This is a genomic window from Crenothrix polyspora, from assembly GCF_900163755.1.
In the GTDB taxonomy this organism is placed as follows: Bacteria; Pseudomonadota; Gammaproteobacteria; order Methylococcales; family Methylomonadaceae; genus Crenothrix; species Crenothrix polyspora.
Genome location: NZ_FUKI01000170.1, coordinates 1 through 57,671 on the forward strand (window position 1 = coordinate 1; position 57,671 = coordinate 57,671).

The 57,671-nt window shown below is 44.0% G+C and carries 50 protein-coding genes and 6 tRNA genes (1 of these 56 running past the window's edge); 37 read left to right on the forward strand and 19 right to left on the reverse strand.

Annotated features, from left to right (window positions below):
- Positions 1–572: 572 nt before the first annotated feature.
- A complete protein-coding gene (locus tag CRENPOLYSF2_RS17390) occupies positions 573–1,769 on the forward strand; it encodes an ATP-grasp domain-containing protein (RefSeq protein WP_087145223.1) in 1,197 nt (398 codons plus the stop codon).
- 232 nt (positions 1,770–2,001) lie between these two features.
- On the opposite strand, the gene CRENPOLYSF2_RS17395 is transcribed toward CRENPOLYSF2_RS17390, so the two are convergent.
- Positions 2,002–2,739, reverse strand: coding sequence for a 4'-phosphopantetheinyl transferase family protein (locus CRENPOLYSF2_RS17395; protein ID WP_245808049.1), 738 nt, complete (start codon positions 2,737–2,739; stop codon positions 2,002–2,004).
- 124 nt (positions 2,740–2,863) lie between these two features.
- On the opposite strand from CRENPOLYSF2_RS17395, the gene CRENPOLYSF2_RS17400 reads away from it, so the two are divergent.
- From CRENPOLYSF2_RS17400 to hepT, 3 genes are all read left to right on the forward strand, one after another.
- Positions 2,864–5,104, forward strand: a complete 2,241-nt coding sequence (locus CRENPOLYSF2_RS17400) for a fused MFS/spermidine synthase (RefSeq protein ID WP_087145224.1) — start codon at positions 2,864–2,866, stop codon at positions 5,102–5,104.
- A 199-nt stretch (positions 5,105–5,303) separates the two neighbouring features.
- The gene (gene mntA / locus CRENPOLYSF2_RS17405) at positions 5,304–5,732 is read left to right on the forward strand and encodes a type VII toxin-antitoxin system MntA family adenylyltransferase antitoxin (protein WP_087145225.1); all 429 of its coding nucleotides are present in this window, start codon (positions 5,304–5,306) and stop codon (positions 5,730–5,732) included.
- Positions 5,722–6,147 carry a type VII toxin-antitoxin system HepT family RNase toxin gene (gene hepT, locus CRENPOLYSF2_RS17410; RefSeq protein ID WP_087145226.1) on the forward strand — a complete coding sequence of 142 codons (426 nt, stop codon included), beginning with the start codon at positions 5,722–5,724 and terminating at the stop codon, positions 6,145–6,147. Before mntA ends, hepT begins: the two co-directional genes overlap by 11 nt.
- 84 nt (positions 6,148–6,231) lie before the next feature.
- Here hepT and CRENPOLYSF2_RS17415 read toward each other — a convergent pair whose 3' ends face one another.
- From CRENPOLYSF2_RS17415 to CRENPOLYSF2_RS17430, 4 genes are all read right to left on the reverse strand, one after another.
- Entirely contained in the window at positions 6,232–6,744 is a 513-nt protein-coding gene (locus tag CRENPOLYSF2_RS17415) for a hypothetical protein (RefSeq protein ID WP_087145227.1), read from the reverse strand.
- Positions 6,744–7,286: an FMN-binding protein gene (locus CRENPOLYSF2_RS17420; RefSeq protein WP_087145228.1), complete on the reverse strand. Its 543-nt coding sequence runs from the start codon at positions 7,284–7,286 to the stop codon at positions 6,744–6,746. The genes CRENPOLYSF2_RS17415 and CRENPOLYSF2_RS17420 overlap by 1 nt, the downstream gene beginning before the upstream one ends.
- A gap of 381 nt (positions 7,287–7,667) precedes the next feature.
- On the reverse strand, positions 7,668–8,879 hold the full coding sequence (locus CRENPOLYSF2_RS17425; protein WP_245808050.1) for a cytochrome-c peroxidase: 1,212 nt from the start codon (positions 8,877–8,879) through the stop codon (positions 7,668–7,670).
- A 147-nt stretch (positions 8,880–9,026) separates the two neighbouring features.
- A complete protein-coding gene (locus CRENPOLYSF2_RS17430; RefSeq protein ID WP_176371166.1) occupies positions 9,027–10,472 on the reverse strand; it encodes a hypothetical protein in 1,446 nt (481 codons plus the stop codon).
- A gap of 180 nt (positions 10,473–10,652) precedes the next feature.
- Here CRENPOLYSF2_RS17430 and CRENPOLYSF2_RS17435 point away from each other — a divergent pair, with 180 nt between their 5' ends.
- The 3 genes from CRENPOLYSF2_RS17435 to CRENPOLYSF2_RS17445 are packed head-to-tail and all read left to right on the forward strand — an operon-like array spanning position 10,653 to position 12,758.
- A complete protein-coding gene (locus CRENPOLYSF2_RS17435) occupies positions 10,653–11,696 on the forward strand; it encodes a tRNA (5-methylaminomethyl-2-thiouridylate)-methyltransferase (protein ID WP_087145230.1) in 1,044 nt (347 codons plus the stop codon).
- The gene (locus CRENPOLYSF2_RS17440; protein WP_087145231.1) at positions 11,693–11,956 is read left to right on the forward strand and encodes a sulfurtransferase TusA family protein; all 264 of its coding nucleotides are present in this window, start codon (positions 11,693–11,695) and stop codon (positions 11,954–11,956) included. The genes CRENPOLYSF2_RS17435 and CRENPOLYSF2_RS17440 overlap by 4 nt, the downstream gene beginning before the upstream one ends.
- A 34-nt stretch (positions 11,957–11,990) precedes the next feature.
- Positions 11,991–12,758 carry an HAD family hydrolase gene (locus CRENPOLYSF2_RS17445; RefSeq protein WP_087145232.1) on the forward strand — a complete coding sequence of 256 codons (768 nt, stop codon included), beginning with the start codon at positions 11,991–11,993 and terminating at the stop codon, positions 12,756–12,758.
- Positions 12,759–13,174: 416 nt separating this feature from the next.
- Here CRENPOLYSF2_RS17445 and yhbY read toward each other — a convergent pair whose 3' ends face one another.
- Positions 13,175–13,441 (reverse strand): ribosome assembly RNA-binding protein YhbY, encoded by a 267-nt coding sequence (gene yhbY, locus CRENPOLYSF2_RS17450; protein ID WP_087145233.1) that lies wholly within the window; start codon positions 13,439–13,441, stop codon positions 13,175–13,177.
- A 45-nt stretch (positions 13,442–13,486) separates the two neighbouring features.
- Between yhbY and rlmE the strand changes: the two genes are divergently transcribed.
- From rlmE to CRENPOLYSF2_RS17480, 6 genes are all read left to right on the forward strand, one after another.
- Positions 13,487–14,107 carry a 23S rRNA (uridine(2552)-2'-O)-methyltransferase RlmE gene (gene rlmE / locus CRENPOLYSF2_RS17455; protein WP_217884136.1) on the forward strand — a complete coding sequence of 207 codons (621 nt, stop codon included), beginning with the start codon at positions 13,487–13,489 and terminating at the stop codon, positions 14,105–14,107.
- 225 nt (positions 14,108–14,332) lie between these two features.
- Positions 14,333–16,261: an ATP-dependent zinc metalloprotease FtsH gene (gene ftsH / locus CRENPOLYSF2_RS17460; protein WP_087145235.1), complete on the forward strand. Its 1,929-nt coding sequence runs from the start codon at positions 14,333–14,335 to the stop codon at positions 16,259–16,261.
- 118 nt (positions 16,262–16,379) lie between these two features.
- A complete protein-coding gene (glmM, locus tag CRENPOLYSF2_RS17465) occupies positions 16,380–17,720 on the forward strand; it encodes a phosphoglucosamine mutase (protein WP_087145236.1) in 1,341 nt (446 codons plus the stop codon).
- A gap of 53 nt (positions 17,721–17,773) precedes the next feature.
- A complete protein-coding gene (gene tpiA / locus CRENPOLYSF2_RS17470) occupies positions 17,774–18,517 on the forward strand; it encodes a triose-phosphate isomerase (RefSeq protein ID WP_087145237.1) in 744 nt (247 codons plus the stop codon).
- A gap of 15 nt (positions 18,518–18,532) precedes the next feature.
- Complete coding sequence (secG, locus tag CRENPOLYSF2_RS19545) at positions 18,533–19,159, forward strand: preprotein translocase subunit SecG (protein WP_245808051.1); 627 nt, start codon at positions 18,533–18,535, stop codon at positions 19,157–19,159.
- Between the two features lie 15 nt (positions 19,160–19,174).
- A tRNA-Leu gene (locus CRENPOLYSF2_RS17480) sits at positions 19,175–19,259 on the forward strand.
- 382 nt (positions 19,260–19,641) lie between these two features.
- Here the strand turns inward: CRENPOLYSF2_RS17480 and CRENPOLYSF2_RS17485 are convergent.
- The 8 genes from CRENPOLYSF2_RS17485 to murJ all read right to left on the reverse strand — a co-directional run bounded on the left by CRENPOLYSF2_RS17485 (position 19,642) and on the right by murJ (position 27,695).
- Positions 19,642–19,932, reverse strand: coding sequence for a hypothetical protein (locus tag CRENPOLYSF2_RS17485; protein ID WP_087145238.1), 291 nt, complete (start codon positions 19,930–19,932; stop codon positions 19,642–19,644).
- Positions 19,933–19,994: 62 nt separating this feature from the next.
- Positions 19,995–20,210, reverse strand: coding sequence for a hypothetical protein (locus tag CRENPOLYSF2_RS17490; RefSeq protein ID WP_087145239.1), 216 nt, complete (start codon positions 20,208–20,210; stop codon positions 19,995–19,997).
- Entirely contained in the window at positions 20,210–21,160 is a 951-nt protein-coding gene (locus CRENPOLYSF2_RS17495; RefSeq protein WP_087145240.1) for an AAA family ATPase, read from the reverse strand. The genes CRENPOLYSF2_RS17490 and CRENPOLYSF2_RS17495 overlap by 1 nt, the downstream gene beginning before the upstream one ends.
- A 1-nt stretch (position 21,161) precedes the next feature.
- Positions 21,162–21,779 carry a class I SAM-dependent methyltransferase gene (locus CRENPOLYSF2_RS17500; RefSeq protein ID WP_087145241.1) on the reverse strand — a complete coding sequence of 206 codons (618 nt, stop codon included), beginning with the start codon at positions 21,777–21,779 and terminating at the stop codon, positions 21,162–21,164.
- Positions 21,780–21,870: 91 nt separating this feature from the next.
- Entirely contained in the window at positions 21,871–22,368 is a 498-nt protein-coding gene (gene lspA / locus CRENPOLYSF2_RS17505; protein ID WP_087145242.1) for a signal peptidase II, read from the reverse strand.
- On the reverse strand, positions 22,361–25,192 hold the full coding sequence (ileS, locus tag CRENPOLYSF2_RS17510; RefSeq protein ID WP_087145243.1) for an isoleucine--tRNA ligase: 2,832 nt from the start codon (positions 25,190–25,192) through the stop codon (positions 22,361–22,363). The genes lspA and ileS overlap by 8 nt, the downstream gene beginning before the upstream one ends.
- The gene (gene ribF, locus CRENPOLYSF2_RS17515) at positions 25,192–26,130 is read right to left on the reverse strand and encodes a bifunctional riboflavin kinase/FAD synthetase (RefSeq protein WP_087145244.1); all 939 of its coding nucleotides are present in this window, start codon (positions 26,128–26,130) and stop codon (positions 25,192–25,194) included. Before ribF ends, ileS begins: the two co-directional genes overlap by 1 nt.
- 23 nt (positions 26,131–26,153) lie before the next feature.
- Complete coding sequence (murJ, locus tag CRENPOLYSF2_RS17520; RefSeq protein ID WP_087145245.1) at positions 26,154–27,695, reverse strand: murein biosynthesis integral membrane protein MurJ; 1,542 nt, start codon at positions 27,693–27,695, stop codon at positions 26,154–26,156.
- Between the two features lie 96 nt (positions 27,696–27,791).
- On the opposite strand from murJ, the gene rpsT reads away from it, so the two are divergent.
- Positions 27,792–28,055 (forward strand): 30S ribosomal protein S20, encoded by a 264-nt coding sequence (gene rpsT / locus CRENPOLYSF2_RS17525; protein WP_087145246.1) that lies wholly within the window; start codon positions 27,792–27,794, stop codon positions 28,053–28,055.
- A 74-nt stretch (positions 28,056–28,129) separates the two neighbouring features.
- Here the strand turns inward: rpsT and CRENPOLYSF2_RS17530 are convergent, their stop codons facing one another.
- Positions 28,130–29,179 (reverse strand): GNAT family N-acetyltransferase, encoded by a 1,050-nt coding sequence (locus CRENPOLYSF2_RS17530; protein ID WP_140396896.1) that lies wholly within the window; start codon positions 29,177–29,179, stop codon positions 28,130–28,132.
- A 443-nt stretch (positions 29,180–29,622) separates the two neighbouring features.
- Between CRENPOLYSF2_RS17530 and recB the strand changes: the two genes are divergently transcribed.
- A complete protein-coding gene (recB, locus tag CRENPOLYSF2_RS17535; RefSeq protein WP_087145248.1) occupies positions 29,623–33,108 on the forward strand; it encodes an exodeoxyribonuclease V subunit beta in 3,486 nt (1,161 codons plus the stop codon).
- Between the two features lie 465 nt (positions 33,109–33,573).
- Here recB and CRENPOLYSF2_RS17540 read toward each other — a convergent pair whose 3' ends face one another.
- The 4 genes from CRENPOLYSF2_RS17540 to hemA are packed head-to-tail and all read right to left on the reverse strand — an operon-like array spanning position 33,574 to position 37,224.
- Positions 33,574–33,996 carry a M67 family metallopeptidase gene (locus CRENPOLYSF2_RS17540; protein ID WP_087145249.1) on the reverse strand — a complete coding sequence of 141 codons (423 nt, stop codon included), beginning with the start codon at positions 33,994–33,996 and terminating at the stop codon, positions 33,574–33,576.
- A 39-nt stretch (positions 33,997–34,035) separates the two neighbouring features.
- Positions 34,036–34,878, reverse strand: a complete 843-nt coding sequence (gene prmC, locus CRENPOLYSF2_RS17545; protein ID WP_087145250.1) for a peptide chain release factor N(5)-glutamine methyltransferase — start codon at positions 34,876–34,878, stop codon at positions 34,036–34,038.
- 4 nt (positions 34,879–34,882) lie between these two features.
- On the reverse strand, positions 34,883–35,968 hold the full coding sequence (gene prfA, locus CRENPOLYSF2_RS17550) for a peptide chain release factor 1 (protein ID WP_087145251.1): 1,086 nt from the start codon (positions 35,966–35,968) through the stop codon (positions 34,883–34,885).
- On the reverse strand, positions 35,965–37,224 hold the full coding sequence (gene hemA, locus CRENPOLYSF2_RS17555; RefSeq protein ID WP_087145313.1) for a glutamyl-tRNA reductase: 1,260 nt from the start codon (positions 37,222–37,224) through the stop codon (positions 35,965–35,967). The genes prfA and hemA overlap by 4 nt, the downstream gene beginning before the upstream one ends.
- Before the next feature lie 276 nt (positions 37,225–37,500).
- On the opposite strand from hemA, the gene CRENPOLYSF2_RS17560 reads away from it, so the two are divergent.
- The 22 genes from CRENPOLYSF2_RS17560 to fusA form a co-directional block, all read left to right on the forward strand.
- Positions 37,501–39,234: a tetratricopeptide repeat protein gene (locus CRENPOLYSF2_RS17560; RefSeq protein WP_245808052.1), complete on the forward strand. Its 1,734-nt coding sequence runs from the start codon at positions 37,501–37,503 to the stop codon at positions 39,232–39,234.
- Positions 39,234–39,821: a lipoprotein insertase outer membrane protein LolB gene (gene lolB, locus CRENPOLYSF2_RS17565; protein ID WP_087145253.1), complete on the forward strand. Its 588-nt coding sequence runs from the start codon at positions 39,234–39,236 to the stop codon at positions 39,819–39,821. Before CRENPOLYSF2_RS17560 ends, lolB begins: the two co-directional genes overlap by 1 nt.
- Positions 39,802–40,677 carry a 4-(cytidine 5'-diphospho)-2-C-methyl-D-erythritol kinase gene (ispE, locus tag CRENPOLYSF2_RS17570; RefSeq protein ID WP_087145254.1) on the forward strand — a complete coding sequence of 292 codons (876 nt, stop codon included), beginning with the start codon at positions 39,802–39,804 and terminating at the stop codon, positions 40,675–40,677. The genes lolB and ispE overlap by 20 nt, the downstream gene beginning before the upstream one ends.
- Before the next feature lie 4 nt (positions 40,678–40,681).
- Positions 40,682–40,756, forward strand: a tRNA-Gln gene (locus tag CRENPOLYSF2_RS17575).
- A gap of 32 nt (positions 40,757–40,788) precedes the next feature.
- On the forward strand, positions 40,789–41,742 hold the full coding sequence (locus CRENPOLYSF2_RS17580) for a ribose-phosphate diphosphokinase (protein ID WP_087145255.1): 954 nt from the start codon (positions 40,789–40,791) through the stop codon (positions 41,740–41,742).
- A gap of 45 nt (positions 41,743–41,787) precedes the next feature.
- Complete coding sequence (locus tag CRENPOLYSF2_RS17585) at positions 41,788–42,390, forward strand: 50S ribosomal protein L25/general stress protein Ctc (protein WP_087145256.1); 603 nt, start codon at positions 41,788–41,790, stop codon at positions 42,388–42,390.
- Positions 42,391–42,409: 19 nt separating this feature from the next.
- On the forward strand, positions 42,410–42,976 hold the full coding sequence (gene pth, locus CRENPOLYSF2_RS17590) for an aminoacyl-tRNA hydrolase (RefSeq protein ID WP_087145257.1): 567 nt from the start codon (positions 42,410–42,412) through the stop codon (positions 42,974–42,976).
- Positions 42,977–43,036: 60 nt separating this feature from the next.
- Positions 43,037–43,121: transfer RNA gene (locus tag CRENPOLYSF2_RS17595), tRNA-Tyr, on the forward strand.
- Positions 43,122–43,142: 21 nt separating this feature from the next.
- Positions 43,143–43,216: transfer RNA gene (locus CRENPOLYSF2_RS17600), tRNA-Gly, on the forward strand.
- A gap of 8 nt (positions 43,217–43,224) precedes the next feature.
- Positions 43,225–43,300 (forward strand) — tRNA-Thr (locus tag CRENPOLYSF2_RS17605).
- Positions 43,301–43,421: 121 nt separating this feature from the next.
- Positions 43,422–43,497, forward strand: a tRNA-Trp gene (locus CRENPOLYSF2_RS17610).
- A 45-nt stretch (positions 43,498–43,542) separates the two neighbouring features.
- Positions 43,543–43,920, forward strand: coding sequence for a preprotein translocase subunit SecE (gene secE / locus CRENPOLYSF2_RS17615; protein ID WP_087145258.1), 378 nt, complete (start codon positions 43,543–43,545; stop codon positions 43,918–43,920).
- Between the two features lie 4 nt (positions 43,921–43,924).
- Positions 43,925–44,458: a transcription termination/antitermination protein NusG gene (gene nusG / locus CRENPOLYSF2_RS17620; RefSeq protein WP_087145259.1), complete on the forward strand. Its 534-nt coding sequence runs from the start codon at positions 43,925–43,927 to the stop codon at positions 44,456–44,458.
- Positions 44,459–44,542: 84 nt separating this feature from the next.
- The gene (gene rplK, locus CRENPOLYSF2_RS17625) at positions 44,543–44,974 is read left to right on the forward strand and encodes a 50S ribosomal protein L11 (protein ID WP_087145260.1); all 432 of its coding nucleotides are present in this window, start codon (positions 44,543–44,545) and stop codon (positions 44,972–44,974) included.
- On the forward strand, positions 44,974–45,669 hold the full coding sequence (rplA, locus tag CRENPOLYSF2_RS17630; RefSeq protein ID WP_087145261.1) for a 50S ribosomal protein L1: 696 nt from the start codon (positions 44,974–44,976) through the stop codon (positions 45,667–45,669). The genes rplK and rplA overlap by 1 nt, the downstream gene beginning before the upstream one ends.
- Before the next feature lie 188 nt (positions 45,670–45,857).
- Entirely contained in the window at positions 45,858–46,355 is a 498-nt protein-coding gene (gene rplJ, locus CRENPOLYSF2_RS17635; protein WP_087145262.1) for a 50S ribosomal protein L10, read from the forward strand.
- Positions 46,356–46,403: 48 nt separating this feature from the next.
- On the forward strand, positions 46,404–46,772 hold the full coding sequence (gene rplL / locus CRENPOLYSF2_RS17640; RefSeq protein ID WP_087145263.1) for a 50S ribosomal protein L7/L12: 369 nt from the start codon (positions 46,404–46,406) through the stop codon (positions 46,770–46,772).
- Positions 46,773–46,900: 128 nt separating this feature from the next.
- Positions 46,901–50,992 carry a DNA-directed RNA polymerase subunit beta gene (gene rpoB, locus CRENPOLYSF2_RS17645; RefSeq protein ID WP_087145264.1) on the forward strand — a complete coding sequence of 1,364 codons (4,092 nt, stop codon included), beginning with the start codon at positions 46,901–46,903 and terminating at the stop codon, positions 50,990–50,992.
- A gap of 88 nt (positions 50,993–51,080) precedes the next feature.
- Positions 51,081–55,274 (forward strand): DNA-directed RNA polymerase subunit beta', encoded by a 4,194-nt coding sequence (gene rpoC, locus CRENPOLYSF2_RS17650; protein WP_087145265.1) that lies wholly within the window; start codon positions 51,081–51,083, stop codon positions 55,272–55,274.
- A gap of 319 nt (positions 55,275–55,593) precedes the next feature.
- Complete coding sequence (gene rpsL / locus CRENPOLYSF2_RS17655; RefSeq protein WP_087145266.1) at positions 55,594–55,971, forward strand: 30S ribosomal protein S12; 378 nt, start codon at positions 55,594–55,596, stop codon at positions 55,969–55,971.
- 14 nt (positions 55,972–55,985) lie between these two features.
- Entirely contained in the window at positions 55,986–56,456 is a 471-nt protein-coding gene (gene rpsG / locus CRENPOLYSF2_RS17660; RefSeq protein WP_087145267.1) for a 30S ribosomal protein S7, read from the forward strand.
- Between the two features lie 76 nt (positions 56,457–56,532).
- On the forward strand, positions 56,533–57,671 hold the 5' portion of the coding sequence (gene fusA, locus CRENPOLYSF2_RS17665) for an elongation factor G (RefSeq protein WP_087145268.1). The gene runs 913 nt beyond the window's last position; 1,139 of the gene's 2,052 nt are visible here — the first part of the coding sequence; its start codon is at positions 56,533–56,535; its stop codon lies off the right edge, out of view.

Sequence of the window (57,671 nt, forward strand, 5' to 3'; positions counted from 1 at the left end):
TGCTGAGCTTGTCGAAGCATGAACGGCACACTTCGACAAGCTCAGTGCGAACGGTTACGCTGTAACTATTGAACTGTGAAAATGCTGTAATTGACTATTGCCAAGCTCACTTGCCAAATATTACATGGTTTTTTGCTGGTTTCTGCAAAAAAGCCCATTGAGAATGACAATCTACCTGATTGTGCTTAACGATAGCGCATTGGCATTATTGGGTCAAAGCCACCGAAAAAACATACAATTCAATCCGAATATTGATATACAAAAATCAGCAACTATAAATCTTTAACACAGTCGATACATTGATTTTTTGTGTAAAACAATCAATGTCATAACCCAATAAAAATTCAGATTAGACTAGCTATTAAAAGATAGCTGCGCATACAAAAATATAAAATATTTTTACAGTTGTTAAAAATATCCATGTTATCATCGTAACCAGTAAAATAATATTTTACGAATACCATCACCATAAATATCTTATTTTAAAAACAGCTCGTTGGAGCGCTCATTATTTAATCGACAAAATCGATAGCATTATCGATATTTGTATCCTTCTTATTGATGATAAGGCAATGAAAAAATCAGAAAATAAAGTTTTTTCGGTACTTATACCGGATGGAGAAAGCTGGCTAACCTATTCTGTGCAAAGCTGTTTAGCACATATTCCAGGTGTTGAAGTAATTGTTTTGTCTAACAATGCTTGGGATCCAATGCGTTTTTCCAGATACACCAGTCAATTTTTTAGTTACCGTTGCAATGGGGGTAATGCCGCAAAATTAGCGGCAATTGAAGAGACACTAAAGCGAACCCATGTTGACATCATTTTACCTGTTGATACCTCCACTATGCGCTTGCTGTCCGCGCATGGCGCGTCTTTACTAGCGAAAACAGCCTTAGCACCATTACCCGACGTTGAAGCCATTGATATTGCTGAAAACAAATGGCTATTGGCGCAATGGTTGCAAAAACATCAGATTCCTCGTCCTACCACGCTTTTGTACCAAGCCAATGTGTCGTTTGAGCAAGCATTAGATACACTGATATTTCCCGTATTATTGAAGCCAACTCAACAAGTAGGTGACGTAGGTATTGGTGGACGCGGTATACAGATATTCAAGCAATCATCTGCATTACTTGAATTTTGCAAAGAAAACGCAGAGACTGAATATGTGGTGCAATCTTTTATCAACGGTTACGATATTGATTGCAGTGTTTTATGTCGACAAGGAAAAATACAGGCATATACCATTCAAAAAGGTTTTATGGCGGGTTCAGGCCGCTTTGCACCACCGGCTGGAATTGAATTTGTTGCTAATGCCAAAATTTATGATGTCATTAAAACACTGGTCGAAAAAATGAATTGGACAGGCATCGCTCATTTTGATTTGCGCTACGACGAACAGGATCAGCAGGTAAAAGTGATCGAAATAAATGCCCGTTTTTGGGGGAGTTTATTGGGTTCTTTTTATGCGGGTGTTAATTTTCCTTATTTAACCTGTCTTACTGGCTTGGGTTTAGCTATTCCAAAGACCGATTTTCATCTCTTGCGTTATGTGAATGGCCAAGCAGCGATAAAAATACTGTACCAACGTGTAATACAAAAGAAACGCGAAGATGATCATTTCGATCATTCTGCCTTAGCGTTTATGATAAAAAACCCTGTACCGATGTTTGTTGCCTATGCCGGCAAAGTTTATCGTAAAGTACGGCTCGGTATTCATGGCAAATATTATAAAAGCTCAGTGCTGGGTATAAAAAATACAATGTGATCCTGTTTGTAACCATCTGCATTTTTTAAAATTTTAAACATAATAAAAACACCTACACTTTGCCGAAGGCTTTATGGCAAACGTCTAAACTATCCATGCGTACAATCAACAATTAACACACAGTACAACAAAAAATAGTCGACCCCACAAAAATATATGTTTTTGCACTACTTTGGCAAAGCAATCAAGCCGCCTTCAACATGAATTTTTACCCAGCTTACTGGGTTGACGATTAAAATAATGCGTTGACGTATATTTCGGTGATTTTTTTATCAACACTCACAGCGCACAGCATTTGCGAATCTAATGCGGGTAAAACAACCTCCCGTAACTGCCAGTCTACAGCCTCGCCACAGTTATCGGGAATGCGTAGAAAAGCATTAGGTTGTCGAGGATTAACAACACAATGCTGCAAGCCTAAAGCAATACCAAAACCCGTCGCCTTAACAAAGGCTTCTTTGCGCGTCCAAAACCGATAAAATTCAGCTGTTTTTTGTGCATCAGGTAATTGTTGCCAGTACAGCGCCTCTTCTGGTGCAAAGCATTTGTTAACCAGTGCCGCCAGATTAGTGCGAGGTTTAGAATTTTCAATATCGACACCCAGCTTGCAATGCCAACCAAGCGCAATTACAAACACATTGCCGCAATGCGACAAATTAAAGCCGAGCTGCGGGTAATCCGCCAAATACGGTTTGCCGTGTGCTGCGTTGGCAATGGTTATTTTTTCCGGCGCTCGCTGTAATGTGTGTGCGAGCAGCGCTCTTAACTGGCCGTGAACAACGACATAGCGTTTGTGTACCCGTTCATTTTTAAGCTGCCTCGCATGGTGTTGTTCTTCTTCAACCAGCATTTTCCAGTAACGCTGATAATCGCTGGCTTCATTAATTACGCCGTACCATAAAGCGATATTGTCGGAATACGGACTTAACTGCATAGCACTATTTTCGCTTAAAGTTTTTGTCAATGTCATGCGATAAAGTTTGGGGTTTATGCTTGCTTACGCAAAATTTAGTGTTCAGGGGAAGTCTTGCCAGCACAAATGGTTTATCATTAGCCTATTACAACTATAAGCTTAAAAAGCGACTTATAAAACAATGAACAACTCGACAGATGTAAAAACAGACCGACGTTTCTCGCTGATATTGCTGTTTGCGCTGACTTTGTTTACCAGCGCATCGCTGATGTTTGTTATACAGCCGCTATTTGGCAAAATCCTATTGCCCTTGCTCGGTGGCTCGCCCGCTGTATGGAACACCTGTATGGTGTTTTATCAAACCATTTTGTTCTTGGGTTATTTTTACGCGCATGTGGTTTCCACCCGTTTTAGTCAACACAAACAAATTTTGCTCCATATTGCGGTTATTTTAGTCAGTTTTTTGGCTTTGCCTTTAGGATTGCCTGATAACGTTGTGCCGCCTACGGAAGGTAATCCAGCGTTTTGGTTATTCTGGATATTATTGCTGGCGATTGGCCTGCCATTTTTTGTGGTATCCACCACAGGGCCGCTGATTCAAAAGTGGTTTGCCAGTGTCGGCCATCATACCAGTGATGACCCGTATTTTCTGTATGTGGCCAGTAATATCGGTAGCCTGTTGGCGTTGTTAAGTTACCCGTTTTTATTAGAACCTAATATCGGTTTGGCCAGCCAGAAGACACTGTGGAGTGTCGGTTACGGCGTGCTGTGTGTGTTAATTATGGCGTGTGCGTTTGTGTTGTGGAAATCGCAGCAAAATACACTGGCTTTCGCAGTCGATACCACAGAAAAACAAGCGTTGAGTGTCACCACGCGCTTGCATTGGCTGGTGTTGGCGTTTGTGCCATCCAGCTTATTGCTGGGCTTAACCAACTTTATCAGCACCGATATTGCCTCGGTGCCGTTACTGTGGATTATTCCACTGACTTTGTATTTGCTGTCGTTTGTCATTGTGTTTTCTAAATGGAACGACAAGATTCATCCGTTGATGGTGCAGTTACAGCCGATCGTGTTGCTGCCTTTTATCGCCTATTCCTTCATCAATCCGGCGGTATTGCCGTATTGGCTGGATTTGGGCCTGCATTTGCTGGCATTTTTTCTGGCTATCATGGTATGTCACGGTGAACTGGTTAAAAACCGACCTTCTACCCAGCACTTAACCACATTTTATCTGATTATGTCGTTTGCCGGTATGTTAGGTGGTATGTTCAACAGCTTTATCGCACCGTTTATATTCAACGCTGTGTACGAATACCCGTTGATGATCGTTGCTGCGTTATTGCTACGCCCCGGTGTAAAATCGGCATTTACTGATGGTAAACAAGCGTTGTTACAAGCGGTATTTCCATTGTTGCTGATTGTTGTCGGCACAGTCGTGTTTTTCAGTATTGAAGATTGGTCGGCGTATTTTGATAGCCTGGGTGTGGCGTTAATTCTGTTGGTCGGCTTAACCTATGCCTTCAGAAATCAGCCGATTACGTTGGCGCTGTTATCGGGTGCGTTGATTGCTTTTACAATGGCTTTGCACGGATTGATGTCCAATACTTTATACCAAGAGCGTACGTTTTTTGGGGTATTAGCCGTGCGGGAAACTACCATAATGGATGAGCAAGGTCATCCGGAAAAAGTACGTGAATTATTTCATGGTACTACCAAACATGGCGCACAACGCTTAACGGCAAATAACTCGCGTACACCGTTAACCTATTACAGCGTACCAGGACCTATGGGGCAGTTGTTTAAAGCCTATGACGGTGTGAGTCAGAATTGGCAGGTTGGCGTGGTAGGTTTGGGTGCAGGTGCGTTAACCTGTTATGCCAAAGAAGGTCAAACCTGGACGCAATACGAGATTGATCCATTAGTCGTGTCAATTGCCAGTAATCCACAATACTTTACTTACATCAGCCAATGTGGCAAAAACACCACAATGCGTATTGGTGATGCGCGGCTGTCCCTTAATAAAGAACCAGATGCTAAGTTTGATTTATTAGTGATGGATGCGTTTAGCTCGGATTCTGTACCGACGCATTTGTTAACACAAGAAGCCTTGACGATGTACTTTAAAAAGCTTAAACCTAACGGCTTACTGGCATTTCATATTACTAATCGGCATTTAGAGATTAAGCGCGTACTGGCAGATCATGCTAAAAACCTGCATTTTGACGGTTTACTGCAAGAGTTTAAACCAAAACAAGAGATGCCGTTGGTGGTAGATACCGACTGGGTAGTGATGGCCAAAGACAGCGCAATTTTAGAGCCTTTACGTGTCAGTGATTTGGGTAGTTGGCAAAAGCTACCGCTGTCATTCGATTTAAAACCTTGGACGGATGATTTTACTAATATTGTGAGTATTTGGCGTTAAACCGTGTTGTAGTGTAGACGTAATCTATTTTAATATTATTTTTCATGTCACTTAAGCTAAGGAACGTGCATGAAATAACTTGAGCACATTCATGCTTCGACAAGCTCAGCACGAACGGAAGTGGAGTTTAAGTTGTTCAACTTATTTCATGCACATTCCTAACTATTCGGTACATTCACTTCTTTGCAAATACGCCCTAATGATCCAGCTCTTTAACAGCAGCCATCTTTTAAATAAAAATGGCCTTGTGGTCACCCAGCTTCGTTCGGCTTTGCCAGACGTTATGGCCATTTATGCGTTTGGTAGTCGCATTCAGGGCGTAGCGCGAGCTAGCAGCGATTTAGATTTGGCAGTATTAACCCCAGGTTATACTGATCCATTATTGCTATGGCAGTTGTCGGGGGATTTAGCTGAGCAGGTGCAGTGTGATATCGATTTGCTGGATTTACGGGCTGCCAGTACTGTAATGCAGTATCAAATTATTATTACTGGCCGATTGTTATGGGGTGACAAATTGGCGGTAGGGTTGTTTGAATGTTTTGTTTTGAGTGAAAAAACTGCGCTGAATACAGCCAGAGCTGATTTATTGGCAGATATAGTTAAAAAAGGCAAAATTTATGGTGGATGATGTTTTGATTAACAAATCGGCCAGTATTGAGCGCTGTGTTGCGCGGGTGCGGCAAGAATACGCCGCTTCCGAAAATTTTGCCACTGATTTTACGCGCCAAGATGCAGCGATTTTAAATATTCAACGCGCCTGTGAGGCCGCCCTGGATATGGGGCAGCATCTCATCCGTCGTGAGCGATTGGGTGTGCCGCAAAGTGCGCGTGATGTATTTACCTTACTGGCGCAAGCCGCCTGGATTGACAGTTCATTGGCCGATGCGCTAAAACGTATGGTTGGTTTTCGTAACATTGCCGTACATGAGTATCAGCGCTTATTACTGCCGATTACTGTCAGTATTATTACGCAGCATTTGGACGAATTTTTGCAATACAGCGCTGCTATTCTTATGCGAGATGTTAATAATAAAACAAAATAAATTGTCACTGCGGCTGAATTAAACCTTACTCTTGCGTAAGCCTTTTATTGGGTAAGGTTTTTTAGTGATCAATAAACCTGTGCTTTACAGCATCGGTGCTCTAGGCGTTAAATTTATGTGTTTACGCGCCTTAAGCAAAGCCAAACTCACCACCACTACCAACGCTGCCAACGAAAATTCCAGTAACAAAAACGAGGCAATTTTAAAATAAGCAAACCACGGGTGTACAAACCGCACCAACCAGCCACCGGCTTCATCCGCAAGCGCAGAAAAATAAGTGGCATAACTGAGCCAGATTTTCAGGCGCACGGAAAACTCGGTCATTAACATCAAATGGGTGAGCGTTAGCACCAGCATTCCCATGGCAAACAAATGGAAATGCGACACTTCCAACATGCCTTGATAACTGCGCGGCTGGGTGAATTGCTGTTCTGAACCCAGATAATAATCGGTGACCGATTTGGCGCTTAAATCCATGTGGTGAAAATACATCAAGCCATTACTGAGCCATAATAAAGCTATATAACCCAGAAACATCAACACCAACATGTTTAACAAGGATTTACGGTATTGCTCGCCGGTAACAAAATAACGCATCAGTGCGCATCCTTGGCTTTTATCATCACTTGGTAAGTCGCTAGCACCTTACGCACACTGTCAAGATCAGCACGGGTACTGAGCGTTGCCCCCGCTATGCCATCGACAGCTTTGTTAAACTCCAGCTCGGCTAACGGTTTTTTGTACAATTGTTCAAACCAACGGTCGGGCGGCTGGTATTCAGACGGTTCATGGAAAGCCAACGTGGTGACATTACGCAGCTCGCCTTCCGGTGTCAGTATGATCATCAGGGTTTCCGGCTTGGTTCTGACCGTGATAGTTTCAATGGCGGCGTAACCCAGTATCTTATCTTGTTGCTTGCCGACATAAAAGGTGAGCATACCAGAAGTCAGTTTAACTTTGGCCTGTTGTTCTATGCTGGCGGTTTGCTGTTCGTCGGGAAATAGCGATTGTGGCTCTACCTGTGCGCCTTTGCCAAACGCCAATTCCATTGCTTCGTTTTTACTGTAGAAGATACCGGAAAGCACAGGTGTAGCAACGGCAAATAACGCTAAAAAAAACAGTAGTCGTAAGGTTTGCATGGTTATCCCATATTAAGTAGATTGACTTAAGGAAGATCATATAAGGCTAATGAACACTTTTGAATCATCAAGTTCATTTAAAAGTGTCCATTGGTGGCCTTGAGTGTGTTTACTATACCTCAGCAACGAATAATTTGGGACATCCAGCGTTGTTTTTTGCCAGCTGTGCGTAAAGTTAGTATGCGCTTAAGGTTACGCCACTGACAAGGGAAGGGTTATTGTTAGTAATACAGCGTTTTCACAGTTCAATAGTTACAGCGTAACCGTTCGCACTGAGCTTGTCGAAGTGTGCCGTTCATGCTTCGACAAGCTCAGCACGAACGGTGGCTGTAATTGTCCTAAGTTGAAAACGCTGTAAGTTGCCCCCGATGTCAGAGGGGTCTAATTGTTGGTTTTATACCCATCGGTCAGGGTTTTAAGAAAGGCAACCAGAGCTTTTATTTCTTCGGTATTCAGGTTAAGTTCTCCCAACTCATTAATATTTACATTTTGGGTAACTTCTGGCTTTGGCCAACAGCCCTGTTTAAGGGCATCAGCTTCGGTAACCCACGCCTTTTTGCAAACTGGCTTTATGTCACGGTTACTGTAAAAATCGGTTATGCCTTCCAGTGTTTTGAAGTAACCATTGTGCATATAAGGCTCGGTTTTAGCAATATTGCGTAAGGTGGGTACTTTAAATTTGCCATTTTCGGCAGTCTCATGGACAACACCGCCCAAGCCTTTGTCCACAAATTTGCGGCCTTCTGGATTAAGTCTGCTAGGTAGTTGATAAAATGGATTATTAGGATTTTGGGGGACACCTAAATTATCATAAGAAAAATCAGTAAACAATGGTGGTGTGCCATCTTCTGCGGGGCGGCTAGGGTGACAGGCAGCACAATTGCCTTTATTTTCGTCTTCAAACAGTTGGCGGCCACGCTTTTCCTGATCGGTGAATTTGGCTTTACCGGCCAGAAAATAATCATATTTAGACGTGAAAGGTCTAAATATTGGTGTGCGCTCAAAGGCGGCAAGCGCATCGGCAATTTTATTATAAGCGCTGTTAGCGTTGTTGAATGCATTAGTGCCATAGACCTGGATAAACAGTTTTGCGTAGCTGGCTTTGCGTACTTTGTTGACGACGGTGTTTTTGTCAGGATTGGCCATTTCAAGCGGATTCAGGAACGGTCCTTTGGCTTGCTCTGCCAGGGTTGCGGCACGGCCATCCAAAAATTGTCCGCCGATGTACAAGCCTTCTTTACTGTCGTAATGAAAGGGGGGGCTGAAAGCGTTATAAAGTACCATCGGTGTATTGCGGTTGCCTTTAAGGTGGGGCAACGCGCCATCAGACGTGGGTTGATTTTTATCAGGATCGATAAAAAATGTTTTAGGGTTATGACAGCTGGCACAGGCTTGGCCGACAGGCGTGGACAAGTTAGTGTCAAAAAACAATTGTTGCCCCAGTTTTTCTTTGGCTGTTAAAGCGCTAGTTTTAGCGGCAACCAATTCACCCGCATTGACAACACAGGCTGTGGTAAGAAAAATCAGGCCAATCCCCCAGTTCATTGAAAATTTCAACTGAGCCGAGTTGATTTGATGTTGTGTATGTTTCATAAGGTGTTTTTTAAAGGACGAAAACGATCAATGGCTTCATTAGTGTTGGGCAGCTTGCTGTGTTTACGTTTTCGACTCCTTGGTGATTTTGGTTCAAGAAGTCGATAAGTAGTGGTTAAATGTACTTTAACCAGAAACATACACGCTTTAAAAAATAAAACCGAAACCCAAATTAAAATCGTCAGACAGCGGATTGGTATTCTCATCCTTGGCGACACGGTTACGGTAATCGGCTTTAACAACTACATTAGGGATAGGTTTGTATTGTAGCCCTACCTGAAAAATCTCCCAGTCCTGGTGCGGGTCGTCAGCCAACACGCCAATACTGCCAGGTGCTTTAGCGACGGTATCGAGTCTTTCGTAACGGAAAAATGGTGCGAGATATTGGGTGCTATTAGCAAATAAATGCGGCATGATGTCGTAGCCTAATTCGGTGTACCAGCCAAAATTTTCTGAGCCGATGACCTCACCCTTCGCTTGGCTGAGTAAATCGGCATTACCAATACTACCCCACGAACCCAGTGCGCGAAACTCTAAACCACGGTATTTCCATTGTAAATGGCCTTCGTAAAGCTGGGTAAATGCATCCACTTTTTTGCCTACAAAAGTTTGATCTTGGCCAGAATTACCCACATACGCAGAGCCGCCGACCGAGAGTCCGGGTATCTGCGGTGGTGCGTAGTCTAATCGGGCAATATAACCAAAGCTTTCGGCTTTAGCTTCAGTGCCGCTGCCCCGGCCTTCCCTAATACCAGAAGAGCCAAATTCTTTGGCATTTAAAGCGTTGGTTACGTAGGTGGTATAGGTTAAATTGGGCAGCAGTTCACCAAACAAACCTACACCCACTTCGCGCCAAGTGCTGGGAATGATGCGCTGTTCAACTTCTGGGCGATTGTTGCCGAAATAAAACGGCGGCTCATGGATGGTGTTGATAAAGCCCATTGGCATTAGCACCAAACCGGCGCGAATATTGGCTTTTTGGTTAATAAAAAAATCCAGTGCAGCAAACTCTACCGAGACTTCGCCTTTTTCTTCCGCGCCTTCACCCGTCGTACCATGTTCAAATTCAATCTCACTGTTAAACAGGATGTGGTCGGTGAACTTATATCCGGCATACAGTACGATACGCTCCAAATCGGCGTTATCGCTTTCGGTGCCTTTATCATCCACTTTGGCTTGATAACTGGCTTGGCCATAGCCGCCTATCGACAAGCCCTTGCCAGCGGCATAAATTTTGGAGGCAGCAGGGCCTAAGCCATAAGCGCTTTTGTATTTAGCCTCTTCGGGAATGGCTAGATTAGTACGCAGTTTTTCGACTTCTTGGCTGAGCACATCGGTTTTGCGCTCCAGATTTTTTACATCTGTATTGGCTGATTTTGTAGCAACGGGTTCAGAGCTTGGTGTATCTGTATTGGATGATTTTTCAACCGCATGGTGTTGATTACGTAATTCATCAATTTGCTTTTGTTGCGCTCGAATAACCTGCCACATTTCATCCATCGTGGCAGGTTTATCTAGGGCATAAGCAGGTGTAGTTAAGCTAACACAGGCTAGCAAGATGGCGTGTTTTAAAGGCTTAATAATCATGTTCATGGTGTATTGCTCGTAGCAGGATGTTTTTGGCAAAGTATAAAGTAAATACTTATGTAAATGCAAACGATTCTCATTAATATACTGTGGCGGTGCAGCAGGAAGTCTGTTATCTGGCGGTTTTTTAAGCCTTTAATCGACTAATTCCGGTATAATAGCCAGTTTTTTACAGCGTTTGGGAAAATGAACAAACAGAGAAAGGCAATAGCATTGATTTCCGGTGGCCTGGATTCCATGCTGGCGGCAAGAACTATCCAAGAACAAGGCATCCATGTTGAAGGTATTAATTTTTTCACGGGGTTTTGTGTGGAAGGCCATACGCATGCCATTCGCGAAAAAGATAAAGCCAAGCCCAAACGTAATAATTCCCTGTGGGTGGCCGAGCAACTGGGTATCAAGCTGCATATTGTCGATGTCATCGAAGAATACAAAAATGTGCTGCTTAATCCCAAGCACGGTTATGGCCAGCACATGAATCCGTGTCTGGATTGTAAAATCTTCATGGTGAATAAGGCCAAGCAATGGATAGTTGAAAACGATTTCGATTTCATTATTACCGGTGAAGTCATCGGCCAGCGGCCTATGTCGCAGCGTAAAGCTACTATGCCGATAGTGGCTAGAGAATCTGGTGCGGACGACTTGCTGTTGCGGCCTTTGTGCGCTAAAAATTTACCCGCCACTTTGCCAGAACGCGAAGGTTGGGTGGATCGGGAGAAATTGCATGACATCACGGGGCGTTCACGTAAACCGCAGATGGCGATGGCCAAAGACTTTGGTATTGATGAATATTCGCAACCCGCTGGCGGTTGCTGCTTCCTGACCGATAAATATTATTCCGCGAAACTGGTGGATTTATGGAAGGCGCGGGACAGCCGTGAATATGAGCTGGACGATGTGATGCTGTTAAAAGTCGGTAGGCATATACGGCCACAGCCGCATTACAAGCTGATTATTGCCCGTGAAGAAGGTGAAGGCCGTTTTTTGGAAGGCTATAAAAAAGATTATATCAGCATGAAATGCGTTAGCCATCAAGGCCCATTGGTGCTAATTGATGGCACGATTGCCGCCGAAGATTTGTATCTGGCGGCCAGCATTACCGCACGTTATGGTCAGGGGCGCGAGGCTGAGCAGGTTGAAATTAACGTGCTTTATCAAGACGGTGCTGAGCGTTGCTTACAGGTTAAACCCATGCTTGAGCAAGATATTCCCAAAGCGTGGTTCATATGACGCGGGAGGTATTGAATGCGCGGCGCTTGTTATGCCCGTTGCCAGTGATCCGCACCCAAGATAAGGTTAAGAAAATGCAGCCAGGCGATCAACTGGAGGTAATTTGTACTGACCCTGGTGTAATGCAGGATATTCCCACCTGGTGCCGTATTAATGGCCATAAGGTGCTGGAATTATTGTCGGGTGATCATGAATATACGGTGATTTTAGAAGTGGGTGATGATAAGTTAAATAAACTACCTATCGACCTTACTATGTAAACGGCACGTTAGTGCCTACTATTTATACCCCAATATGAATAAAACCCTTATTTATGCCCTGGATTTTGACGGTGTTATTTGCGATAGCGCCGTAGAAACAGCAATGACTGGTTGGAAAGCTGCTTGTACTCTTTGGCCCGATATGCCAAAGACTATTCAGCCAGACATGATTGAGCGTTTTCGTGTTTTAAGACCCATCATAGAAACCGGTTACGAAGCGATATTAGTTATGCGCTTACTCTATCTAAATGAGTCTATCGAGGCAGTTTACAGCAGCTATAATGATAAAATTAAAACGCTATTAGAAGAAGCTCAGGTTTCTGTTAATGACTTAAAAAAACTGTTTGGTAAAACCCGTGACCAATGGATAGCTGATGATTTAGCTGATTGGATTAACATGAATCCTTTATTTGCAGGGGTAGCAGAAAAACTGCAACAGCTTGGTCAACACAATACGTGGTACATTATCACGACCAAACAAGAGCGTTTTGTTAAGCACATACTCAAAGCCTATGCAATTGAATTAGCTGATGAGCGAATTTTCGGTTTGGATCGTAATATGAGTAAAATCGACGTGTTGAAAGCTTTGTTGCATAGCCACAATACTGAAACACTTTACTTTGTTGAAGACAGATTGCCCACATTGATAAATGTATTAGGCACCAACACATTAAGCCGTGTTAAATTGATTTTTGCCTTGTGGGGATATAATACTGCAGAAGATAAAGCCTTGGCTGCAAAGCAGCCCTTTATTTTACAGCAACTTGAGGATTTTTTGGCATGGTATCGTTTAATGCGATAATACGCGACTCAGGATGGCTATAAGATATTATTGACTTATAAGTTGATGCCTAAATTAGCTTGGCAAAACCAGAGAGCTTAGTCGAAGTTTTTACAAAATTTATGTCTGGAGCGAAAAGACAGGAATTTACCCTGTAAAAATCATCGGCTACTGTTTTGTTAAGTCAGCATAAGTGGTTGAATTTTTATGTGCTTAATTTAATGGCAGTCGTTTTGCAGGTGGGTAGATCGTCAAAAAAAAGCCCCAGCCACTAAAGCTTTAGGGCTGGGGCTTTTAAGAAAAATCAGCTTATAAACAAGGGGAAATTAAGCTGATTAAACGCCGTTTTACCAGCGTTCGTAGTTATTGAGTTAATAGAGTACAGAAAGTTCCGCGTTAGCAGATTTTTTTGAGCCTGTAAAAATAGCACTCACCATTTAATTTTTGGGCTTTGGTCTGTAAACAACTACAATTTGACCAATAGCCTGTATCAATGTAGCGCCGCTATCTTGGCAGATTTTCTCGCTAATCAGCTTGCGTTCTTCGCGTTCTGCACGTATCCTGATCTTAATAAGTTCGTGGCTGTTCAGCGCAATTTCAATTTCTGCAAGTACAGCAGCAGTAAATCCAGCGTGGCCAATCATAACGACTGGATTGAGCGCATGAGCTTGCGCTTTGAATTTTTTCTTGTCTACAGTCTGCATGCTTTATTTCTCAAAACTCAAATATTAATTTTACACTAGAATCACATAATGGCACGCAGTAAAAGCAGTAATCGCTGGTTACAAGAACATGCTCACGATGAATACGTGAAGTTAGCGCAAGCGCAAGGCTATCGTTCACGGGCGGTATTTAAGTTGAAAGAAATTCAAGAAAAAGATCATATTATCAAGCCAGGTATGAATATCGTCGACTTAGGTGCAGCGCCTGGCGGTTGGTCGCAGTTTGCAAGGCCGCTTATTGGTAAAAAAAATAAACTGATAGCGCTGGATATTTTGCCGATAGAGCCATTGGATGAAGTTGATTTTATACAAGGCGATTTTCGTGAAGAACATGTTTTTAATGATTTGTTGGCGATTCTTAACGGTGCGCCGGTGGACTTGGTGTTGTCGGATATGGCACCTAATATGAGCGGAAATAAAGCTGTTGATCAACCTTGCGCTATGTATTTGTGTGAATTGGCCTTGGAAACCGCTAAATCAGTATTAACGAAAAATGGAACTTTTCTGGTTAAGGTATTCCAAGGAGAAGGTTTTGATGCTTTTTATAATGAGATTAAACAGTATTTTTCTGTCGTCATTATTAGAAAACCCAAAGCATCTCGTCCGCGCAGCAATGAAGTTTATATTTTGGCCAAAGGCTTTAAATAAATGATAGCAGACCTTATTATTGTAGATTACTAATAGTTTAAATTGATGCGCAGCTTTACTTTTAGGGAGTGTTTTGTTTTTATAGCTATGTGCTTTTATAAATCAGTGGCATAGCAAGTGTAATTGGGTTATTTGGAATAAATACTTTGCAGTTAGAAAAGTCAACTCCTGATATAATCACCCTGTTTTTTATAATATGAACCAGTTAGGTTCGGGGCGTGTAAATTGAACGATACGATAAAGAATATACTCTTATGGGTTGTCATTGCTATTGTGTTGATGTCCATCTTTAATAATTTTGCCCCTCAAAATGAACGAGGCGATCAGTCATTATCTTACTCGCAGTTTATTCATGCGGTAAAAGCTGGGCAAGTCCAGCAGGTTATGATTGATGAACATATTATCAAAGGGAAAATGCAAGGAGGGCAGGTTTTTAGAACTTATGCGCCGTCAGATACCCATCTTGTCGATGATTTATTAGCCAATAACGTTGAAATAAAGGCGGTTCCGCCTGAGCAGCCTTCGTTAATAATGCAATTATTGGTGTCTTTTGGCCCCATGTTGTTATTGATTGGGGTCTGGGTTTTCTTTATGCGTCAAATGCAAGGTGGCGGAGCCGGTGGCCGCAGTGCCATGAATTTTGGCAAAAGTAAAGCCCGTATGCTGGAAGAAGATCAAATTAAGGTTACTTTTGCGGATGTGGCCGGTTGCGATGAAGCCAAAGAAGAAGTGGTTGAAATGGTCGATTTTCTGAAAGATCCTGCTAAGTATCAACGCTTGGGTGGTAAAATTCCACGCGGTGCGTTAATGATAGGCCCGCCAGGTACCGGTAAAACGTTGCTGGCGCGTGCCATTGCCGGTGAAGCCAAAGTGCCGTTTTTCACCATATCCGGTTCTGATTTTGTGGAAATGTTTGTTGGTGTTGGCGCTTCGCGGGTGCGTGACATGTTTGAACAAGCCAAAAAACACGCGCCCTGTATTATCTTTATCGACGAAATTGATGCCGTTGGTCGCCAACGTGGCGCAGGCTTAGGGGGTGGTAACGATGAGCGTGAACAAACCTTAAATCAATTATTGGTTGAGATGGATGGCTTTGAAGGCAATGAAGGTATTATTGTCGTTGCTGCGACTAACCGTGCCGACGTATTGGATAAAGCGCTGTTACGCCCAGGCCGATTTGATCGCCAGGTAGTTGTGGGTTTGCCTGATGTTAGAGGCCGTGAGCAAATTCTTAAAGTTCATTTGAGAAAAGTACCGGCATCTGATGATGTTATCCCTAAATATATTGCCCAAGGCACACCCGGCTTTTCAGGAGCTGATTTAGCCAATTTGATCAATGAAGCCGCATTGTTTGCAGCCAGAATGAACAAGCGTATGATCAACATGAGTGATTTGGAAAAAGCCAAAGACAAATTGATTATGGGTGTTGAGCGGCATTCAATGGTCATGAACGAAAAAGAAAAGAAAATGACCGCTTATCACGAGGCCGGACACGCTATTGTTGGCAAATTAGTGCCTGAGCATGACCCTGTGTACAAAGTCAGTATTATGCCGCGTGGTCGTGCATTAGGTGTCACTATGTTCTTGCCTGAGCGTGACCAGTACAGTGCCAGCAAACAAAAGCTCGACAGTATGATTTCCAGTTTATACGGTGGTCGTATTGCTGAAGAAATTGTTTTTGGCTGGGAACAAGTCAGTACCGGTGCGTCTAATGACATTGAGCGCGCAACTGAATTGGCCAGAAATATGGTGACTAAGTGGGGGTTGTCACAACGATTAGGGCCTTTGGCGTACAGTGAAGAAGAAGGCGAAGTATTCTTGGGGCGTTCGGTAACACAGCATAAAACCGTTGCCGAAGAAACTTCGCACACTATTGATGAAGAAATTCGTTCTTTCATTGACCGTAACTATGAGCGTGCCGAAAAAATTCTGCGTGAAAATATTGATATTTTACACTCTATGGCCGATGCATTAATGAAATACGAAACCATTGATAAATATCAAATTGATGACTTAATGGCACGCATACCTGTGCGCGATCCGCAAGGCTGGGATGATACCCCTTCTTCGCATGGTGGCGGTGTTAAGTCTGATGAATTTAAAGACAGTAAGTCTACTGAAAAATCAATCGGTGAAACAGCCAGGCAAAGTTAAGCTTTGTCTGGTTTAACTCGAAAAGAGGGGGAGATAGTATCTCTCCTTTTTTTTGAACGTTTTTAACGACATATATAAGATAGCATTACACGTCATACCAATAAAAGGGATTAATAGCATGACAAAAAAATATTTTGGCACTGATGGCATCAGAGGAAAAGTAGGCGAACCGCCAATTACCGCAGATTTTTTATTAAAACTGGGTTGGGCAGCGGGTCGCGTATTTGCCGATAAAGTCGATAATTTTGTGTTGGTAGGTAAAGACACACGTATTTCGGGATATATGTTTGAATCTGCTTTAGAAGCGGGTTTAACAGCTGCTGGTATGGGGACGCACTTGCTAGGCCCTATGCCTACGCCAGGTATTGCGTATTTAACGCGCACCTTAAGAGCACAGGCTGGCATTGTGATCAGTGCATCACATAACCCGTATTATGATAATGGCATTAAGTTTTTTTCAAAACAGGGCACAAAGTTACCTGATGAAGTTGAGTATGAAATAGAGCATTATTTGGATTCACCGATTACGACTGTTGAATCGTCAAAGCTGGGCAAGGCCAGGCGCTTATCAGATGCTGCGGGTCGCTACATTGAATTTTGTAAAGCCAGCGTGTCGTCACATTTAGATTTTTTCGGCATGAAATTGGTGGTTGATTGTGCGCACGGTGCAACTTACCATATTGCACCACATGTGTTCAGTGAAGTCGGTGCGGAAGTTATTACTATTGGCGCAGAACCAAACGGTATCAATATTAATGACAAGTGTGGGGCAACTCAGCCAGCATTGCTGGCTGCTGCCGTATTAGCGCACAAAGCCGATTTAGGCATCGCTTTGGATGGTGACGGTGATCGCCTTATTATGGTCGATCATAAGGGTGAAATTGTTGATGGCGACGAGTTGATTTATATTATCGCTAAATCGAGATTAGATGCTAAGCAGATGACAGGCCCTGTGGTGGGTACTTTAATGACAAATCTGGGTATGCAGCATGGCCTGCAAAAGTTAGGTATCGACTTGATCCGAGCAAATGTAGGTGATCGTTATGTTATGCAGTTGTTAGAGGAGCATAAAGGTATTTTGGGCGGCGAGAACTCAGGGCATATTATTTGTCTCGACAAAACTACTACCGGCGATGGCATTATTGCTGCTTTGCAAGTGATGTCGGAAATACAAGGTAGTGGCAAAAACTTGCATGAGTTAAAGTCGGGTATGCAAAAATACCCGCAAATTTTAGTTAACGTTAAGACCAAGTCAAAAATTAATCCTGAGGCCAATGACAGCATTCAATCTGCCGTTAAAGCTGTTGAAAATAAGCTCGGAAATACCGGTAGAGTGTTACTGCGCCCCTCCGGTACCGAGCCATTAATTCGGGTGATGGTGGAGGGGCAGGATGGTGTTGCGGTCGCAAATTATGCGCATGATCTGGCAGATACCGTCAAAAAAGCAATAGGTGCTTGAATTTATGGTCGTTAAAATATATCATACTCGGATTTATTCTATTGGGGGTAACGATGCGTAGATCGCTAGTTGTAGGTAATTGGAAAATGAATGGAACACTTGCCAGTGCTGAAGCGCTAGCAAGAGGTGTCATTGCCGGTTTAGATTCAAGTACCGACGTTGCTGTATGCGTACCGAGTGTTTTTTTACCCGGACTGCAAACCGTTGCTAAAGGCACGTTTTTAGCGTTAGGTGCGCAAAATGTTGCCGATAAAGAATCCGGTGCTTTTACCGGTGAAATTTCTGCTTCAATGTTAGTTGAAGTCGGCTGCAAATATGTGCTCGTAGGTCATTCCGAAAGGCGTACCTATTATGGCGATAGCAACGCATCGGTAGCAGCGCGGTTTTGCCAAGCGCAGTCTAAAGGCCTTATACCCATTTTATGTATCGGTGAAACTTTAGAACAACGTGAGCAAGATCAAACTTTTTCCGTGATTGATGAGCAGCTTGATGCTGTTATCAGTGCGGCGGGTATTGCGGCATTTGCCAATGCGGTGCTTGCTTATGAGCCCGTATGGGCGATAGGCACAGGAAGAACGGCTACCGACGAGCAGGCACAGGAAGTGCACCATTATATTCGCCAATATTTGGCATTGAAAGATCAAGCCATTGCTGAAAACATGCAAATTTTGTATGGTGGCAGTGCGAAGCCTGATAATGCCAAAGGCTTGTTTGCTATGCCTGACATTGATGGTGGACTCATAGGCGGCGCATCCTTGGATGCGGACTCCTTTTTACAAATTTGTCGTTCGGTTTAAGGCGCTTAAGCTGCTATGTATCAAGTCATTATTGCAATTCATGTATTATTGGGATTAGGTGTCATTGGATTAGTGATGATGCAGCAGGGCAAAGGTGCTGACGCAGGTGCGTCTTTTGGTTCCGGTTCTGCGGGTTCTGTTTTTGGTGCGCAAGGTGCAGCATCGTTTTTATCCAGAACCACTGCTATTTTAGCGACCCTATTTTTTATTACCAGTTTGAGTCTTGCTGTTATTAACGGACATAAAGGCGCAGCGTACGATATTATGAACACACCGGCTGTCGGTGACACACCGAGCGTACCTGCTGCGCCTGATGCTTCTATTGCGCCTAGTATGCCGGCTATAGTACCCAGTGTGAATCCAGCAGTAAGCAATATAGATGAGGTTGTTAAGCCACCTTCTATGTCGCAAACTGCTGCTGACGCAAAAGCTGTGACACCTGTTGCAGAAGTACCAAAAGTAGAGGCATTATCTGTTCCAGCTAAAGAAGCGCCGATAGAGACAATTGAAGTCCCTAAAGCCGAATCGATTAAAGCGGTTGAAGAGAAAAAAGAACATAAAGAAGATAAAAAACATAAAGAAGATAAAAAGCATCACGTAACGTCTAGTAAAGATAGTTCAAAAGCAAAAGCAGCTCAGTAGTGTGTAGGTAATATTGCCGATGTGGTGAAATTGGTAGACACGCCATCTTGAGGGGGTGGTGACTTAGGTTGTGCCGGTTCGAGTCCGGCCATCGGCACCAAATTAAGAATCCAGTGGGATTCAAAATAAGTACAATAACCCGCAAGCTGAAAGGCTTAGCGGGTTTTTTGTTTGGGATTTAATACGCTGGGAAGAAACGTTGCAGATTAAGCTTTAGCCGACATTCCGCACCCCTATTCATAATTTTATGATTAAATTTAATTTAATAATTTCAGTATGTTATAAATTTTTCGAATTTTTGGCGTATTTTCAAAGTCATTTATATCAGCTTATATTTAACAAAAAACAAACGAGAGATGAATTTTTCTTGTTTTAACTCGAAAGTCTAAAATACTAAAATTCATTAAATATCAATATGTTGCTTAAATGCTGAATTTTTATTTAGGGGTGCGGAATGTCGGCTTTAGGCACGTCGTCGAATACTAATTGAAAAGATGTAATAACTTTTCTTTTAGGGAATTAAAGTGACAATGTTCAAAATCATAAGGCGCATTTGGGTAGGCGATATTATAAATTTTGTTGAGAATAGCTTTGTGGTTTTCTTTAGATTTAAATTGTGAGCATTCTAAAAAATGCTCTATACAATTTCTTTGCTCTTCAGGAATTGTAGATAAAATAAACGATTCTAAGTAACCTGCTTTAGATATTGGATCACATGTGATATAGGTTTGGCTAATATCTTCAAATGCCAGTTGTTTGATAATAGTATCCAATGCTAATTGTGTATTATCAAATCTACCCAGTTTTGCATCATTTTCTATATAATCAGCATCGACTATAAAAGTATTTTGTTGATTTGATTATCGGTAATTTTAGGTTTTAATAGTTGGTATGCCACGTAATCCGATTTAAAAAAGTTACTTTTGCTGCCCATGCCATAAAAATCAACCAAGTTATTATCCAAGTTTAAATGTTGAATCAATAAACGGACTAAATAGTTGTCATGGGTTGGTTTAGCATTGCCCTCGTGCAAGATAGCAATCGATTTCATTACCGAACCTCATGCTCTTGTGCCATGCTATAAAGCAGCATTTCATAATCTTGTGTTATGGCCTTAATTTCTTGCTGCTTGTTTTTAACCAGCGTCGTATAACTAATATCTTGCTCATTTAGTTTTTTAGCGACACGCGCAAACGATTCTAGCATTTCTTTGGAATGTGTAATGGCAAACAGTTGGCAATTGGTTTTTTTAGACAGCGTTAAAATAAGCTCCCACAATCTATCCAGTTGGCTGTAATGTATGCCATTGTCAATTTCATCAATAAATAAATAGCCATTCTCACAAGCGTAAAGAGCGCAGATTATTGAAATATAATGTCTTAAACCATCACCAAATTCAACAATATCGCGGTATTCGCCATTGGTTTTGCACTGTGGTTTATCGCCAATAACTTTAAAGTTTTCAATACTGTTATCAAACTCTCGTACAAAATTATTTAACTCGTGCTCTTGGTCTTGTTTTTGAATGGCTTGAAATTTTTCAATTAGCTCATGATTGACCCAGCCAAAGTTATCTATAAATTCACAGGTATCAATATGTTCAACAATAAAGTTTAAATCTTTTTTATTGATAATTACCTCTTCGTCATTAATGGCGATTTTATATTCTTTCTTCGCATCCTTTTCTGTTATATAAAATGATTTTTCACTTAGATTAGATTTAGTCGCGTAGTTTCGCATATGATCTATACATTCTTGATCATCTATGCCTTCTGAATAAAAATTCAAGTTTTCTCGCCTAAATTTAATACTGTGAATAGCAGTTATCAGTGTGTCGATATTTTTAGAATGTAAATTAATATAACAAGCCTCCATAAACGCCGTCTTACCAATATTATTCTTCCCACCAATCAAATTAACGCGCTTAAAGCCAGATGCTTTAAAATCGGTAAAACACTTAAACTGTATTATTTCTATGTCAGTTAAAAAGTGATTATTCATATTATTTCAACGCCTCAATCAACTTAATAATATCGCTACTGCGCTCATCCACTCGCACAAAACGGAACGCGCCGCCCTGAACCTGTTTAACGGTATTTCGATTAATATTAGCGCCAACTAACGATAACACCAGCGGATTGAGAAAATTCATTAATTTGGCAATTAACCGCCGGGAGCTTAACACATGCTCGAGCAGTAAAACTTTACCGCTCGGTTTACACACGCGGTGCAGTTCCTTCAAACCTTTAGCAGGTGCTGGCACTGAGCAAAACACAAATGAACCCACCACGGTATCAAAACTGTTGTCGGCAAATTGCAGAAATTCAATATCCATGAGGTGCAAATCAACGTCAATATGGCGAGCGTCTTTTTTGCGCTGGGCTTGTTCCAGCATGGCAGGACTAAAATCAATCGCAGTCACTTTGGCATTTTTAGGGTAATACGCAAAGTTTTTGCCCGTGCCTACGCCCACTTCCAAAATATGGATGCCCTCGGCTTTTGCCCACAGCTTTTCGCGCCAGTGCCTGAAAAACAAGCCTTCAACCACGGCTTCCATGCCTTCATAAAATGGCGCGAGTCGGTTGTATTTTTTGATGATACTGGCGCTGTCGGGTTTCATAGAGTTCAGTTTGGCTTATTAACCGAAGAGATAAATGGGATAAGAGACGCAAGAAGTTGCGTCTCTGTTGTAACGCTATTTTGGGAACAAGTTATTCAATATCATCTGGCGCTTTGCCACGCCCAATGCCAAACGACTCAGCAATCATTAAGCCTACGCCCAGCACAATCGCAGAATCAGCAATATTAAACGCCGGCCAATGCCAATCCTGGTAATACACATCCAGAAAATCGATGACATAACCGTAAGCCAGACGGTCTATCAAGTTACCAATCGCACCGCCCAGCACCAACGATAACGCGATGGCCAGTAAGGTTTCATGGGGCTTTAACCGCGCCAACCAGAACGTCATCACCACACTGATCACCAACGCTAAGGCGGCAAAAAACCAGCGTTGCCAGCCACCGGCTTCGCTTAAAAAACTGAACGCTGCTCCAGTATTGCGCATATAAGTCAGGTTAAAATACGGCAGCACCGGAATCGACTCGTACAATTGCATAGCCCCCGACACCGTCAACTTGCTGGCCTGATCCAAACCCAGCGCCAACGCGGACAGCCATAACCACTTCAACTTGCTCACATTAGGCATAATGTCTCACTTCGCCGGCACCAATCACATTTTCCACACAGCGGCCGCACAATTCAGGGTGCTCGGCATGGCTACCCACATCAGGACGCTGATGCCAACAGCGTACACATTTGCTATGCTCTGTGACTCGCACCTTGATTTTTATGCCTTCCACGTCCGTGGCCACAGCATCGTCTGGTGCATCCTGTTCAGGTAACGATGTTGCACCAGAAGTAATAAACACAAAGCGCAGCTCATCGCCCAATTGCTTGAGGTCGGCCAGCAATTCGTCATTACAATATAAATCCAGCTCGGCATTTAAAGACGAGCCAATTGCCCCTTGCGCCCGCACTTTTTCCAGCTCTTTGGTGACGGCCATTCTGACCGACATAATATTTTGCCAAAACCTGGCATCCATCACTGCATCGCTATCCAATGCTGCTAAACCTTCATACCAGGTTTCCAAAAACACCGACTCACTGCGCTGGCCCGGCATAAATTGCCAGATTTCATCAGCAGTGTAGCTGGTGATGGGAGCCAGCCAACGAGTCAAGGCTTCCAGCACATGGTACATGGCGGTTTGCGCAGAGCGTCGCGCCAAGCCGTCCGCTTTGGCGGTATATTGTCGGTCTTTAATAATATCCAGGTAAAAACCACCCAAATCAATCACACAAAAATGGTGGATTTTTTGGTATACGGTTTGGAACTGGTAAGTTTCGTAAGCGGTTTTAATGTCGTCCTGCAAGGCCAAGGTTCGATCCAGCACCCAACGATCCAGTGCCAGCAAATCAGCAGTCGCCACCAAATGCAGGACGGGGTCAAATTCATTCAGGTTGGATAATAGGAAACGGGCGGTATTGCGTAAGCGCCGGTAACCATCGGAGGTGCGCTCCAAAATTTCATCACCCACGCGCATTTCGCTGCGGTAATCGGTCGATGCTATCCACAAGCGCAACACGTCCGCGCCCAGGTTTTTCATCACCGACTGCGGCGGGATGACATTGCCCTTGGACTTGGACATTTTTTCGCCGCTTTTGTCGACGGTAAAGCCGTGCGTCAACACCGCTTTATACGGTGCTACCGAATTCATCGCCACCGAAGCCAGCAAGGAAGACTGGAACCAGCCACGGTGCTGGTCAGAACCTTCCAGATACAAATCGGCAGGGAAAGCCAATTCATCACGCGTCTCCAGCACGCAGGCATGGGTCACGCCGGAATCAAACCATACATCCAAAGTATCAGTAGATTTGTCGTACAACGCAGCTTCATCGCCGAGCAACTCCTGCTTATCCAGCGCAAACCAGGCTTCTATGCCTTGTTGTTCAATACGCAGGGCGATCTGTTCAATCAATTCCGGCGTGCGCGGGTGCAGTTCGCCGGTTTCTTTATGGACAAAAAACGTGATCGGTACGCCCCAGGTACGCTGGCGGGAAATACACCAATCCGGCCGCCCGTCCACCATGCTTTCAATACGCGCCTGACCCCAATCGGGAAACCACGCCACCTGTTTGATTTGTTCCAAGGCCCGTTCGCGCAGATGGTTTTTGTTCATCGCTATAAACCATTGTGGGGTAGCGCGAAAAATAATCGGAGTTTTATGCCGCCAGCAATGCGGGTAACTGTGCAGCAGTGCGTGATGGTGCAATAAACGGCCTTTGGCTTCCAGCACTTCCAACACCTTGGCATTGGCGTTAAACACGTGCTGGCCTGCAAAAAACTCGGTATTGGGCAAAAACACACCATCGCCGCCGACGGGGTTGTCGACCGGCAAGCCGTATTTCAGACCGACCACATAGTCGTCCTGGCCATGCCCAGGTGCGGTATGCACAGCGCCAGTACCGGCTTCGGTCGTGACATGGTCGCCTAGGATAATCGGCACTTGCCGGTCATAAAAAGGATGCTGGAGTAATTGATTTTCCAGCGCACTGCCTTTGCAATAAGCGATAACATGGTAATCCTCAATGCCGTAGCGCAGCATGGCGGTTTTTATTAATGCCTCGGCCAATAATAAGCGCTCATGCTTGCCGTCTTTCTGGAATTGGACGACTGAATATTCCAGCTCAGGGTTCAGCGCCACGCCCTGGTTGGCAGGCAGCGTCCACGGTGTTGTCGTCCAGATGACCACCGATAATTCGCCCTGACCCTCATGATCAGGCACATGATGGCATTGTGCTAAAAACCCATGTTCATCCACCACCTTAAAACGTACATCTATCGCAGGAGAATGCTTGTCTTCGTACTCCACTTCGGCTTCTGCCAGTGCCGAACCGCAATCGGTACACCAATGCACTGGTTTTGCACCTTTGGTTATGTGATGGTTAACGTTGATCTTACCCAAGGAACGCACGATATTGGCTTCAAAGGCAAAATCCATCGTTAAATACGGATTGTCCCAATCGCCCAAAATCCCCAAGCGCACAAAGGCTTCTTTCTGAATATCAACCTGCTTGGCGGCGTATTCGCGGCAAGCTTTTCTAAACTCCGCCGCCGACACTTTTACGCCCGCTTTACCGATTTTCTTCTCCACCATCAATTCAATCGGCAAGCCGTGGCAATCCCAGCCCGGCACGTAGGGCGCATCAAAACCACCCAGATTTTTTGACTTGACGATAATATCTTTCAACACCTTGTTGACGGCATGGCCAATATGAATTTCGCCATTAGCATACGGGGGGCCGTCGTGCAAAATGAACTGGGTTTGACCTGCAAATCGGTCACGAATTTTTTGGTACAAACCCGCGTCCGTCCATTTCTTCAGGCGTTCGGGTTCGCGCTGCGCCAGATTGGCTTTCATCGGAAACGCAGTGTTCGGCAAATTCAGGGTTTTTTTATAATCTATCGTCATCAACTCGTACTCTGTGCAAAAAGGGTTTTAGTTTGGGCTACGTCGCGTTTAATCTGGTCTTGCAACTGTTCCAGCGATTGAAATCGCAGTTCATCACGGATTTTGTATTTGAAATGCACCTCGATATAACGGCCATAAATGTCGCCGTCAAAATCGAACAGATGCGTTTCCAGGATGACATCGTTGTTGCCATCAATCGTTGGCCGCGTACCAACATTGGCAATGCCGGTCAGTTCAAAATCATCAATGCCGGTGACGGTAACAGCAAATACGCCACGAATGGGCGATATTTTTCGGAACATCTTGATATTGGCTGTAGGAAAACCGATGGTGCGGCCGCGTTTGCCACCGTGCGCTACCCGTCCACATACCGAGTAAGGTCGTCCCAATAGTTGCTCGGCCTGGGTTAAATCCCCTGCACCCAGTGCATCACGAATCAAGGTGCTACTCACTCTTAAGCCTTGCGATAGATACGAGCCGGTATCTTCCACGCTAAAACCGTGTAGCTTGCCCTTGTCCTTGAGCATAGCGAAATTACCACAGCGTGCTTTGCCAAAGTGGAAATCATCACCGACCACCAAGTGCTTGACGTTCAACTTGTTGATTAGAATATCGTCAACAAAATGCCCTGCGTCGAGATTGGCAAAACGCTCGTTAAAATGCGCGATTAGCAGCACATCTATCGGCAATTTGGCAAACTGGATGACTTTTTCACGCAGGCGGGTCAAGCGCGGCGGCGCATTGTCTTTTAGGAAATATTCCAGCGGCTGGGGTTCAAATATCATGACCACCACCGGCAACCCCAAATTCATACCACGCGCCGACAATTTTTCAATAACTGCCAGATGCCCCAGATGTAAACCATCAAAATTGCCAATCGTCAGTACGCAGCCGCTGTGCAGCGCTTCCAGATGATGCAGGCCTCTAATTATTCGCATGAAATCTTCAATAAACCCATTTTTTACATTCTATCATGGGGCACGGTCAAATGCCGTAACCTTAACCCGCTTAATAATAGCGTTGCGCTGTAAATAATCATGCCGATACCAACCCACAGCAACAGGTTTAAAACCCGTTCGCCGGAACTCCAGCCTTGCCACCACTCCGGTTTAACGTAAGCGTATAAAACCCAGGACATGGCCATGCTGGCTAACACAATGCGAATAGTGAATAACAGCCAACCGGCAGTCGGTCGATAAACCTGTTGTTTAAGCAAGGTCTTTAACAACAAACCCACATTAATAAACGCGCCTAAAGAGGTTGCCAACGCTAGTCCCGCATGATGCAAAGGGATAGCCAGCACATTCAGGGCAAGGCTGGCGACCATCGCATAAATACCGTAGCGCACCGGTGTTTTCATATCCTGGCGCGCCGTGAAGCCACCCACCAACACTTTAATCAATATATAACCTAACACGCCAATCGCATACGCCCGTAAACTTTGCGCAGATAAAATCACATCGTCAGCACCAAATTCCTTGTATTGAAATAAGGTGGATAGCAGGGGTTCGGCAAGCAAAATCAAACCCAATGTCGCAGGCATGCCGACCAAGATGGCCAAACGTAAACCCCAATCAATAGTCTGTGAAAAGGCGGCACGATTTTCTGTCGCGGTGTTTTTAGACAAATGCGGCAATATCACACTGCCCAAGGCTAAGCCTAAAATGCCGACGGGGAATTCCACTAATCTATCGGAATAATACAGCCACGACACGCTACCGACTGTTAAGAAAGACGCAACCAGGGTATCCAGTAATAAATTAATCTGCGTGACCGACACGCTGAATATTGACGGCAGTAATTGTTTAAGAAAGTGTTGGATACCAGGATCTTTGAAATCTACTTTTAAGCGAGGCAATAGACCCAGTTGTATCAGTGCCGGAAGCTGAAACAATACCTGCACTATCCCTGCGATAAACACACCCCAAGCTAGGGCTATGACCGGATTGTGCATTTTGGGCGCTAAGTAAATAGCGGTGGCAATCATGCAAATATTTAGGAATACCGGAGTCAATGCAGGCACGGCAAATTTATCGTGGGCATTGAGTATGCTGCCTGCCAACGCCGTTAACCCGATAAAAAATAAATAGGGCAGGGTGATTTGCAGCATTTGCACGGCAAGGTCATGTTGTGTGCCTTGCCAGGAGAAACCAGGCGCTAATAATACAATCAGCAATGGGGCTATGATGACACCAATCAGCGTGATGGCCAGTAAAATAACCGCCAGCGTGCCTGTGCTTTTGTTGATAAATTGCTTGAGGCTGACGGGATCGGAGTTTTCTTTGTATTCGGTGACGATAGGCACAAAGGCGTGGGCAAACGCGCCTTCGGTAAACAAGCGCCGCAAAAAATTGGGGATTTTAAATGCCACAAAAAATGCATCGGTAGCCAGATCCACACCAAACAGACGTGCAATCAACATATCGCGCACAAAGCCTAACAGACGGGAAATAAGCGTCATGCTACTGACTATCAAGGTGGATTTGAAAAGCTGGCGGCTCACAGTGTCTTCCGTCGAGAGTGGTTAAAAGTTGACAATCATAGCATTTAAAATCATAATACCCGACTAATTAACTTGACTTTGAAGCATCGGTAACTTATGGCTAATTCACCACAGGCAAAAAAACGTGCGAAACAAGCGGAAAAAAGCCGTGTTCGTAACGTAGGACAACGCAGCAATCTGCGTACTTTCGTAAAGAAAGTGATTTTAGCCGTTAAATCCGGCGATAAAGTACAAGCTCAAGCAGCTTTAAACGTGGCTATGCCAATTATCGATTCTGCGGTAACCAAAGGCATTATCCACAAAAATAAAGCGTCACGCGGTAAGAGCAGATTGAATTCCAAAGTAAAGGCAATGGCGTAAGCTACGGTTTTTATTTAATTAAAAAAGGCCGAACTCTTTTGGGGTTCGGCCTTTTTTATGACACCAAGCCAATCCTAGGCTTTGGTAAATTGCGTCTTTATACGCTTTAGGTAGTTATGTAGCCACTTTACATTGGCTGATCGGTACGTGGTCATATGTTCAATAACACGCTGCCCTGAACTCCAACTGATTTGATCCGGTGTAGCGTTGGTATAAAACTCTATAGAATTAACGCGCTGTAAACTAAACTCTCGTTTAATCAATAAATACAGTAATAAACGTCCTGGTGCGTACCGTGACAGCGCTTCGTCATAAGTTGTTTTAAGTGTGATTAACATGTTTTTGTTAAGTACATTAATACGCGAGGCGGCTAATTGATTATTTAAGTATAACTCAACAATTTCCGCCTGATTTGATGTTGCAAATGCACTTAAAATATCACTGTAAAATTTTCCTTGTTCATTTCCGGCAGTAATTGCTGTTCCTGCTTTGCCTTTCCAGCTTTTTGTTTCAAGCGTAGCATAACGTTCTAACGCCAGCAGCAAAGCATCGGATTGTGAGATAACATTAAGGCGACAATCTAATTGATTATTTTGTAATCTATTAAAGTAACGCGTTATGTTTTGTTGCAATTTTTTAGATCGATTTTGCCAATAGGTATCAAAATTTCCATTTAAATCAATATTAATTGTTACGGCGTGATTGCAGGTATCTGTGTGTGATAAGGCTTGTGTAGCACATGAGTAATGTGGATCTTGGCATAACAGATCAATAGAAATCGCTGAGCCAGGTAGACCTGTTAATACGTGTTGTAATGCCTGTGGGTTACCGCACAGCATGGGTGCGATTTGTGTTTGGCTAGGTAGAAATGTGCGCCACATTAAGGCATTTTTAGGCTGGGTAAATAAATAGTTGCCTTTTTGTGCTGCATTTTCTGGATAAACCGCGAATAAAAGTTGTGCGTCACCAAAGTGCTTAATTAATGCCTTAACAAAACGCGAATCAAGCATTGGATGCGACTGATAAAGTTGCTGATTCAGCGCATCCCAGTAAGATGCGAAGCCAGAAAATTCCGCAGCGGGGTAAAACTGCCAGTCAGGTGTAAATTTAAGTGTGGCATTCATAAATTGTCTGTTGGTTATGTTGTAGTTTTTCAGATAAATAATCTTTACAACCGCAGCGATCAACACATTGATTTTAAATGCTGGATTCAACTAAAGGGTGCAATTTTATTTTTAATCTAATTTATTGGAAACATAATTATTAACTAATGAGTGAAATTAATAGTTATATGAAATTTTTTTGTAATGATTTTTTTAAAGAATCTATGAATGTGTATTTTCTATTTATAATCAGATGACTACAGTATCAGCGTTCAATTGGTTGAATTCACTTTGGCTTAATGTTAGTCACTGAAAATTTAGACTAATTGCCATTGAATAGGGATAAATATTTTATAATTGTGACCACCGTCACAATAATTGACATGACATGACCAAATCGGACACTGTCCCCAAAATATTTTCTTGCTTGCACAGCGTTAACTATCTTTGAGAAATTTTTTACTATGTCAACCCAATGCTTTGACCCTGTGCAAACGCGTCTTTATAAAGGTACTAATCTCATAGAAGCCAGTGCTGGTACGGGCAAGACTTACGCTATCGCCATGTTGGCTTTACGCTTTGTGGTTGAAGAAAATATAGAGATAGAGCGGTTATTGGTGGTTACCTTTACGAAAGCCGCCACCGAAGAATTAAAAGACCGGATTCGTGCCCGATTAGTTGAGGCTAAAAGAGCGGCAATAGGATGTCGTGCTGATGTCGATAGCAAAATTGTCGATTGGTTAGCTGGCCTTGCATTAAGCAGCGATCAGATTAAACAGCGCTTAGATAAGGCGTTGCTGAATATTGATCAAGCCAGTATTTTTACCATACACGGTTTTTGTCAGCGGGTATTGCAAGAGCGCCCTTTAGAAAGCGGGCAATTATTTACCAGCGAGTTAGTCGATAGTATTCAATCCATCGAACAACAGTGCGCGGATGATTTTTGGCGACGCACTATTTATCCACGTACTTGCTGGGAAGCATCGATCTTAACAGTGAGTTATAAAACCCCAGATGAACTGCTGGCCAGCATTCATAGTGTTGCGCCGCATATGCAGGTTTATCCCGTTTATGAAAACATAACTGATACTTTATTGGCTTTAAGACAGTTGTTTGACGCTGCCAATAATATCTGGCACAGCGTTATTGACATAGTGCAATCGTGTTTTGCTGATGATAAATTCAAACCCAGCTACACCGAAGCATTTCATAATCACGCGAATGAATTAAAAGCCTGGTTACAAGCGGATACTACTCAGCTTCCCAGTACACAAGCATTGGCTGTATTAACACAACAGGGCTTGAAAGACGGGCTGAATGGCCATAAATTTCGTAGCACCAAAGCCCTAAGTGGTGATGAGCGTAAAACCGAATATCTTGCGAGTTTGAGCATTCATACGCAGCCGTTTGATGATCTGGTGCTGGCTATTAAGCGCAGTACACTGTTATTACGACGCGGCTTGCTTGAATACCTCCGTATTAACGTAGACAAACAACTGCAACAACAAAATCTGCTGTCGTTTGATGCCTTAATTACCCGTTTGGCCGATAGTTTGCGGGGCGATAACAGCACATTATTAATTAATCAATTACGGCACTATTTTAGTGTTGCGTTGATTGATGAGTTTCAAGATACCGATGACCAGCAATGGTTTATTTTTTCGCGTATTTTTGCCGCGCAAAGTCAATATTTGTATTTGATTGGTGATCCTAAACAAGCGATTTATAAATTTCGGGGTGCGGATATTTATTCTTATCTGAGCGCACAAAAAACCGCTGAGCATCGCTTTACTTTAGCTAGCAATTGGCGTTCTCATCCGCACTTGGTTAGCGCGGTTAATCGCTTATTTCAACGAGAAAACGCCTTTTTACTGCCGGATTTGCAATTTACCGCAGTTACCCCAGGTCTTAGCGTACAACACGGCTATATAGATAAAGAAAATTTGGCTATTGCGCCGATGGTGTTATGGCAACTGCCACCCAGTGAAGCGTCTAAAGGCCATTGGACGGCGGGTGCGGCGGGTTTGGCAATATGTGCTGCGGTGGTGGTTGAAATTGTTACTTTGCTTAGCCAATCTTACCGCGTGCAACCATTAGATTGCTGTGTGCAGCCCAAAGATATTGCTATTCTGGTCAGAAGCAATCGACAAGCGCGTGACTATCAAGCTGCGCTACGAGCCGTTAATATTCCATCGGTGTTGAACAGCATGGAGTCGGTGTTTTCTAGCCAAGAAGCACTTGATCTTTACACTTTATTACGTGCTATTGCAGAGCCTGGGGATGGTGCATTATTTAAACAGGCAATGACGTTAAATTGGTTTGCGTTGGATGGCCAGGGTTTTTACCGCTTTATCAATAATGAAGTTGCTGTTGATGATGGTATGGCGCGGTTTTTTAATTACCATCAAGTTTGGCAAAAATCCGGATTACTGGCGATGATGCAGCAAGTAATGGCGCAAGAAAACATTAAAGCCAATTTATCAAGCACACCGCTGTCTGAGCGTCAAATTACCAATATTCAGCATGTGCTGGAATTATTACAGCACATCGCGGTTGATCGACGCTTAAGTATTAATAAAACAGTTGATAGTTTACACACCGCGATCAATCAAGCCAGCAGCGGTGAAGATCAGCAACTGCGTTTAGAAAGTGATGAAAATGCTATCAAAATTGTCACCACACACCGCTCTAAAGGCTTGGAATATAACATCGTGTTTTGTCCTTATTTGTGGCAATGCAGTCGTGTCGATGATCCGTTGGTCATTTGCCATGAACAAGGGCATATGATTGCTGATTTGGGTTCTGAAGATTTTGCACAGCGGCGTGTGCAGGCGTTGGATGAAGCGTTAGCGGAAGATTTGCGGGTACTTTATGTCGCGCTAACCCGCGCAAAATACCGTTGTTATGTGGCGTGGGCAGATGTACGCACCGCAACGACCGCCAATAATTCGGCACTGGCTTGGTTGTTAGAATTTAGTGATGCTGATTTTTCCCAGCAACAGGCTACGCTAAAAACTTTTAAAGCTGATTTTGTCCAGGTGTTTGATTATCAATTAGTGGATTTATCGGAAACCGCCCATAGTCTTTATCACAAGCCGTTAGAGGCTTTGGATTTACAGGCACAAAAGCGGACGCGGTCGTTGTATTCGCCTTGGCAAATGAGCAGTTACACCGCACTTTCTGCCTTAACGTTGCAAGATACAGCGGAATTTACTGACGATAAAGCTGACTCGCCGCAAGTACGCTTTGACGCGTTGCAATCACTGCTACCCAGAGGCATGCAGACAGGTAATGTGGTGCATGCTTTACTGGAAACCAATAGCTTTAAGCAATTGGCTGAGCACAAGGATATTGCTGTGCAAAGTGCTAAGTTGTGTTTACGTTACGGTTTAAAATTGGAGCAACCGGCGCTGTTGGATGAGCTGTTGTACGCGGTAGTGACAACACCGTTATCTAGCGACGATAACAATTTTTGTTTAATGAATGTACATGATCAGCGCTGTTTAAAAGAAATGCCATTTTATTTATCTTTAAACACGCTGGATACCCTGGCCATTAATGCTATTTTACAAGACTGTCGGGTATTTCAAGCACTGAGTAACAAGCAAATAGCCGGTTATCTTACTGGTTTTATTGATTTAATATGCGAGTACCAAGGGCGTTATTATGTGATGGATTACAAGACCAATACCTTGTCGGATTACAGTGATGAAACTCTGATACAGGCCATGCGTGAGCATAATTACGGTTTGCAATATTGGCTTTATAGTGTGGTTTTACACCGATATTTACAAATACGCCTGCCCAATTATAACTACCAACAGCATTTTGGTGGCGTGCGATATTTGTTTGTCCGTGGTATGCAGTCCGATGTTCCTATGTGCGGTGTTTATGAAGACAGACCAAAATTAGAGAAAATTACGGCGTTAGCCAGGCTTTTTGATAGCTGATTAGGTATTTTTGGGTGTCATTATCGTTATTATGTGATTGATGCTGTCATTATTAAAATGGCATTTCAAGCGCTTTTCGAAGCCATTAATAGGACAGTTACAGCCACCGTTCGTGCTGAGCTTGTCGAAGCATGAACGGCACACTTCGACAAGCTCAGNNCTTCGACAAGCTCAGTGCGAACGGTTACGCTGTAACTATTGAACTGTGAAAACGCTGTATGTAGCGTTTTCAATCGGCATCAATTATTGCCTAACAGGGATATGCTATTTTTTGTCTCGCACCAATAATTAATCGGTAAACGATCCAGTAATTCATTCAATTGAATGACACTATCCCAGTGCTTTTAATTTGCATTGATTGTCTGATAAATATATGTGCTTTGTCTTTGGAGGTCAGGTTTTGCCTGATAATCAGACAAAGCCCGATCTCCGTTTGGTGTAATTAGTGTAATATAAACAAAAGCTTTATCTTTCATTAGCCAGCGTTAATACCACTTCCTGGGCAGTTTTTTCATGGATGTGGAAGCCGCGCATTTCCAGTACGCCCTTGGTGTTGAGCGAGATGATTAAATACAGTGCATCGTCGTAGGCGGCAAGTTCCAGATCTGTGGTCGAGGGAATGGCAGGTGAAGTAGGGTGCGAATGATAAATGGCGAACAATTCTTCACCCTGTTCACGCATGGTTTTTATGGCAGCGATCTGCTGTTCGGCATCCAGCAAAAATTGCTGCTGGGGCAGGGTGGCGACATTTTTAATTGGATAACAGTGCGCAGGTTGATGATTAATACTGCTCACCAAGCCACAAATTTCTTGGTCAGGGGAAATTTGTGCCAAGTGTAATAGTTCAGTGGTGAGTTTGCGTGAGAGTTGGATTTCGCCGGCTAGCATGGGTTTGTCTCAGGTTTATGATTAAGTACAGTAAGTGTTCTAAGAATGCCATTGGCCATAAGTGACACGCGGCTGTCCCGATAAATCGATATAAGTTTGTATATTTTTATAAGCGAAATGTTGGAAGATATTTTGCACGGCATCTTGCTGATTATAGCCATGTTCGATCAACAAATGCCCGCCGATGTGCAATCGGCTACGGCTTTGCTCGACCAAAGTTTGAATATCTTTAAGGCCATTATCCAGCGCGATAAGTGCGCTTTGTGGCTCAAAACGCAAATCGCCATCCAGTAAATGCGGATTATTTTCGGCAATGTAAGGCGGGTTGCTGACGACCAGATCAAATAAGCCCTCAGGTACTTGGCTAAACCAATCGCTTATATAAAATTGGATATGATCAACACAGTGTTGCTTGGCATTACTTTGCGCGATCGCTAATGCCGTTTCGCTAATGTCGGTAGCCGTTACCTCTGACAAGAGTCGTTCAGCAGCCAGCGTAACGGAAATAATGCCTGAGCCTGTACCCAAATCAATAATTTTGCACGGTTGGTTAATGGGAAGCAATCGTAAGGCGTGTTCAATTAACACTTCTGTGTCGGGTCTGGGTATCAGTACAGCGGGCGACACTTTGAAATCACGCGACCAAAATTCTCGAATACCCGTGATATAAGCAATGGGTTGGCCTTGCTGACGTTTAGCGACAACCGCCCAAAACGCCTCTGTCTGTGGCGCATCCAGCATTTTATCTGGCCACGCACGCAGGTGTGAGCGTTGCTTTTGCAGCGTCAAGCACAGTAACACTTCTGCATCTAAAGCCGCTGATTCGGAACTTGTCGAAAGCCGCTCTGTGGCCTGATCCAATGCTGTTTGGATACTGAGCATGTTCTCAGTTGTCGCCTAGTTGCGTCAGTAATTCGGCTTGATGCTCACTGATGAGTGGCTGGATAACTTGCTCCAAGCCACCTTGCATGATGTCATCCAGTTTGTACAAGGTGAGGTTGATACGATGATCTGTTAATCGGCCTTGCGGATAGTTATAAGTGCGGATGCGCTCAGAACGGTCGCCGCTGCCCACTTGCAACTTGCGGGTGGCGGATTGTTCGGCGTGGTGCTTTTCCTGTTCGGCGGACAGTAGGCGCGAAGCCAATAACGACATCGCCCGCGCCCTGTTTTTATGCTGCGAGCGTTCATCTTGGCATTCAACAACTACACCGCTGGGAATGTGGGTGATACGGATGGCGGATTCGGTTTTGTTGATGTGCTGGCCACCGGCACCGGAAGCGCGGTAAGTGTCCACTTTTAAATCAGACGGATTGATGTCGATAGCATCGACTTCGTCTACTTCCGGCATAATAGCGACGGTGCAGGCGGAGGTATGCACGCGGCCTTGGGATTCGGTTTCTGGTACGCGCTGTACACGGTGTGCGCCGGATTCAAATTTTAATTGCGAGTACACATCACGCCCAGACACTCGCAGGATGACTTCTTTGTAGCCACCGTGGTCACCGTGGCTTTCATTGATGATTTCAGTTTGCCAGCCTTTTTTTTCTGCATAACGCTGGTACATTCTTGATAAATCACCGGAGAAAATTGCCGCTTCATCGCCACCGGTGCCGGCACGGATTTCCAGAAAAATATTGCGGGTGTCATTGGGATCTTTGGGTAGCAATAACAGTTGCAGCTCATGATCCAGTGTATCAAGCTGGTTTTCGGTATCTAAAATTTCTTCTTTGGCCATGTCGCGTAGCTCAGGATCGCTGTCATTGGCCATGTCTTTGGCGGATGCCAGTGTGTCTATCAGCGCTTCATAGCGTTTGTAGCAATCTACCAGCGGGCTGATTTGTGCGTACTCTTGGCTTAAGCTGCGGAATTTATTTTGATTGCTTTGTACTTCGGGTTCGGAAAGCAGGGCGGCTATTTCATCATAGCGTTCGGACAGGTTTTCCAGTTTTAATTGTATGGATGGTTTCATTGGATGGGGGGTAGTTTAAAAATATCGCGGGCGGCGGCAACCAAATCGTAACGTTCGTTTTCGGCAGCTTGTCTAATTTGTGTGCTAGGGGTATGGATCAGTTTATTGGTTAAACTGTGTGCCAGACGATTCAGTACGACTTCGGGTGGTATGCCATTTTTTAATAAGCTGAGGGCTTTTTGTAAGGCATCATCGCGCTGTTGTTCGGCTTGAAAGCGGTAGTCCTGAATAGTGGCTTGGGCGCTTTGTGCATTGAGCCAGGCGAGAAAGTCGTTGACTTGGGTGTCAATGATGTCTTCGGCTTGCTCTGCGGCCAAGCGGCGTGAGTCTTTATTCTGATCAATAATATGCTGTAAATCATCAATGGTGTACAGATACACATCATCAAGTGTGCCGACTTCGCTTTCAATGTCGCGTGGTACCGCTAAATCGACCATAAACATGGGTTTGTGTTTGCGTTTTTTAAGCGCACTTTCAACGCTGCCTTTGCCTAATATGGGCAGTTGACTGGCGGTTGATGAAATGATGATGTCGGCTTCAGCTAAATGTGCGGGCAGTTCGGCTAATTCGATAGCATAGCCGTTAAACTGGGCGGCTAAGGTATGCGCCTTATCGTAAGTGCGATTGGCAATAATAATACGTTTGATACCGTGCTGCGCCAGGTGGCGTGCAGTGAGTTCTATGGTTTCGCCCGCACCTATGAGTAAGGCGGTTTGTTCGCTGAGTTTGTCGAAAATTTGTTGTGCCAGTTGTACAGCAGCAAATGCTACTGAGACTGAGCTAGTGCCTATTGCGGTATCAGTGCGGACTTTTTTGGCGGTGGTAAACGTATGTTGAAACAATCGCCCTAATTGCTTGCCTAGTGTACCCGCATCGTAGGCAGCTTGATAAGCGGTTTTCATTTGGCCTAAAATTTGTGGCTCACCTAAAATCATGGAATCTAAACCACTGGCAACACGAAACATGTGTCGGCATACCGAGCGATCGGTGTGGCTGTATAAATAGGGCGCTAGGCTGGCAGGATCGAGATTTTTATGGCTGGCTATCCAAGCGATGAGGATGTTTCGGTCAGCGCTTGACGCATTGCAATAAAACTCGGTGCGGTTACAGGTAGACAGTATTGCGGCCTCCTGTATGTTTTGTACTTGAGATAATTGCTGTAAAGCAGTGGCTAATATATCAGTAGGAAATGCCAAGCGCTCTCGGATGGCAACCGGTGCGGTGTTATAATTAATTCCTACTGCGATAAATGTCATAGTGTTGATGTCTTTTAGGATTGCGTATCTTAACAGTGATCGGAAGTTGTTTTGGAGTTTATCCTGATGCTGATCAATATAAATACCGGAGTACTCGCCATTGTTGGTGATGAAATTTAATCTGTCAGCTGGAAAAGGGCACACCGCAGTTTAGCCATTTTATAAAAATATCACTGTTTAATCCAACAAGGAATAAATCAGCTATCTGAAACAGTTGGTTTTTCTGATAACCTATCACCATTGAAATAGTGAGTAGCCAATAGGGGCTGTGTGTTGATGTGTAGATTTTTTACGATAGTAACGTTTTTTTTACTGAGTGCTTGTGCTAGTTCGCCTAAACCACGTACCGATGCGGGTGTGTTATCGGCTAAGCCAACTGAGTTGACAGGAAAGATGCGCGCCAGCGCAGATAAGACATCTATTGATCCTGATGTGATGTTTATGTTGTTGACCGCAGAAATTGCCGGCCAACGTGGGCAGTTTGATGTGGCGCTAGAAGGTTATATGGAAGCTGCCAAACGGGTGCATGATCCGCGCTTTGCTGAAAGAGCCGCGATGATTGCTGTGTATGCCAAAAATACCGGTAAAACCGATGAAGCCGTGGCTTTGTGGGTGCAGCAAGATCCGACTAATCTTGCGCCCCGAAAAATAGCCGCATTATCTGCGGTGAAAAATGCTGATAAGCAAGCAGCGGTAGAACATTTAAACATGCTAATGAAGATTGATCCCGCCGGTTTTGATAAAACCGTGATGGAATTGGTGGCGGCGGTGCAAAAAGATAATAAAATCGCATTTGTTTACGAGGCGCTGGATGATGTCGCGATGGCATTTCCAAACAGTGCTAATGTGTATTTTATGCAGTCATTGTTAGCGGCACAAATGAAAAAGCAGACGCTGGCGGAAAGTAAAATACAGCAGGCATTAAAGATACAGCCTGAGTGGGATAAAGCGCTTATTTTTCAGGCGCAGCTGTCGGCTTATTCAGGGGATACGGTGAAGGCCAAGGCTTTGTTAAGCAGCGCGGCCAGGAAATTTCCTGATAATGATAAAATTAAAAAATTGTTGGCGCAAATCTTAATAAAATCTGAAAATTATGACGCGGCGGGCGAGATATACCGTGACTTAATTGCCGCCGATCCGAATGATAATGACAGCCAGTTTGCTTATGGCTTAGTGCATATGCAAATGGGTCGCGAGAATAACGCGCAAGAAATTTTTGCAAAATTGGTTGATAAGCCTGAGTGGCGTAGTCAAGCCAGTTTTTATTTGGGCAAGATAGACGAAAGTCAGGGCAATAAAGACAAAGCATTGGTTTGGTTTGATCAGGTCACTGAGCCGCCGCTAGCGCTGGAGGCATCGCTGTCTGCGATTGCACTGTTGGCTAAAGACAATCAGTTTGATGAAGCGGCGATGCGCTTAGAGCGTTCGAAGGCAAAGTACCCTGAGCAAAAGCAGCGTATGGTTTTGATGCAGGCAGATTTGTACAGTCAGCAAAAGCGTTATCAACAAGCGTTTGATTTGTTAACGGCAGCGTTGGCTGATTCGGCAGATGATAAGGAATTGCTTTATACCCGCGCCTTGATGGCGGAACGTATTGGGCGATTCGATTTGTTGGAGACTGATTTACGTAAAATATTGGAAAAAAATCCCGATAACCCTGAAGCATTAAATGCTTTAGGTTACAGTTTGTTGGATAAGACGCATCGTTATGGCGAAGCGGAGAAATATTTAAAACATGCTTTAGAGTTACAGCCCAATGAAGCGGTAATTATGGACAGTTACGGTTGGTTGCAGTTTAAATTGGGTCATAATAATCAGGCATTGAGTTATTTGCAGCGAGCATACAATAAAAAGCCAGAGCATGAGATAACGGCGCATCTGGTTGAGGTATTGTGGGCGGTTAATAGAAAAGAGGAGGCTAAAAAGTTATTTGATAAAGCCATAAAGATAGCCCCAAATGATGAGTATTTATTAGGTGTGCAAAATCGTGTGTTAAAAGGTGCTTTGTAATGCAACGGTGCTTGTCCATCATAGGGCTGTTGGCTACTGTGCTATTGACAGCCTGTTCCACAACGCCGGAGTTGCCCAGTCAGCCGTACTTGAAGTCGGAGCGTAGCCATCTGTATGCTCTGCAACAATGGTCTTTGGAGGGTCGGTTAGCGTTGAGTGCTAAGCAAGATTCTTGGTCGGCTAACATGGCTTGGCAGCACCAAGTGGATAATGAACAAATCAAGTTATCTGGGCCACTAGGGCAAGGTGCGGTCCTGATTCGGTTAAGCAAAGATCAGGTGGTTATTGATCGTGGTGGTAAAAATGTGCAAACATCGGCCGAGCCAGAGCAGTTTATAGAGCAGCAGTTGGGTATGGCGGTTCCTATCCACTCTTTGCGTTATTGGGTGGTGGGTTTGCCTGAGCCTGGTATGGCGTTTTTTGAGACGGCAGAGGGTTTTAAACAGGGTCAGTGGCTGATTGCCTATAAAGAAATGCAATCGGTAGGTAAGCAAATCATGCCGCGAAAAATGACGGTGATGAATGGCCAATTAAGATTAAAAGTAATGGTAGATGAATGGAGTTTAAATGACATCAAGGCAAATTAAGCAATCAGGGTGGGGAGATAAATGGCCAGCACCTGCCAAGTTGAATTTAATGCTGCGTATCGTTGGTCAAAGACCCGATGGTTACCATTTATTGCAAACCGTATTTCAGTTTGTGGATTTATGTGATTGGCTGATTTTTCACCCTGTTGGGGATTGTTCTATTAGCTTAAAACAACCGATTCCAGGTGTCGCTGAGGTTACTGATTTAACGGTGCGAGCCGCGATGTTGTTAAAAGCTGAGACAGGTTGTGCGCAGGGCGTGTGTATAGAAGTAGAAAAAAACTTACCAATGGGCGGTGGCTTAGGCGGTGGTAGCTCGGATGCGGCGACTGTTTTAGTGGTTTTAAATCAGTTATGGGGATTACAATTGCCTATTGAAAAACTCATGGCTTTGGGCTTGACTTTGGGTGCGGATGTTCCGATTTTTGTTTACGGCTATGCGGCCTGGGCCGAAGGTGTCGGTGAAAAGCTTGAGAAAATTGAACCGTTAGAACAGTGGGTTGTTATCATTAAGCCTGATTGTCACGTTGAGACCAGAGAAATATTTTTAGCTAATGATTTGACACGGGATAGTAAATCCATCACAATAGCTGAATTCACGGCTGGCCAGCATCAAAATGATTGTGTTGATGTGGTTAGTCGGCGTTACCAAGCAGTTGAAAATGCTTTGTTGGCTTTGTCTGAATTTTCGGAGTCAAGATTAACGGGAACAGGTGCTTGCGTTTTTGCTCAGTTTGCTTCAAGAGAAGCTGCGGTGAATGCTTACGAAGTACTTAAAAAATCCTGGCAAGTTTATTTAGCAAAAGGAATTAACAAATCGCCTTTGCTGTCAAAGTTAGAGATTGGTAATACATAATTATTGGGTCGTCGCCAAGCGGTAAGGCACGGGGTTTTGATCTCCGCATACCAAGGTTCGAATCCTTGCGACCCAGCCACTATCTTCATAAAAAGTCCTTTGGAGTGCCAAATGAGTGACACCGCGATGATGGTGTTTTCTGGAAATGCTAATTTGGCTTTATCGAATGGAATAGTTAAAAAGCTAAATATGCGTTTAGGCATGGCGTCGGTTGGGCGTTTTAGCGATGGTGAAATTGTCGTTGAGATTCAAGAAAATGTACGTGGTAAAAACATTTTCGTTATTCAGCCAACGTGTTCACCTACCAACGAAAATTTAATGGAATTGCTGGTGATGATTGACGCGCTCAAGCGTGCATCAGCAGCCTGTATTACTGCGGTTATACCTTATTACGGGTATGCAAGGCAAGATAGGCGCTCACGTTCTGCTCGAGTACCTATTACAGCTAAGCTGGTCGCTCAGATGATTGAGCAGGCTGGTGCGCATCGCGTTTTGACGGTTGATTTGCACGCAGATCAAATTCAAGGTTTCTTTGATATACCGGTAGATAATGTTTATGCATCCCCGTTGTTATTGGGTGATGTATGGCGGCAGCAATATAAGAATCTTATGGTTGTTTCTCCGGATGTCGGTGGCGTGGTCAGGGCAAGAGCTTTGGCAAAACGCTTGGATGATGCGGATTTGGCTATCATAGACAAACGTAGGCCTAAGGCAAATGTTGCCGAGGTTATGCATATCATTGGTGATGTGCATGGCCGTTCTTGTGTGTTGGTTGATGACTTAGTTGATACGGCAGGCACCTTGTGTCATGCTGCGCACGCTTTAAAAAAGCACGGTGCTATTAAAGTAGTGGCCTATTGTACGCATGCGGTGTTGTCGGGTGCTGCTCTGAAAAATTTAAATGCTTCCGACCTTGATGAGTTGGTGGTTACTGATACCATACCGTTAAGTCAAGCGGCTTTGGATTGCAGGAAAATAAGGCGATTAAGTGTAGCAGAGATGTTGGCTGAAACAATAAGGCGTATGGCGGCGGGTGAATCGGTTAGCTCGCTTTATGTAGATTGATAAGTTTTATGATTATGCTTTCGGGCATTGATTTGAGAGGGAAAAATGTCTAACGTGTTTGAATTTGTCGCTGAGAGTCGTGGGCAATCAGGTAAAAGTGCTGCGAGAAGATCGCGTCGTAAAGGTAATGTGCCAGCGGTGATCTATGGTGGGCATCTTGATCCTCAAATGATCGTGCTAAATCATAATGAAATTATTAAGCACCTGAGTCATGAGGCTGTATATTCTCATATTTTAGATGTGACGGTTGACGGAAAAACTGAAAAAGCTATTTTGAAAGGTGTGCAGCGTAATCCAGCAAGATTTCAGATTTTGCATTTGGATTTTTTGCGTATTAACATGGCTGAGTTTGTTAAAGTGCATGTACCTTTGCATTTTATTAACGAAAGTACATCTATTGGTGGCAAGAAAGGTGGCATAGCCGCGCATTCTTTGGTTGATGTTGAAGTATCTTGCTTGCCTTCCGCGTTGCCAGAATATATTGAAGTCAATATGGCTAACCTTGATGTGGGTGCGTCTTTGCATCTTTCTGATTTGGTTATGCCGGTAGGCGTTGAAATTGTTGCTTTATCTCAAGGGCCAGATCATGATCTACCCGTGGTATCGATGATGGCATCCAGAGCAACTAAAGAAGAAGGCGCGGCTTAGTAAAAAGTCCGTTGAGTTCATGATTAAGTTGGTAGTGGGGCTGGGTAATCCAGGTCGACAGTATGAAAAAACCCGGCACAATGCCGGGTTTTTATTTTTGGATAGATTGGCAGCAGGCTGTGGTGGAGTTTGGCTTAAAGAAGCTAGATTTCAAGCATTGTTTACAGAAGGTTTTTTTGGGGCGCATAAATGTATGCTGCTAAAGCCGGAAACCTTCATGAATCGTAGTGGTTATTCTGTCGGTAAAGTGGCCAGATATTACAAACTATTGCCCGAAGAAATTCTGGTTGTGCATGATGAATTAGATTTTGATGTGGGCGTGGTGAGGCTTAAAAAAGACGGTGGTCATGCGGGGCATAATGGTTTGCGTGATATTATCGCTCAGCTAGGCTCCAGAGATTTTTATCGATTGAGGATAGGGGTCGGCCGTCCTGTGCCAGGAAGAGTTGTTGCTGATTTTGTATTGTCTGAGCCTTCTAAAGGTGATTGGAATATGATAGATACGACCTTTGATGTGGCAATAAGCTTTATGCCTGAGATTGTTGCCGGTAATCTGTCTGCGGTCATGAATAAAATGAACACTTAAATAAAATATAGTTTGACAGCGTGGGTTTTATGGCTCATAATGATCAACTAATCTCAATTAGGAGGGGTTCCCGAGCGGCCAAAGGGATCAGACTGTAAATCTGCCGGCTCTGCCTTCGGAGGTTCGAATCCTCCCCCCTCCACCATTCTTCAAGCGCATTTGAATTGCGGGTGTAGTTCAATGGTAGAACTCCAGCCTTCCAAGCTGATCACGTGGGTTCGATTCCCATCACCCGCTCCACACATTAGGCTCATATAGCTCAGTCGGTAGAGCACTTCCTTGGTAAGGAAGAGGTCACCGGTTCAAATCCGGTTATGAGCTCCAGTTAGTGTTTTGCGTTTTATTGAGGGTATTTAAAACAAGTATCCTCTCCGTATATTGCTACTAGTTGAATAATCAATTCAATTAGTATAATATAAGTAAGTTCCGTAAGGTTTGTCTGAATAGGTCAGTAGTTCAATTGGTAGAATGGCGGTCTCCAAAACCGTTGGTTGGGGGTTCGAGACCCTCCTGGCCTGCCATTCAGACAAAACTAGTCAATTTATTTATCTCATAATCAATAACGCATGAATACTCAAGCAGAAACGCCGACAGCAAATTTTGATGTCGCGAAGCAAGTCATTTCCGTTGTTTTATTAGTCTTCGGTATATTCGCCTTTTACCATTGGTCCGACGTTCAGCTTTTATACCGCGTTATCGGCTTGCTGGTGGTTGCTGCTATCGTTGTGGGTGTGGTTATGACCACGGGTGTTGGTCGTAATTTATTGTCGTTTATGGCAGAGTCTAAGCAAGAAGTTAGAAAGGTCGTTTGGCCTACCCGTGATGAAACCGTACGTACTACCATGATGGTATTTGCGATGGTTTTTGTTGTGGGTTTTATGCTGTGGTTGTTGGATATGTTTTTGTTTTGGGGTGTGCGTTTTTTGACTGGTCAAGGGGTTTAACTGTATGGCTCTTCGTTGGTATGTCGTTCATGCTTACTCTAATTTTGAAAGTAAGGTCAAACAGGTTTTGGAAGAGCGAGTAAAAAGAGAAGGGTTGGATCGCTATTTTGGCAAAATTTTAGTTCCCACAGAAGAAGTTGTGGAAATGCGCATGGGTCAACAGCGCAAAAGTGAAAGAAAGTTTTTTCCCGGTTATGTCTTAGTGCAAATGGAATTAACTGACGAAACATGGCATTTGGTTAAAGATGTGCCAAAAGTATTAGGTTTTATAGGGGGGACTTCGGATCGTCCGGCACCTATTTCTGAAAAAGAAGCGATGTCTATACTGAATAGAGTTGAAGAAGGGGTTAATAAACCTCGTCCAAAGACTCTGTTTGAAGCAGGCGAAGTTATAAGAGTTATTGATGGGCCGTTTAAAGATTTTAACGGTGTCGTCGAAGAAGTAAATTACGAAAAAAGTAAATTGAAGATATCCGTGCTTATTTTTGGGCGTTCGGCATCTGTTGAATTAAGTTTTAATCAAGTAGAAAAAAGTTAAACTGTTCGATTGTTGTCTTGCCCGATCGGGTAAGACTTTTACAGGGGAGCCTTTTTGGCGTTTGCACCCACATTGGAGTAGGTAATGGCAAAAAAAATAACGGCGTATATAAAGCTGCAAGTGAAAGCAGGTGAAGCGAATCCTAGTCCACCCGTAGGGCCTGCATTAGGTCAGCGCGGTGTAAATATCATGGAGTTTTGTAAAGCGTTTAACGCCAAAACCCAAGATGTTGAGAAAGGCCTGCCTTTGCCAGTTGTTATCACCGTATACAGTGACCGCAGCTTTACTTTTATTACCAAAACGCCACCGGCTTCTATCTTATTGAAGAAAGCAGCGGGTATAAAAAGCGGTAGCAGCAATCCTAATACCAAAAAAGTGGGCACAGTGACTGTGGCACAATTAGAAGAAATTGCTAAAACTAAAATGGAAGATTTGAACGCTGCCAGTTTAGACGCTGCTATTAAAACAATTGCAGGCAGTGCGCGTAGCATGGGTCTGAACGTGGAGGGCTTATAATGGCTAAGTTAACAAAAAAAGCAAAGTTGATTAAACAAAAAGTCGATAGCACAAAACAGTATTCTGTTGCTGATGCGATTGTAATATTGAAAGAATTGGCTACAACAAAATTCTCTGAATCAATTGATGTGAGTGTTAACTTAGGTGTTGACCCACGTAAATCTGATCAAAACGTACGTGGCGCAACAGTATTGCCCAATGGTACTGGTAAAACAGTACGCGTGGCGGTGTTTACACAAGGTGCAAATGCTGATGCTGCCAGGGCTGCGGGTGCCGACATCGTCGGTATGGATGATCTGGGTGATTTAGTTAAAAAAGGTGAAATGAATTTCGACGTGGTTATTGCGTCTCCAGATGCAATGCGTGTTGTCGGTCAATTAGGCCAAATATTAGGTCCTAGAGGTTTAATGCCTAACCCTAAAGTAGGTACAGTTACTGCTGATGTGGCTACTGCTGTAAAAAATGCAAAATCGGGTCAAGTGCGTTACCGTACTGATAAAGCGGGTATTATTCATTGTACGTTAGGCAAAGTAGCTTTTGATGTCGAAGCGATTCAAGGTAATTTGGATGCTTTGCTAGCTGATTTGAAAAAAATGAAACCGGTTGCGGCGAAGGGTATTTACATTAAAAAAATCACCTTGTCTTCCACAATGGGACCTGGTTTGTGGTTGGATGCGAGCGGCCTTACTAATTAAGTAAACATGATAAAAAACTTTGGGTTGCCGTTTTAACGGTAACCGTCAAAGACCGTAGGTGTTGCAAAACTTAATACACGGCTTAGTTCGTGTTCCTACGCAGGCGGTACACTTAAGCAAATGAGTGGATATACCGTTAGGGGCATCTTTTAATGATGCATTTAATAATTCAGAGGTACGGGGGTTGTGTGGCTCTAAATTTAGACAGTAAAAAAGTTGTGGTAGAAGAAGTTGCCGGATATGCTGCGAAAGCGCATTCTGCGGTAGCTGCTGAATACCGGGGCTTGTCAGTGACAGAATTGACCGAGTTGCGTAAAATTGCCAGATCAACCGGTGTTTATGTACGTGTTGTCAAAAATACACTGGCTAGGCGTGCGGTAGTAGGCACTGAATTTGAATGTATGCAAGAAGCTATGGTTGGGCCGTTGTTGTTGGCGTTTTCAATGGATGATCCAGGCTCAGCGGCGCGATTAATCAGTAATTTTGCTAAAACTCATGATAAGTTAGTGACCAAGATAGTTGCTATCGGCGGGCAAAGCTACGGTGCAACTGAGCTTGCGCGGTTGGCCAGCTTGCCGACACGCGATCAAGGTATTGCTATGTTGATGTCGGTGATGAAAGCACCTACAGAGAAACTGGCGCGTACTTTGGCGGCTCTCAGAGATCAGATGCAAGAAGCTGCGTAGTTTTCTTGTTTAAATCAGTTTAAAAATATATTTAGAGGAAAAAATACAATGGCACTAGCACAAGAAGACATCTTGGATGCAGTCTCGAAGATGACCGTTATGGAAATCGTTGATTTGATTTCTGCAATGGAAGAGAAATTTGGCGTATCTGCCGCTACTGCTGTTGCAGCAGCACCTACTGCGGCTGCGGCTGTGGTTGAAGAGCAAACTGAATTTGATGTTATCATGACATCTTTCGGCGATAATAAAGTTTCTGTTATTAAAGCGGTACGTGGTATCACGGGTCTTGGCTTAAAAGAAGCTAAAGACGCGGTTGAAGGTGTGCCAACAACATTGAAAGAAGGCGTATCTAAAGCTGAAGCTGAAGATGTCAAGAAGCAATTGACAGAAGCGGGCGCTACCGTCGAAATTAAATAATTTTGACACCAATATAAGGCTAAGCCTTAGATTCAACTGTGGCTGGTGGCGGTTTCGTCGCCGGCCTTTTACTGTTTGCAGCGGATAGACAGTCAAAATAATTCATGACCAAAAGGTTTGGAAGCGATATGTCCTACTCTTTTACCGAAAAAAAGCGTATTCGTAATAACTTTGGGAAAGGTACCGAAGTACTTGAAGTTCCCTATCTTCTAGCGACTCAAATTAACTCATACGCTGACTTTTTACAGTCAGGTACTAAGCCCGAAAAGCGCTTAGATAGCGGATTACACGCAGCATTTTCCAGCGTTTTCCCTATTGATAGCCATTCAGGTTACGCCGTTCTTGAGTATGTTAAATACCGCTTGGGAGAGCCGGTTTTTGATGTCAGAGAATGCCAACAAAGAGGCGCGACTTATGCAGCGCCGCTGCGTGTATTGGTAAGACTAGTCATTTATGACAAAGATGCGCCTGTGGCTGCCAAAGTGGTCAAAGACATTCGTGAGCAAGAAGTTTACATGGGTGAGCTGCCCTTAATGACAGATAACGGTACGTTTGTTATTAATGGTACAGAGCGGGTAATTGTGTCCCAGCTACATCGGTCCCCTGGTGTATTTTTCGATCACGATAAGGGCAAAACCCATTCGTCTGGAAAATTACTGTTTAATGCCCGCGTTATTCCTTACCGTGGTTCGTGGCTGGATTTTGAATTTGACCACAAAGATTGCGTGTTTGTACGTATCGATCGTCGCCGCAAAATTCCGGCGACTATATTGCTGCGCGCTTTAGGTTTCGACAACGAAGAAATAATTAAGATTTTCTTCGATACTAATAAATTTGAAGTGACGGCTGGTAAATGTTTATTCCATCTCATTCCTGAAAGAATGCGTGGCGAAATTGCGGCATTTGACATTAAACACGAAGATCGCGTGTTGGTGGAAGAAGGACGCAGAATTACCGCCAAGCATATTCGTGATATGAATAAGTCAGGTTTGACTACAGTAGAAGTGCCTAGGGAATATTTAGTCGGTAAAATTTTAGGCCATAATCTGATCGACAAAAGCACTGGCGAATTAATTGCTAATGTGAATGACGAGATGACCAGCGCAATTATAGACCGTTGTATCGAAGCGGGTGTGACTGATATTAACACGCTGTTTGTTAATGATCTGGATAATGGTGCTTACATGTCCAACGCCATGCGTTTGGATGTGACCACTAACTCATTGGAAGCGTTGGTTGAAATTTATCGCATGATGCGTCCTGGCGAGCCACCGACCAAAGAATCTGCCGAAAACTTATTCCAGAACCTGTTTTTCACTGATGAACGCTATGATCTATCAGCGGTCGGCCGGATGAAATTCAATCGCCGTTTAGGTCGTCAAGAAGTTGTTGGTACAGGTACCTTAACCAAAGACGATATTATTGATGTTCTGAAAGAGCTGATTAATATCCGTAACGGTAATGGTAACGTTGATGACATCGATCATTTAGGCAACCGACGTGTACGTTCGGTGGGTGAAATGATTGAAAATCAATTCCGCGTTGGTTTGGTGCGGGTTGAACGTGCGGTCAAAGAAAGACTGACTCTGGCTGATTCTGAAGGCTTGATGCCACAAGAAATTATTAACGCCAAGCCGGTATCGGCGGCGGTTAAGGAGTTTTTTGGTTCCAGCCAGTTGTCGCAGTTTATGGATCAAAACAATCCTTTATCGCAAGTTACCCATAAACGCCGCGTATCGGCTTTAGGGCCTGGTGGTTTGGCGAGAGAGCGTGCCGGTTTTGAAGTGCGTGACGTACATGCAACGCATTATGGCCGTGTGTGTCCGATTGAAACGCCGGAAGGCCCCAACATTGGTTTGATCAATTCCTTGTCGGTGTATGCGCGTACCAATAATTATGGTTTCTTGGAAACGCCGTACCGTAAAGTAATTGATGGCAAAGTCACCGATAAGGTTGATTATCTTTCAGCTATCGAAGAAGGTGAGTTTGTTATCGCGCAGGCCAGTGTGGCGGTTGATGCCAGTGGCAAATTGGTTGATGGTTTGGTGTCATGCCGCCATAAAGACGAATTTACCTTGGCGATGTCGGATACCGTGCAATACATGGACGTGTCCTCCAAGCAGATTGTATCGGTAGCGGCTTCCATCATTCCGTTCCTGGAACATGACGATGCTAACCGTGCGTTGATGGGATCAAACATGCAGCGTCAGGCTGTACCTACCTTAAAGGCTGAAAAACCTTTAGTGGGTACGGGTATGGAAAGAACGGTAGCTAAAGATTCCGGCGTAACCGTGGTGGCTGAACGGGGTGGTCGTGTTGAAGTGGTGGACGCGGCGCGTATCGTGGTACGTGTCAACGATACTGAAACTGAAACCGGTACTTCAGGCGTTGATATTTACAATCTGATTAAATATACCCGCTCGAATCAAAATACCTGTATTAACCAGAAACCATTGGTTAAGCCGGGTGATTTAGTCAGTGCCGGCGATATTATGGCGGATGGTCCGTCCACCGACATGGGTGAATTGGCGCTAGGGCAAAATATGCTCGTTGCCTTCATGCCGTGGAATGGCTATAACTTCGAAGATTCGATACTGGTGTCTGAGCGCGTGGTTAAAGAAGATCGCTTTACCACTATTCATATTGAAGAAAAGACCTGTGTTGCGCGTGATACCAAACACAGCCCAGAAGAAATTACTGCCGATATCCCAAATGTCAGCGAAGAAGCGTTGTCCAAGTTGGATGAGTCAGGCATCGTTTATGTCGGTGCTGAAGTCAAAGGTGGCGATATTCTGGTGGGCAAGGTAACACCGAAAGGTGAGACCCAGTTAACACCGGAAGAGAAATTATTACGTGCTATTTTTGGCGAAAAAGCCGCCGATGTAAAAGATACCTCCTTACGTGTGCCGAGCAGCATTGAAGGTACGGTAATTGACGTGCAAGTGTTTACCCGCGACGGTGTCAAAAAAGACAAGCGTGCGCTGGATATTGAGCATGAAGAAATTAAGCGTTACCGTAAAGATTTGGATGATCAGCTTAAAATTCTCGAAGGCGATATTTTTGCCCGTGTTGCCAAGCTATTGATTGGTAAGCCTGCATTATCTGGTGCGGCGCAGTTGAAGGCGGGTACGTCTGTTACTGAAGCGTATTTGAATGGGTTAAAACATTCAGAATGGCTAAAAATCAAAATGGAAGATGAAGACATTAATCTCCAGCTTGAAACCGTGTCCGTACAGATTGAGCAACAACGCAAAAATTTTGACGAAAAATTTGAGATAAAACGTAAGAAAATCACTATGGGCGACGATTTGCCGCCGGGCGTGCTTAAAATGGTTAAGGTGTATTTGGCGGTTAAACGTCGTATACAACCGGGCGATAAGATGGCTGGCCGTCATGGTAACAAAGGTGTTATCTCCATGATTAGACCGATTGAAGATATGCCGTACACCGCTGATGGTAACCCTGTCGATATCGTGTTGAATCCATTAGGCGTACCGTCACGTATGAACGTAGGTCAGGTATTGGAAACCCATTTGGGTTGGGCAGCCAAAGGTTTAGGTATCAAGATCGGTAAAATGCTGGAAACTCAGTATGATCAAGAAAAAGCCAAAGTCACTGCCATCCGTGAATATTTGGATAAAATCTATAACAGCAGCGGCCGTAAAGAAGATTTGGATTCGTTTACCGATCAGGAAATTCTGGAAATGGCCGCCAACCTGGTGGCTGGTGTACCGATGGCAACGCCGGTATTCGATGGCGCGAGTGAAGATGAAATTCGCACCATGTTGCGTTTGGCCGATTTGCCAGAACATGGCCAAGTCACCCTTTATGATGGCTTAACCGGCGAACCGTTTGAGCGTGAAGTGACTGTCGGTTATATGTACATGCTGAAATTGAACCATTTGGTGGATGACAAAATGCACGCGCGTTCTACAGGGCCTTACAGTCTGGTGACGCAGCAGCCCTTGGGTGGTAAAGCCCAATTCGGTGGTCAGCGCTTTGGGGAAATGGAAGTGTGGGCGCTGGAAGCTTATGGTGCGGCTTATACCTTACAAGAAATGTTGACGGTGAAATCTGACGATGTCACCGGTAGAACCCGTATGTACAAAAATATTGTTGATGGTGATCATAAAATGGAAGCCGGTATGCCGGAATCGTTTAACGTTTTGATTAAAGAAATCCGCTCATTGGCTGTCAATATTGAATTAGATCGGGAGTAGTTACGCCCTGTTAGTTTGAGATTGTGTGATAGCCAGTTCTGGGAACTGCCAGAAACTATTTAAAGAGGATAAGCCATTGAAAGATTTGATGAATTTTTTAAAACGTCAAGGTCGTGCAGACGACTTTGATGGGATTTCTATCGGGTTGGTTTCACCGGATATGATCCGTTCTTGGTCGTATGGTGAAGTAAAAAAGCCAGAAACCATTAACTACCGTACTTTTAGACCGGAACGCGACGGTTTGTTTTGTGCCAAAATTTTTGGTCCTGTCAGTGATTACGAATGTTTATGCGGTAAATACAAGCGTTTAAAGCATCGCGGTGTGATTTGCGAAAAATGCGGCGTTGAAGTCACGCTGTCTAAGGTGCGTCGTGAGCGTATGGGTCATATTGATCTGGCTAGCCCTGTTGCGCACATCTGGTTTTTAAAATCATTGCCGTCCAGAATTGCCTTGTTGCTCGATATGACGCTGCGCGAAATTGAGCGCGTGCTGTATTTTGAATCTTTCGTGGTTTTAGACCAAGGCATGACACCGTTAGATAAAGGCCAGTTGCTGACCGACGATGAATATTTGGATGCGGTTGAACAATACGGCGATGATTTCGTCGCCAAAATGGGTGCGGAAGCCATTTATGATTTGTTGCGTGCGATTAATTTGAAAGAGCAGGTGGCTGTACTGCGTGAAGAAATTGACGCGACCAACTCTGAAACAAAAATTAAAAAATACGCCAAGCGTCTTAAAGTGCTGGAAGCCTTGCTCACCTCTAAAAATCGCCCTGAATGGATGATTTTGAAAGTGTTGCCGGTGTTGCCGCCTGAATTGCGCCCGTTAGTACCGTTGGATGGTGGCCGTTTTGCAACCTCGGACTTGAATGATCTGTACCGCCGCGTTATTAATCGTAACAACCGTTTAAACCGTTTATTAGACTTGAGTGCGCCGGACATTATTGTCCGTAATGAAAAACGCATGTTGCAAGAATCTGTCGATGCCTTGCTGGATAACGGCCGTCGTGGCCGTGCCATTACCGGCACTAACAGGCGACCTTTGAAATCCTTGGCCGATATGATCAAGGGTAAGCAAGGCCGATTCCGTCAGAATTTGTTGGGTAAGCGCGTTGATTATTCAGGGCGTTCGGTTATTGTGGTAGGGCCTACTTTACGATTGCATCAGTGTGGTTTGCCTAAAAAAATGGCTTTGGAGTTGTTCAAGCCGTTTATTTTTAGCAAGTTGCAGTTTAGAGGCTTAGCGACTACCATCAAAGCCGCTAAGAAAATGGTGGAGCGTGAAGGTGCGGAGGTATGGGATATTCTCGAAGAAGTCATTCGTGAGCACCCTATTTTACTCAACCGCGCACCCACGTTGCACAGATTGGGTATTCAAGCGTTTGAGCCTATCTTAATTGAAGGCAAAGCCATACAACTGCATCCTTTGGTGTGTAGCGCGTTCAACGCTGACTTTGACGGCGATCAGATGGCCGTGCATATTCCATTGTCTATTGAGGCGCAGTTAGAAGCACGTACCTTGATGATGGCGACGAATAACATTTTGTCACCCGCTAACGGTGAGCCTGTTATTAACCCATCTCAGGACGTGGTATTAGGGCTTTATTACATCAGTCGTGAAAAAATTAACGCCAGAGGCGATGGCAGTATCTTCGTGGATGTCGGTGAAGTGCATAAAGCACTGGAATGTAAGATGGTTGAATTACAATCCAAAATCCAGTTGCGCATCACTGAAAAAGTCGTTAACGACAGCGGTGAAACCGTTAATAAAACCCATCGTGTTGAAACCACAGTGGGTCGTGCCCTGATTTGGGAAGTCGTGCCCGATCGCATGCCGTATGAGTTGGTTAACTGTGATATGACCAAGAAAAATATCTCACGGTTAATTAACTACAGTTACCGCTATTTAGGTAATAAAGATACCGTGGTGTTGGCGGATCAGTTGATGTATCTAGGTTTTAGATATGCGACTATTTCTGGTGTGTCGTTTGGTATTGAAGACATGGCGATACCGGCTAAAAAAGCCGACATTATTGCTGCGGCTGATATGGAAGTGAACGAAATCCAAAGCCAGTATGCTTCAGGTTTGGTAACAGACGGCGAGCGCTACAATAAGGTTGTCGATATTTGGTCGCATGCCAACGATCAAGTTGCTAAAGTGATGATGGACGGTTTGGGTGAAGAGTCGGTTGTTGATGCTAATGGCAATACCGTCAAACAAAAATCGTTCAACTCTATCTTTATGATGGCCGAATCTGGCGCGAGAGGTTCAGCGGCGCAGATTCGTCAGTTGGCCGGTATGCGTGGTTTGATGGCTAAACCAGACGGCTCGATTATCGAAACACCGATCACCGCCAACTTTAGAGAAGGTTTGGACGTATTACAGTACTTTATTTCGACACATGGTGCGCGTAAAGGTTTGGCGGATACGGCGCTGAAAACCGCTAACTCAGGTTACTTAACACGTCGATTGGTGGATGTGGCACAAGATTTGGTGATTACTGGCAAAGATTGTGGTACCGCTAATGGCTTGATTATGACACCCATCATTGAAGGCGGCGATGTTGTTGAGCCTTTGTCAGAGCGTGTGTTAGGCCGTGTTACGGTTAGCGATGTCATGGATGGGGCAGGGGAGACGGTTATTGTGCCGCTAGGTACTTTGTTGGACGAGCAATGGGTTTCCGTACTCGAAGAGCACAGTATTGACCAGATTTTAGTGCGTTCCATTATTACCTGTGAAAACCGTCATGGTGTTTGCGTAGCCTGTTATGGGCGCGATTTGGGTCGTGGTCATTTGGTTAATATTGGTGAAGCGGTGGGTGTTATCGCGGCGCAGTCTATTGGCGAACCGGGTACACAGTTAACTATGCGTACTTTCCACATTGGTGGTGCGGCATCACGGTCGGCAGCGATTAGCAATGTGCAGGTCAAATCTTCCGGTACTGTGCGTCTTAACAATTTAAAATCGGTACAGAATAGAGAGGGTAATTTAGTCGCTGTATCAAGATCGGGTGAAGTCGGTTTAGTTGACGATTATGGCCGTGAAAGAGAGCGCTATAAAATCCCGTATGGTGCGGTGTTATCTGTACAAGAGGGTAGTAAAATTAATGCTGGTGACATCATTGTTACTTGGGATCCGCATACGCATCCAGTTATTACTGAAGTGGATGGTATTGTTGAGCTGAAAGATTTTGTTGATGGTGTTACGGTACAAAAACAAAATGATGAAGTCACTGGCTTAAGTTCATTAGTCGTTACTGATCCTAAGCAGCGTGGTAGCGCGGGTAAAGAGTTACGGCCTATGGTGCGGTTACTGGATAAGGAAGGTGGCACTATTTATTTGGCGGGCACTGAAATTCCGGCGCAATATTTCTTACCTGCGGGCGCTATTGCCGGTATTAAAGATGGTGGCGAAGTAAAAGTTGGTGACGTTTTAGCCAGAATTCCACAAGAATCCAGTAAAACTCGCGATATTACTGGTGGTTTACCACGGGTAGCGGATTTGTTTGAGGCACGCAAAACCAAAGATCCAGCAATTTTGGCGGAAACCAGCGGTACGATTTCTTTTGGTAAAGAAACCAAAGGTAAGCAACGGGTTATTATTACTGATGCGGCGGGTGAGCAAATTGAAACCTTGATACCGAAATGGCGGCATATCACCGTTTTTGAAGGTGAATTTGTTGAAAAAGGTGAAACCATTGCTGAAGGTGAATTAACGCCGCATGACATCTTGCGATTGAGAGGTATTGAAGAATTAGCCAATTATCTTGTTAAAGAAATACAAGATGTTTACCGTTTGCAAGGTGTAAAAATCAATGATAAGCATATTGAAGCGATTATTCGTCAAATGCTGCGAAAAGTTGAAATTACTGCGTCAGGCGACACCAGTTTCTTGAAAGGTGAGCAAATCGAGCGTGCGGCGATGCGGGAAGAAAATGACAAGGCTGAGCGTGAAGGTAAAATCCCAGCCAGTTATGAGTCTGTTTTGCTAGGCATCACTAAGGCTTCTTTGGCGACTGAATCTTTTATATCGGCAGCATCTTTCCAAGAAACTACACGCGTGTTAACGGATGCGGCTGTGCGCGGTTTAAGTGACAGTTTGCAAGGTTTGAAAGAGAATGTTATTGTCGGTCGATTGATTCCAGCTGGAACAGGCTTAGCCTATCATGAAGCGAGGAAAAATCGCTTGATGCAAAGTCAAATGGTTGAAACTGAAGTTACTACTGTTGTAGATTCAGGTGATGTGGAAGAAGCATTGAAACAAGCGTTAAATATTTAATGTGTAATTAAAGCTCACGGCTTAGGGTAGTTGTTATAGTGAGTAACCAGCCATAAGCCGTAAGTAATAAGTCTGTTTGTGATTATTGTTGATGAGTTAATGCCACAAAAATAAATTAAAACTGGCGATAAAACGCCGGTAAGTCGAGTTTTACAAAAAATCAACTTGACCTGAAAAAAATAAAGAAGTAATATGTCCAGCTCACATTAGCTAACGTTCTTAAGCCGAGTCTGGGTTCGTCTGGTCGTCGACAATTGTAACGAGAAGCAATTGTTGTAATTGGCTGATAGTTAAATTTATATTCGGAGTAAAAAGAAATATGGCCACGATTAACCAGTTGGTTCGTAAGCCACGTGCTAAGAAAATAGAAAAAAGCAACGTCCCCGCTTTAGAGGCTTGTCCTCAGCGCAGAGGTGTTTGTACTCGTGTTTATACTACGACACCAAAAAAGCCAAACTCTGCATTGCGTAAAGTAGCCAGGGTCAGATTGACCAACGGCGCTGAAGTAAGTAGTTATATCGGTGGTGAAGGGCATAATCTTCAGGAGCATTCCGTGGTTCTGATAAGAGGCGGTCGTGTTAAAGATTTGCCTGGTGTTCGATATCACGTTGTACGCGGTAGCCTGGATTCTTCTGGTGTTAATAACAGAAAATGCGGTCGCTCTAAGTATGGAACAAAACGGCCTAAGGGCAAGTAGTTGGTTGGTGAAAAATGTCTAGAAGAAGAGTTGCTACAAAGAGAGAAATTATTCCAGATCCACGATTTGGTAGCGTTATGCTGACCAAGTTTATGAATATGATCATGGAGAGCGGAAAAAAATCGATTGCTGAAGGCATCGTTTATGGTGCTTTAGATTTCATTGAAAAGAAGGGTCATGCGGAGCCTTTAGAGGTTTTGTCTAAGGCTTTAGAAAACGTTCAGCCGCGTGTCGAAGTTAAATCTCGTCGTGTGGGTGGTGCTACTTATCAGGTACCGGTAGAGGTTCGTCCTTCCAGGCGATTGGCTTTGGCGATGCGCTGGTTGATTGATGCGTCTAGAAAAAGAAATGAAAGAACTATGTCAGCCAAATTGGCAGGTGAATTGATGGACGCTTTTGAAAGCAGAGGAACTGCCGCTAAAAAGCGTGAAGATACCCATAGAATGGCCGAAGCAAACAAAGCTTTCTCGCATTACCGCTGGTAAGTTTTTGTACATAGAAATATTTTTTACTTAGCTTGTGCGTAAAACACCAGTAAGTCGTTATAGAAACATTGGCATCATGGCGCATATTGATGCAGGTAAGACGACAACGACAGAGCGAATACTCTATTATACGGGCGTTTCGCATAAGATGGGTGAAGTGCATGATGGTGCTGCTACCATGGATTGGATGGAGCAAGAGCAAGAGCGAGGTATTACCATTACTTCGGCTGCAACAACATGTTTTTGGAGTGGTTCGGCGGGTCAATATGATCAGCATCGTATCAATATTATTGATACACCTGGACATGTTGACTTTACGATTGAAGTTGAGCGTTCGTTGCGAGTTTTGGACGGAGCTTGTGTAGTTTTTTGTGCTGTCGGCGGTGTTGAGCCACAATCAGAGACAGTTTGGCGGCAAGCGGATAAGTACCGCGTTCCACGGTTGGTTTTTATTAACAAAATGGATCGCGTAGGTGCTGACTATTTGAGAGTTATTAATCAGATTGGTACGCGTTTAGGAGCTTGTCCTGTTGTTATGCAGTTGCCTATAGGCGCTGAAGATAGTTTTGAGGGCGTGGTTGATCTTATCAAGATGCGTGCGATTTACTGGGATGATGCCAGTAACGGCATGGTCTTTGAAGAAAGAGAAATACCGTCGGGCATGCAGTCATTATGTGAGCAGTGGCGTGAGCGCCTTGTTGAAGCCGCTGCGGAATCAACAGAGGTATTAACCGAAAAATACCTTGAAGAGGGTGATCTAACGGTTGATGAGATTAGGCATGGTATTCGCGTTCGAGCCATTGCTAATGAAATTGTTCCTGCGCTGTGTGGCTCGGCCTTTAAAAATAAGGGTGTTCAGGCCATGTTGGATGCGATTATAGATTATATGCCTGCGCCGAATGATGTTGCTGCTATTAAGGGTGTTTTGGATGACGAGGTGACGGAAGCATGTCGACCTGCTTCTGATGATCAGCCTTTTGCAGCGTTGGCATTCAAAATTGCTGCTGATCCTTTTGTCGGAATGTTGACATTTTTCAGGGTTTATTCGGGCGTATTAAGCTCTGGTGATAGTGTTTATAATCCGATAAAAAAGAAAAAAGAGCGCATTGGTCGCATTGTTCAAATGCATGCTAATAGCCGAGAAGAAGTTAAAGAAGTTTATGCGGGTGATATAGCCGCAGCGATTGGTCTTAAAGACGTGACGACAGGTGAAAC

Coding starts and splice junctions, on each gene's coding strand:
- CRENPOLYSF2_RS17390 (WP_087145223.1), top strand. CDS start 573: ATGAAAAAATCAGAAAATAAAGTTTTTTCGGTACTTATACCGGATGGA.
- CRENPOLYSF2_RS17395 (WP_245808049.1), bottom strand. CDS start 2,739: ATGACATTGACAAAAACTTTAAGCGAAAATAGTGCTATGCAGTTAAGT.
- CRENPOLYSF2_RS17400 (WP_087145224.1), top strand. CDS start 2,864: ATGAACAACTCGACAGATGTAAAAACAGACCGACGTTTCTCGCTGATA.
- mntA (WP_087145225.1), top strand. CDS start 5,304: ATGATCCAGCTCTTTAACAGCAGCCATCTTTTAAATAAAAATGGCCTT.
- hepT (WP_087145226.1), top strand. CDS start 5,722: ATGGTGGATGATGTTTTGATTAACAAATCGGCCAGTATTGAGCGCTGT.
- CRENPOLYSF2_RS17415 (WP_087145227.1), bottom strand. CDS start 6,744: ATGCGTTATTTTGTTACCGGCGAGCAATACCGTAAATCCTTGTTAAAC.
- CRENPOLYSF2_RS17420 (WP_087145228.1), bottom strand. CDS start 7,286: ATGCAAACCTTACGACTACTGTTTTTTTTAGCGTTATTTGCCGTTGCT.
- CRENPOLYSF2_RS17425 (WP_245808050.1), bottom strand. CDS start 8,879: ATGAAACATACACAACATCAAATCAACTCGGCTCAGTTGAAATTTTCA.
- CRENPOLYSF2_RS17430 (WP_176371166.1), bottom strand. CDS start 10,472: ATGAACATGATTATTAAGCCTTTAAAACACGCCATCTTGCTAGCCTGT.
- CRENPOLYSF2_RS17435 (WP_087145230.1), top strand. CDS start 10,653: ATGAACAAACAGAGAAAGGCAATAGCATTGATTTCCGGTGGCCTGGAT.
- CRENPOLYSF2_RS17440 (WP_087145231.1), top strand. CDS start 11,693: ATGACGCGGGAGGTATTGAATGCGCGGCGCTTGTTATGCCCGTTGCCA.
- CRENPOLYSF2_RS17445 (WP_087145232.1), top strand. CDS start 11,991: ATGAATAAAACCCTTATTTATGCCCTGGATTTTGACGGTGTTATTTGC.
- yhbY (WP_087145233.1), bottom strand. CDS start 13,441: ATGCAGACTGTAGACAAGAAAAAATTCAAAGCGCAAGCTCATGCGCTC.
- glmM (WP_087145236.1), top strand. CDS start 16,380: ATGACAAAAAAATATTTTGGCACTGATGGCATCAGAGGAAAAGTAGGC.
- tpiA (WP_087145237.1), top strand. CDS start 17,774: ATGCGTAGATCGCTAGTTGTAGGTAATTGGAAAATGAATGGAACACTT.
- secG (WP_245808051.1), top strand. CDS start 18,533: ATGTATCAAGTCATTATTGCAATTCATGTATTATTGGGATTAGGTGTC.
- CRENPOLYSF2_RS17490 (WP_087145239.1), bottom strand. CDS start 20,210: ATGAAATCGATTGCTATCTTGCACGAGGGCAATGCTAAACCAACCCAT.
- CRENPOLYSF2_RS17495 (WP_087145240.1), bottom strand. CDS start 21,160: ATGAATAATCACTTTTTAACTGACATAGAAATAATACAGTTTAAGTGT.
- CRENPOLYSF2_RS17500 (WP_087145241.1), bottom strand. CDS start 21,779: ATGAAACCCGACAGCGCCAGTATCATCAAAAAATACAACCGACTCGCG.
- lspA (WP_087145242.1), bottom strand. CDS start 22,368: ATGCCTAATGTGAGCAAGTTGAAGTGGTTATGGCTGTCCGCGTTGGCG.
- ileS (WP_087145243.1), bottom strand. CDS start 25,192: ATGACGATAGATTATAAAAAAACCCTGAATTTGCCGAACACTGCGTTT.
- ribF (WP_087145244.1), bottom strand. CDS start 26,130: ATGCGAATAATTAGAGGCCTGCATCATCTGGAAGCGCTGCACAGCGGC.
- rpsT (WP_087145246.1), top strand. CDS start 27,792: ATGGCTAATTCACCACAGGCAAAAAAACGTGCGAAACAAGCGGAAAAA.
- CRENPOLYSF2_RS17530 (WP_140396896.1), bottom strand. CDS start 29,179: ATGAATGCCACACTTAAATTTACACCTGACTGGCAGTTTTACCCCGCT.
- recB (WP_087145248.1), top strand. CDS start 29,623: ATGTCAACCCAATGCTTTGACCCTGTGCAAACGCGTCTTTATAAAGGT.
- CRENPOLYSF2_RS17540 (WP_087145249.1), bottom strand. CDS start 33,996: ATGCTAGCCGGCGAAATCCAACTCTCACGCAAACTCACCACTGAACTA.
- prmC (WP_087145250.1), bottom strand. CDS start 34,878: ATGCTCAGTATCCAAACAGCATTGGATCAGGCCACAGAGCGGCTTTCG.
- prfA (WP_087145251.1), bottom strand. CDS start 35,968: ATGAAACCATCCATACAATTAAAACTGGAAAACCTGTCCGAACGCTAT.
- hemA (WP_087145313.1), bottom strand. CDS start 37,224: ATGACATTTATCGCAGTAGGAATTAATTATAACACCGCACCGGTTGCC.
- CRENPOLYSF2_RS17560 (WP_245808052.1), top strand. CDS start 37,501: ATGTGTAGATTTTTTACGATAGTAACGTTTTTTTTACTGAGTGCTTGT.
- lolB (WP_087145253.1), top strand. CDS start 39,234: ATGCAACGGTGCTTGTCCATCATAGGGCTGTTGGCTACTGTGCTATTG.
- ispE (WP_087145254.1), top strand. CDS start 39,802: ATGACATCAAGGCAAATTAAGCAATCAGGGTGGGGAGATAAATGGCCA.
- CRENPOLYSF2_RS17580 (WP_087145255.1), top strand. CDS start 40,789: ATGAGTGACACCGCGATGATGGTGTTTTCTGGAAATGCTAATTTGGCT.
- CRENPOLYSF2_RS17585 (WP_087145256.1), top strand. CDS start 41,788: ATGTCTAACGTGTTTGAATTTGTCGCTGAGAGTCGTGGGCAATCAGGT.
- pth (WP_087145257.1), top strand. CDS start 42,410: ATGATTAAGTTGGTAGTGGGGCTGGGTAATCCAGGTCGACAGTATGAA.
- secE (WP_087145258.1), top strand. CDS start 43,543: ATGAATACTCAAGCAGAAACGCCGACAGCAAATTTTGATGTCGCGAAG.
- nusG (WP_087145259.1), top strand. CDS start 43,925: ATGGCTCTTCGTTGGTATGTCGTTCATGCTTACTCTAATTTTGAAAGT.
- rplK (WP_087145260.1), top strand. CDS start 44,543: ATGGCAAAAAAAATAACGGCGTATATAAAGCTGCAAGTGAAAGCAGGT.
- rplA (WP_087145261.1), top strand. CDS start 44,974: ATGGCTAAGTTAACAAAAAAAGCAAAGTTGATTAAACAAAAAGTCGAT.
- rplL (WP_087145263.1), top strand. CDS start 46,404: ATGGCACTAGCACAAGAAGACATCTTGGATGCAGTCTCGAAGATGACC.
- rpoB (WP_087145264.1), top strand. CDS start 46,901: ATGTCCTACTCTTTTACCGAAAAAAAGCGTATTCGTAATAACTTTGGG.
- rpoC (WP_087145265.1), top strand. CDS start 51,081: ATGAATTTTTTAAAACGTCAAGGTCGTGCAGACGACTTTGATGGGATT.
- rpsL (WP_087145266.1), top strand. CDS start 55,594: ATGGCCACGATTAACCAGTTGGTTCGTAAGCCACGTGCTAAGAAAATA.
- rpsG (WP_087145267.1), top strand. CDS start 55,986: ATGTCTAGAAGAAGAGTTGCTACAAAGAGAGAAATTATTCCAGATCCA.